Raw genomic sequence first — 56,531 nt, 5'->3', positions numbered from 1 at the left:
TCTGGTACAGGCGCAGCAGCACGGCGAACACGGCGACCTTGCTGGCGGTGGCCAGGAAGGCGGCGACCGGGGCCGGGGCGCCTTCGTAGACGTCCGGTGTCCACAGGTGGAAGGGCACCAGCGACAGCTTGAAGGCCAGGCCGATCAGCATCATGCCGACGCCGATCTGGGCGATCAGGCTGGGCAGGCCATCGCTGGCCAGCTTGGCGCCGATACCGGCGAAGCTCAGGCTGCCGGACTCGGCGTAGAGCAGGGCCATGCCGAACAGCAGGAAGGCGGAGCCGGCGGCGGACAGAACCATGTACTTGATGCCGGCTTCCAGCGAGCGTTTGTTGAAGAAGGCGTAGGCGATCATGCCGTAGGTCGGTACCGACAGCAGTTCCAGGCCGATGAACAGGCCGGCCAGGTGCTGCGCGCTGACCAGTACCAGGCCGCCGGCGGCGGACAGCAGCATCAGCAGATACAGCTCCTCGCGGTTGCCGGGGTAGCCCTGGCGCCCGGACTCACCGCCAAGGTAGGCGTGGATCAGCGTGGTGCAGGCCAATGTCGCGGCCAGGACCAGCGCCATGTAGTAGCAGGCGAATTTGTCGATCAGCAGCAGCGGCGTGACCTGGATCGGCGTTACACCGAGGGCCGGGATCACCGACAGCAGCGCCAGGTTGAGGCCCAGCACCGAGAGGATGAAGGCCATGGCATGGTTGCGCTTCCAGGCGATGGCCAGCATCACCACAACGATAGTGGCGCTGGTGACCAGCAGCGGCAGCAGCGCGATGAAGTGTTGAGTCGTCAGTTCCATAGCGCGTGATTACCGGACCGAAGCGAGTTGAGTGAGGGCACCGCTGAACCACTGCTGCACGCCGTGCATGCTGGCAGCGGAGGTGTCGAGCACCGGTTGCGGGTAGACGCCGAGCAGGATCAGCAGCGCCGCCAGGCCGAGCACCATGTACAGCTCGCGGGCTTTCATAGGCTGCAGCGGCTCGCTGGACTTGGCCGGACCGAAGTAGGCGCGGTGGATCATCGCCAGCGAGTACACCGAACCCAGTACCAGGCCACAGGCGGCCAGCACCACGATCCAAGGTGCGACCGGGAAGCTGCCGATCAGGATCAGGAACTCGCCGATGAAGTTGCCGGTGCCTGGCAAGCCAAGCGCAGCGGCGGCGAAGAACAGGCTGATACCTGGCAGCCACGGCAGGCGCGCCCAGATACCGCCCATCTCGCGCATGTCGCGGGTGTGCAGGCGCTCGTAGAGCTGGCCGCAGAGGATGAACAGCGCCGCGGCGGACAGACCGTGGGCCATCATCTGCACCACCGCGCCCTGCAGGGCGATCTGGCTGCCGGAGTAGATCGCGATCAGCACGAAGCCCATGTGCGAGACGCTGGAGTAGGCCACCAGGCGCTTGATGTCGGTCTGCGCGAACGACAGGAAGGCGCCGTAGGCGATGGCGAACACGCCGAGCCACATGGCGATCGGCGCGAACTCGGCCGAGGCATTGGGGAACAGCGGCAGGGCGAAGCGCATCAGGCCGTAGGCGGCGGTCTTCAGCAGGATGCCGGCCAGGTCCACGGAGCCGGCGGTCGGCGCCTGGGCGTGGGCATCCGGCAGCCAGGAGTGCACCGGCACCACCGGGAACTTCACGGCGAAGGCGGCGAAGAAGCCGAGCATCAGCAGGTACTCGGTACGCGGCGCCAGCTCGGTCTTCAGCAGGTCGGCGTAGTTGAAGGTGAACACGCCGGTCTGGCTGTAGTGCACGAATACCAGCGCGAGGATCGCCACCAGCATGATCAGGCCGCTGGCCTGGGTGTAGATGAAGAACTTGGTGGCGGCATTGATGCGGGTGTTGCCCTTGCTGCCGCTATGACCCCAGAGCGCGATGAGGAAGTACATCGGCACCAGCATCATTTCCCAGAAGAAGAAGAACAGGAACAGGTCGACGGCGAGGAACACGCCGACCACGCCGCCGAGAATCCACATCAGGTTGAGGTGGAAGAAGCCGACGCGGTTCTGGATCTCGTTCCACGAGCACAGCACCGAGAGCACGCCGAGCAGGCCGGTGAGGGCGACCATCAGTACCGACAGGCCGTCCATCGCCAGGTGGATGGTGATGCCCAGACGCGGAATCCAGTCGGCCTTGAACTCGTGGGCCCAGACCGGATCGGCGCCCGGTTGCGGGGCCAGGCTGAAGTCGCCGCTGGCCCACAGCCACAGGCCGAGGCCGAACAGCAGGCCCATGGTGATCAGGGCGATCCAGCGCGGCAGGACGTTGCCGAAACGTTCACCTTGCCAGCAAAGCAGGCCGCCGATGAAGGGAATCAGGATTAGCCAGGGGAGAATCATCAGGCTGTTTTCCTTAACTCAGAAAGAGGATGGCGGCGAGCACCAGCACGGCGCCCCCGGCGATCGAAGCGGCATACCAGCGCACCTGGCCGGTTTCGCTGCGCACCAGCGCGGCGTTGCCGCCACGGGCCAGCGTAGGGATCAGACCGATGCTGCGGTCGATCGGGTCGCGACCGAGCAGGCGGCAGATCAGCAGGTACGGCTGAACGAAAAGCTTGTCGTAGAGCCAGTCGAAGCCCCAGGCGGCGAACCACCAGGCCGACAGGAAGCGGCCCGGTGCGCTGGCGGCCACGGCGCTGACGAAGCGGCGCTGGCCGAGGAACAGCAGGGCGGCGAGCAGAATACCGGCCAGGGCGATGGCGCCCGAAGCGATCTCCAAGCTGTGCTTGGCCTCGCCACCGGCGTGGCCGATGCTCTGCGGCAGCACCCCGGCCAGTGGCGGAGTGATCAGCGCGCCGACGAAGGTTGACAGCACGATCAGGGTGGCCAACGGCAGGTTGTGGGCCAGGCCGTGACCGGCGTGAGCCTCGGTCTTCTGCTCGCCGTGGAAGGCGATGAAGATCAGGCGGAAGGTGTAGATGGAGGTCAGGAAGGCACCGGCCAGGCCGGCGTAAAGCAGTTCGCTGTGGCCACTGGCGAAGGCTTCCCAGAGGATCTCGTCCTTGGAGTAGAAGCCGGCGGTGACCAGCGGCAGCGCGGCCAGGGCAGCACCACCGACCACGAAGCTGGCGTAGGCCAGTGGCAGCTTCTTCCACAGACCGCCCATCTTGAAGATGTTCTGCTCGTGGTGGCAGGCATGGATCACCGCACCGGAGGCAAGGAACAGCAGGGCCTTGAAGAAGGCGTGGGTCATCAGGTGGAAGATCGCCGCGTCCCAGGCCTGCACGCCGAGGGCGAGGAACATGTAGCCAATCTGGCTCATGGTCGAATAGGCGAGGATGCGCTTGATGTCGGTCTGCACCAGGGCGGCGAAACCGGCCAGCACCAGGGTTACGGCGCCGACGATGCCGACCAGTTCGAGGATGTCCGGGGTCAGCAGGAACAGGCCGTGGGTACGGGCGATCAGGTACACGCCGGCGGTGACCATGGTCGCCGCGTGGATCAGCGCGGAGACCGGAGTCGGGCCGGCCATGGCGTCGGCCAGCCAGGTCTGCAGCGGCAGCTGGGCGGATTTACCGACCGCACCGCCGAGCAGCATCAGGGTGGCGATCCACAGCCAGCTGTCACCGGCCACGTACTTTTGCGGCGCCAGCACCATCAGCTCCTGGATGTTCAGGGTGCCGAGGTTGAGGAACAGGATGAACAGGCCGATCATCAGGAACACGTCACCGATACGGGTGACGATGAAGGCCTTGAGCGCCGCGTTACCGTTGGGCACGTGCTTGTAGTAGAAACCGATCAGCAGGTACGAGCACAGGCCCACGCCTTCCCAGCCGAAGAACAGCACCAGCAGGTTGTCGCCCAGCACCAGCAGCAACATGCTGAAGATGAACAGGTTGGTGTAGGCGAAGAAGCGCGAGTAGCCCTCTTCACCGCGCATGTACCAGCTGGCGAACAGGTGGATCAGGAAGCCCACGCCGGTGACCACGCCGAGCATGGTGGCCGACAGACCGTCCAGGTGCAGGGTGAAGCTCGGCGCCAGACCGGCGACGTTCATCCACTGCCACAGGGTTTGGCTGTAGACCGCGCCGGCTGGCAGCTGGAGGAACTGCAGCACCACCCATGCGGCGCTCAGCGCGGCCAGGCCGACCGAGCCGACGCCGATCAGGGCGGCGGTATTTTCCGAAATACGCCCGCGGGAGAAGGCCAGCAGGAACCAGCCGAGCAGCGGGAGGAGCAGGGTAAGGAATAGAAGGTTCATCCGCGCATCTCGCTGGCAGCGTCGACATCGAGGGTGTTGAAGCGGCGATACAGCTGCAACAGGATCGCCAGGCCGATACTGGCCTCGGCGGCTGCCAGGGTGATCACCAGAATGAACATCACCTGGCCATCGGCTTGCACCCAGCGGCTGCCGGCGACGACGAAGGCGAGGGCGGTGGCGTTCATCATCACTTCCAGGCTCATCAGCACGAAGAGGATGTTGCGACGCACCATCAGACCGATCAGGCCCAGGCTGAACAGCACGGCGGCCAGGGCTAGGCCGTGTTCCATGGGAATGGCATTCATGCGGTGGGCTCCTTGGCGTCGTGGCGGCCCAGGTGGTAGGCGGCAACCAGCGCTGCCAGCAGCAGCATGGAGGCCAGCTCGACGACCAGCAGGTAAGGGCCGAACAGGCTGATGCCGACGGCCTTGGCATCGACGGTTTCCAGGCCGATGGCCGCGCCGCTCGGGCTGGCGAACAGGCCATACAGCAACTGCGCCAGCAGCAGGGCAGAAAGAATGGCAGGGCCGGTCCAGATGCCAGGAGTCAGCCATTTTCTTTCCTGCTCCACGGCCTCCTGACCGAGGTTGAGCATCATCACCACGAAGACGAACAGCACCATGATGGCGCCGGCGTAGACGATGATCTCCAGGGCACCGGCGAACGGTGCGCCAAGGGCGAAGAAAGTCGAGGCCACGGCCAGTAGGGAAACGATCAGGTTGAGCAGGGCATGTACCGGGTTGGTCCCGGTGATGACCATCACTGTAGAGGCCACGGCAACGCCCGCGGCGAGGTAGAACGCAAATTCCATCATCCTCTCCTTAGGGCAGCAGGCCTTTGACGTTGATCGGTTCGGCTTCATTCTGCGCGGCGCCTTTCGGCTTGCCGGCGATGGCCATGCCGGCGACGCGGTAGAAGTTGTAGTCCGGGTTCTTGCCCGGGCCGCTGATCAGCAGGTCTTCCTTCTCGTACACCAGATCCTGGCGCTTGAACTCGCCCATCTCGAAGTCTGGGGTGAGCTGGATCGCGGTGGTCGGGCAGGCTTCCTCGCACAGGCCGCAGAAGATGCAGCGCGAGAAGTTGATGCGGAAGAACTCCGGGTACCAGCGGCCGTCGTCGGTCTCGGCCTTCTGCAGCGAGATGCAGCCGACCGGGCAGGCCACGGCGCACAGGTTGCACGCCACGCAGCGCTCTTCGCCGTCGGGATCGCGGGTCAGCACGATGCGGCCACGGTAGCGCGGCGGCAGGTACACCGGCTCTTCCGGGTATTGCAGGGTGTCGCGCTTGCGGAAGCCATGGCTGAAGACCATGACCAGACTGCGCAATTGGGTCCAGGTGCCATGCACCACGTCCCAGATGTACTTGAACATGTGTTTTCTCCTTACTGGGCCGCGGCCAGCACGAGCGCGCCGGTCACCAGCAGGTTGATCAGGGTCAGCGGCAGGCAGAACTTCCAGCTGAACGCCATGACCTGGTCATACCGCGGGCGCGGAATCGACGCGCGCAGCAGGATGAAGATCATGATGAAGAAGCAGGTCTTCAGGGCGAACCAGATGAAGGGGATCTGCGGCAGGATACCGAACGGGCCGTGCCAGCCACCGAAGAACAGGGTCACCAGCAGCGCCGAGATGGTCACGATGCCGATGTACTCGCCGACGAAGAACATGCCCCATTTCATGCCGGCATATTCGATGTGATAACCGTCGGCCAGCTCCTGTTCCGCTTCCGGCTGGTCGAACGGGTGACGGTGAGTCACGGCGACGCCAGCGATGAAGAAAGTACAGAAGCCGAAGAACTGCGGAATGATGAACCACAGGTTCTGCGCCTGGTAATCGACGATGTCGCGCATGTTGAACGAGCCGACCTGCGCCACCACACCCATCAATGCCAGGGCCAGGAACACCTCGTAGGACACGGTCTGCGCCGAGGCACGCAGAGCGCCGAGCAGGGCGAACTTGTTGGCGCTGGCCCAGCCGGCGAACAGCACGGCATACACCGACAGGCCGGCCATGGCGAAGAAGAACAGGATGCCGATGTTCAGATCCGCCACGCCCCAGGTCGGGGTCACCGGAATGATGGCGAAGGCCATCAGCATGGCGGCGAAGGCGATCATCGGCGCGATGATGAAGATGAACTTGTCAGCGAACGGCGGCGTCCAGTCTTCCTTGAAGAACATCTTCAGCATGTCCGCAGCGATCTGGAACATGCCGAACGGGCCCACGCGGTTGGGGCCGTAGCGGTCCTGCCACCAGCCCAGCAGGCGGCGTTCGACGAAGCTCAGCAGCGCACCGCAGACCACCACCACCAGCAGGATGACGATGGCCTTGAGGACGGCGATGAAGACGTCGATCAGTTCGGGCGTCAGCCAGCTCATTGCGCGGCCTCCTGGGTTCCTACAACACCGAGAGCGGTCGCGGTCGCGCCGGCGATGGCCGCCGGAATGCCGGCGAAGCCGGCCGGCAGGCCGACCAGGCCGAGAGCCAGGTCTTCGCTGACTTTTACCGGCAGGCGCAGGGCCTCACCATTGACGGTGAGGCTGATCAGCGCACCGTCATTGACGCCCAGGCGCTCGGCCTCGGCCTTGGCCAGGGTGACGTAGGCGGGCTGGATGCGCTCCTGTACCGGAGCTGCGCGGGAGGAGTTCTCCTCGCTGCCGAACAGGTGGTGGAACGGCACGACCTGCCAGGTTCCCTGGGCCGGGGCGAAGGCGCTCGGTACGGCGAACCAGGCCAGGGTCTTGCCCTGGGACTCGATCAGACGCACGCCCGGATCACCGGCACGGAGATGACCACCGACCTCGTCCTGGAACTTGTTCCAGGCTTGCGGCGAGTTCCAGCCCGGCGACCAGGCGAACGGAATCTGCTGACGGTCTTCCTTGCTGCCCGAATAGCCTTCCATGGAGAAGGCGAAGGCGGAGTCCTGGTCCTGCGGCTGGCGCGGCTCGTGCACGCTGATGTTGGCGCGCATGGCGGTGCGGCCGCTGTAACGCAGCGGCTCACGTGCCAGCTTCAGGCCCTTGATGCGGAACGAAGCGCTCGGCGCGGCGTCCTTGATGCCAGCCAGCACACTGCTGCTGGCGGCGACGGCTTCGGTGACCTGGTCCAGCTGGGTCCAGTCCACGGCCTTGCCCTGCAGGGTGCTGTGCAGCGCGTGCATCCAGCGCCAGCCCTCGCGGACGAGGATGTTGCTGTCGTAGTAGCTCGGTTCGAACACCTGGAAGAAGCGCTGGGCGCGGCCTTCCTGGCTGACCAGGGTGCCATCGCCTTCGGCGAAGCTGGCGGCGGACAGCACCAGGTGGGCCTTGGCGGTAGTGGCGGTCTGCTGATGGTCGGCGACGATCACCGCCTTGGCGGCGGCGAGGGCGGTATCGACCTTGGCAGCATCGGCGCGGCGGTACAGGTCGTTTTCCAGCACGATCACGGTGTCGGCTTGGCCGGAGGTCAGAGCGTCCAGCGCGGCGTCTACCGATTCGCCACCAAACAGGGCCAGGCCCATGCTGTTGGCTTCCGGCACCACCAGGCTGATGGAGGCGTTCTTCTCGCGGTTCTTCAGGGCCTGGGCAATGTTGGCCGCAGCCTCGACGATGCTCTTCTCGCCCAGCGAGGCGCCGCTGACGATCAGCGGGCGCTTGCCGGCCAGCAGGGCGTCGGCGATCAGCTGCACCAGCTCCATGGCCTCATCGTCCAGGCCGGTGACGGCCGGGGCGCTCGGGTCGATGGCATGGGCCACGGCGAAGCCGATACGCGCCAGGTCGGCGGGAGCGGCATGCACGCAGGCTTCGGCCACGTCGTCCAGACGGGTGGCGTCGACGCTGGCGATGAACAGTGGATTGAGCGCGTCCTGGGCGACGTTCTGCACGGCGGCCATGTGCCAGTCCTGGATCTTCATCGAGGCGGCGATTTCGGTGGCCTTGCCCTTGACCGACTGGCGCAGGGCCAGGGCGATGCGCGCGGCGGTCTGGGTCAGATCTTCACCGAGGACGAACACGGCGTCGTGGTCCTCGATCTCGCGGATCGACGGCACCGGCAGCGGGCCGTTCTGCAGCACGTCGCGGATCAGGCGGATGTTGGCCAGTTCGCTGGCGGCGATGCCGCTGTAGAAGTTGGCTTCGCCGACCAGCTCGCGCAGGGCGTAGTTGCCCTCCAGGCTGGCGCGCGGCGAGCCGATGCCGATCACGCGCTTGCCCTTGAGCAGCTCGGCGGCCTTGTCCAGCGCGGCGTCGATGCCCAGCTTCTGGCTACCCAGCAGCGGCTGGCGCGGGCGGTCTTCGCGGTTGGTGTAGCCGTAGCCGAAGCGGCCGCGGTCACACAGGAAGTAGTGGTTCACTGAGCCGTTGAAGCGGTTCTCGATGCGGCGGATCTCGCCGTAGCGTTCACCGGGGCTGATGTTGCAGCCGCTGGAGCAGCCATGGCAGATGCTCGGGGCGAACTGCATGTCCCACTTGCGGTTGTAGCGCTCTGAGTGGGTCTTGTCGGTGAACACGCCAGTCGGGCAGACCTCGGTGAGGTTGCCGGAGAACTCGCTCTCCAGTACGCCGTCTTCGACGCGGCCGAAGTACACGTTGTCGTGCGCGCCGTAGACGCCGAGGTCGGTTCCGCCGGCGTAGTCCTTGTAGTAGCGCACACAGCGGTAGCAGGCGATGCAGCGGTTCATCTCGTGGGAGATAAATGGGCCGAGCTGCTGGTTCTGGTGGGTACGCTTGGTGAAGCGGTACCGGCGCTGGTTGTGGCCGGTCATCACCGTCATGTCCTGCAGGTGGCAGTGACCGCCTTCCTCGCATACCGGGCAGTCGTGCGGGTGGTTGGTCATCAGCCACTCGACGACGCTGGCCCGGAAGGCCTTGGACTCTTCGTCGTCGATGCTGATCCAGGTGTTATCGGTCGCCGGCGTCATGCAGGACATGACGATACGACCGCGCGTGTCGTTCTCGTCGGTGTACTGCTTGACCGCGCACTGGCGGCAGGCGCCGACGCTACCGAGCGCCGGGTGCCAGCAGAAGTAGGGGATGTCGAGCCCGAGGGACAGACAGGCCTGCAGCAGGTTGTCCGCCCCATCGACTTCGAAATCTTTGCCGTCTACGTGGATAGTGGCCATGGTTTCTTGGTTTCTTCTTTCACCCGCCGAAACGGGCTTGGCTAATGGAATCACGGTTGCGTTGCGGCCGCGGCCGCAGCGCGAATGCTTCAGGCCGGCGCGAACTGCACCGACGGTGCCGGGGTGGCCGAGCTGGATACACCAGCCTCGAACTCCGGACGGAAATACTTGATGGCACTGCCCAGCGGCTCGACGGCACCCGGTGCGTGGGCGCAGAAGGTCTTGCCGGGGCCGAGGAAGTTGACCAGACCGAGCAGGGTGTCGATGTCCTGCTGGGTGCCTTGTTTGTTTTCCAGGGCGCGGAGGATCTTCACACTCCACGGCAGGCCGTCGCGGCACGGGGTGCACCAGCCGCAGGACTCGCGGGCGAAGAACTCTTCCATGTTGCGCAGCAGCGAGACCATGTTGACCGAGTCGTCCACGGCCAGGGCCAGGCCGGTACCCATACGGGTGCCGACCTTGGCGATACCGCCGGCGAACATGGCCGCATCCAGGTGCTCGGGCAGCAGGAAGCCGGTGCCGGCGCCGCCGGGCTGCCAGCATTTCAGCTTGTAGCCGTCACGCATGCCTCCGGCGTAGTCCTCGAACAGCTCGCGGGCTGGAATACCGAACGGCAGTTCCCACAGGCCGGGGTTCTTCACCTTGCCGGAGAAGCCCATCAGCTTGGTGCCCATGTCTTCGCTGCCCGGGCGGGCCAGGGTCTTGTACCAGTCGACGCCGTTGGCGACGATCGCCGGCACGTTGCACAGGGTCTCGACGTTGTTCACGCAGGTCGGCTTGCCCCACACGCCGACGGCGGCGGGGAAGGGCGGCTTGGAGCGCGGGTTGGCGCGGCGACCTTCGAGGGAGTTGATCAGCGCGGTTTCTTCACCGCAGATGTAGCGACCGGCGCCGGTGTGGACGAACAGCTCGAAGTCGAAGCCGCTGCCGAGGATGTTCTTGCCCAGCAGGCCGGCGGCCTTGGCTTCATCGATGGCACGATTGAGGTTGGCTGCGGCGTCGACGTATTCGCCACGCAGGAAGATGTAGCCGCGATAGGCCTTGAGCGCGCGCGCGGAGATCAGCATGCCTTCCACCAACAGGTGCGGCAGCTGCTCCATGAGCATGCGGTCCTTCCAGGTGTTCGGCTCCATTTCGTCCGCGTTGCACAGCAGGTAGCGGATGTTCATGGATTCGTCGGCGGGCATCAGGCCCCACTTCACGCCGGTGGGGAAGCCCGCACCGCCGCGGCCCTTGAGGCCGGAGTCCTTGACTGTCTGCACGATGTCGGCCTGAGCCATTTCGCTCAGGGCCTTGCGCGCGGCGGCGTAGCCGTTCTTCGCCTGGTATTCCTCGAGCCATACCGGCTGGGCGTCGTCACGCAGCCGCCAGGTCAGCGGATGGGTCTCTTCGCTACGAGCGATGCTGTTGATCGGACCTACGGAAGTCAGCGTCTTCATGCGTAGTTCTCCAGCAGCTGGGCGATGCCGTTGGCATCGAGGTTGCCGTAGGTGTCGTCGTCGATCATCACCGCTGGGGCCTTGTCGCAGTTACCCAGGCAGCACACCGGCAGCAGGGTGAAACGGCCGTCGGCGGTGGTCTGGCCGGGGGCGATGCCCAACTTGTCCTTGAGGCTGCCGAGCAGGTTCTCATGGCCGCCGATGAAGCAGGTCATGCTGTCGCACACGCGGATCACGTGGCGGCCGACCGGCACACGGAAGATCTGGCTGTAGAAGGTGGCTACACCTTCGACGTCGCTGGCGGGGATGCCGAGGATGTCGGCGATGGCGTAGATGGCGCCGTCCGGCACCCAGCCACGCTGCTTCTGCACGATCTTCAGGGCTTCGATGGACGCCGCGCGCGGATCCTCGTAGTGGTGCATTTCGTGTTCGATGGCGTCGTACTCGGCCTGGCTGAGTTCGAAGCGGTCGGTTTGGATCAGGTCAGTCTGGCTCATGTGATTAACGGTCCACGTCGGCCATAACGAAGTCGATGCTACCCAGGTAGGCGATCAGGTCCGCGATCATGCTGCCGCGGATCACCGAAGGGATCTGCTGCAGGTGCGGGAAGCTGGGCGTCCGGATGCGCGTGCGGTAGCTCATGGTGCTGCCGTCGCTCGTCAGGTAATAGCTGTTGATGCCCTTGGTCGCCTCGATCATCTGGAAGCTTTCGTTGGCCGGCATGACCGGGCCCCACGAGACTTGCAGGAAGTGGGTGATCAGGGTCTCGATGTGCTGCAGGGTGCGCTCTTTCGGCGGCGGCGTGGTCAGCGGGTGATCCGCCTTGTATGGGCCTTCCGGCATGTTGCGCAGGCACTGGTCGATGATGCGGATGCTCTGGCGCATCTCCTCGACGCGGACCATGCAGCGGTCATAGGCGTCACCGTTGTGGGCCAGCGGTACTTCGAAGTCGAAGTTCTGGTAGCCGGAGTACGGACGCGCCTTGCGCAGGTCGAAGTCCAGGCCGGTGGAGCGCAGGCCGGCACCGGTGACGCCCCATTCCAGCGCTTCCTTGGTGTTGTACTGGGCCACGCCCTTGGTACGGCCGATCAGGATGCTGTTCTTCAGCGCGGCCTTGGTGTACTCGTCGAGGCGCTTGGGCAGCCAGTCGACGAACTCCTTGACCAGCTTGTCCCAGCCGCGCGGCAGATCGTGGGCGACGCCACCGATGCGGTACCAGGCCGGATGCAGGCGGAAACCGGTGATGGCCTCGATCACCTTGTAGGCGCGCTGGCGGTCGGTGAAGGTGAAGAACACCGGGGTCATGGCGCCGACGTCCTGGATATAGGTGCCCAGGAACAGCAGGTGGCTGGTGATACGGAAGAACTCGGCCAGCATTACGCGGATGAAGTCGACGCGGTCCGGTACCTTGATGCCGGCCAGCTTCTCGACCGACAGCACGTAGGGCAGGTTGTTCATCACCCCGCCGAGGTAGTCGATACGGTCGGTGTAGGGGATGAAGCTGTGCCAGGACTGGCGTTCGGCCATCTTCTCGGCGCCACGGTGGTGGTAACCGATGTCCGGAACGCAGTCGATGATCTCTTCGCCGTCCAGCTGCAGGATGATGCGGAAGGCACCGTGAGCGGACGGGTGGTTCGGGCCGAGGTTGAGGAACATGTAGTCCTCGTGCTCGCCCTGGCGCTTCATACCCCAGTCTTCCGGCTTGAAGCGCGCGGCTTCTTCTTCCAGCTGCTGTTTGGCCAGGGTCAGGCTGAAGGGGTCGAATTCGGTGGCGCGCGCCGGGTAATCCTTGCGCAGCGGGTGACCTTCCCAGGTCGGCGGCATCATGATGCGGGTCAGGTGCGGGTGGCCCTGGAAGGTGATGCCGTACAGGTCCCAGACCTCACGCTCGTACCAGTTGGCGTTGGGCCAGATGCCGGTGACGGTAGGGACATTGAGGTCGCCTTCTTTCAGCGCGACTTTGATCATGATGTCGCTGTTACGCTCGATCGACATCAGGTGATAGAACACGGTGAAGTCGGCGCCCGGCAGGCCGCGGCGTTGGGTGCGCAGGCGCTCGTCGACGGCACTCAGGTCGTACAGCATGACGTAGGGGCGCGGCAGGTTGCGCAGGAAGGTCAGCACGTTGATCAGGCGATCACGGGCAACCCACAGTACCGGCATGCCGGTACGGGTGCTCTGGACGGTGAAGGTCTCGGCACCAAATCGGGAGTTCAGCTCGACGACCACGTCCTGGTCATCGGCCTTGTACGGTGGAACGGACAGAATGCTGTCTGCAGTCATGGTCTCGGTCGCTATCGGCGGTGTACGGCGTCAGTGAGCGGGCGGGTATGCCGGTTCACACTTCGTCGGGGCTGCGCAGGTTGGTTACAGCGATGCGTTCGGCACGGCGCTGCTCTTTCTGCGACGGCATTTCGGCGCGATAAACGCCTTGATCGCCGACGACCCAGGACAGCGGGCGGCGCTCCTTGCCGATGGACTCCTGCAGTAGCATCAATCCTTGCAGAAAGGCTTCGGGGCGCGGCGGGCAGCCGGGAATGTAGACGTCCACGGGGAGGAACTTGTCGACCCCCTGAACCACAGAATAGATGTCATACATGCCGCCGGAGTTGGCGCACGAGCCCATCGAGATGACCCACTTGGGCTCCAGCATCTGCTCGTACAGGCGCTGGATGATGGGGGCCATCTTGATGAAGCAGGTGCCGGCGATGACCATGAAGTCGGCCTGGCGCGGTGAGGCACGAATGACTTCGGCGCCGAAGCGAGCGATGTCGTGCGGCGCCGTGAAGGCCGTGGTCATTTCCACGTAGCAGCAGGACAGGCCGAAGTTGTACGGCCACAGGGAGTTCTTGCGACCCCAGTTCACCGCACCGTTGAGAACATCTTCAAGCTTGCCCATGAAGATGTTCTTGTGGACCTGATCTTCCAGCAGCGGGTCGGCTACGGTCTCCCGCGAGCCGATCGGATACTGCTCGTTCGGCGCATCCGGATCGATCCGAGTAAGTTTGTATTGCATCGCCAAAGCCTCATTGTTTTAGCTTCGCCTGCCGATTACGACGGCCTTCGGGTGCCCAGTCGAGCGCACCGATACGCCAAAGATAGACAAGACCTGCCAACAGAATTGCTATGAAAACTGTAGCTTCGATCAGGCCGGCCCAGCCGCTTTCGCGTACCGAGACAGCCCAAGCGAAGAGAAAGAGGGCTTCAACGTCGAAGATCACGAAGAGCATCGCGACCAGATAGAACTTTGCCGAGAGACGCAGGCGGGCACTGCCCACGGGCAACATGCCGGATTCGAAGGGGTCATTCTTGCTGCGGCCCCAGGCTTTGCTGCCCAGCAGACTGGACAGGCCGAGCATGAAGGCGATGAGTCCGAAGACCCCGAGCAGGAATACAGCGAAAGCCCAGTTATGGGACATGGTCGTTACCGCATCAGGCATGCCGGTTCTCCTTGGGGAAGGGACGGCTTCTTTTAATGTTCGCTGCAGCCTCTGCGGGCTGCATCGAGGAGTAGTGTGGACGCGATTTTATGCCTGCGGGGCCATGTAAGTAAATTTTTCCGAATAAAAAAATGAACGCATAAGCGCCACTTCGTCCCGGATGAAAACCGCAAGGCTGCATGACGTCACCTCTGGCTTGGGCTTTAGGCGCGTGACCAGTACGTCATGGTGACTAAAACGCTATTTAATGGCGCTTTTTTGAAAGTCACTGTCGAGAATTGTTTACAGCGACTGCTCTATTGATGCGTTCATGGAGCAGACTGTTTCAAGTAGCGCGTCAATTGCGGTGGCTGATTTTCTTATTGATATCTATAGATGCGACAAAGCCCCGGCATTGCTGCCGGGGCTTTGTCTGATAACACCTGCGGCGAGCCGCAGAGCCGGTTCCTATTAGTGGAACTGGTTCATGGTGTTGTCTTTACCGCTTGCCTTCAGAGCAGCTTCGCCAGCGAAGTACTCTTTGTGGTTGTCGCCGATGTCGGAGCCGGCCATGTTCTGGTGCTTGACGCAGGCGATACCCTGGCGCAGTTCCTGGCGCTGAACGCCTTTCACGTAGGCCAGCATGCCCTGGTCGGCGAAGTAGCCTTTGGCCAGGTTGTCGGTCGACAGAGCGGCGGTGTGGTAGGTCGGCAGGGTGATCAGGTGGTGGAAGATACCAGCCTGAGCGGAACCGTCGCGCTGGAAGGTACGGATCTTCTCGTCAGCAACCTGGGCCAGTTCGGTCTCGTCGTACTCGACGCTCATCAGTTTGGCGCGGTCGTAGGCGGAAACGTCCTTGCCTTCGGCAGCGAACGCGTCGAATACCTGCTGGCGGAAGTTCAGGGTCCAGTTGAAGGACGGGCTGTTGTTGTACACCAGCTTGGCATTCGGGATGACTTCGCGGATGCGATCAACCATACCCTTGATCTGGCCAACGTGCGGCTTCTCGGTTTCGATCCACAGCATGTCGGCGCCGTTCTGCAGGCTGGTGATGCAGTCCAGTACGCAGCGGTCTTCACCAGTGCCCTTGCGGAACTGGAACAGGTTGGACGGCAGACGCTTCGGACGCAGCAGCTTGCCTTCGCGCTTGATCACGACGTCGCCGTTGCCCAGTTCGGCTTCGGAGATTTCGTCGCAGTCCAGGAAGGAGTTGTACAGGTCGCCCAGGTCGCCCGGCTCTTTGGTGACGGCGATCTGCTTGGTCAGGCCAGCGCCCAGGGAGTCGGTACGAGCAACGATCACGCCGTTGTCGATGCCCAGTTCCAGGAAGGCGTAGCGAACGGCAGCGATCTTGGCGAGGAAGTCGGCGTGCGGAACGGTCACTTTACCGTCCTGGTGGCCACACTGCTTCTCGTCGGATACCTGGTTTTCGATCTGGATGCAGCAAGCACCAGCTTCGATCATGCGCTTGGCCAGCAGGTAGGTGGCTTCCGGGTTACCGAAGCCGGCATCGATGTCGGCGATGATCGGTACGATGTGGGTCTCGTAGTTGTCGATCTGCGACTGGATTTCAGCAGCCTTGGCGCTGTCGCCAGCTTCGCGAGCGGCGTCCAGGGCGGTGAACAGCAGGTCCAGTTCGCGGCTGTCAGCCTGGCGAAGGAAGGTGTACAGCTCTTCGATCAGGTCGGAGACGGCGGTCTTCTCGTGCATCGACTGGTCCGGCAGCGGGCCGAAGTCGGAGCGCAGAGCAGCAACCATCCAGCCGGACAGGTAGAGGTAGCGCTTGTTGGTGGTCTTCAGGTGCTTCTTGATCGAAATCAGCTTCTGCTGACCGATGAAGCCGTGCCAGCAGCCCAGGGATTGGGTGTAGACGGACGAGTCGGCGTCGTACTCGGCCATGTCCTTGCGCATGATGTCAGCGGTGTACTGGGCGATTTCCAGACCGGTCTTGAAGCGGTTCTGGGCGCGCATGCGGGCCACGGACTCCGGGTTGATAGCGCTCCAGCTGCTGCCGGCGGCTTCTTTCAGGGCGGCAACGGCTTTGATGTCGTTTTGATAAGCTGACATGGTCAATCCTTCAAAGTATGAGTTTGGTTGAGCACCGACTTCCCACCCAAAACCAACGTGCAAAAAAGCTTGCAGTGTTGCGGGCGACACAGGGCGAAACTTCGAGATATTGACGGAGCGAGAGCGCAGCGGAGGGGGAGGAGAGGACGAAACAAGTCAGTCCGTTGCTCGGATGTCTGCGGCTTGCCGGCTCGTGGATGCCGTTGGGCGATGCAGAATCTGGTCAGGCGGTCTGGCTGATAACGCTTAGGCTTCCCCGTCCCTCAGGACAACTTTCGTTCCAGTCGCAACCTCGTTGAAACGCCTTGTGGGCTGTTAGAACACGGACCGGCCCGAATGGTGTTACGGGAGCAGTCTGGAGGCTCTTATTCAGAGCCCCTGGCTAGCGGGAGCGGGGCCATGATGCGCTTTCAAACGGGCGTTCGTCAAACGTTTTGTAGTGTCTTTTCGTCGCAACTACATAATTCGCCGACAAGCTGTCAGGCCTCAGTCCAGGGCCTCTACCTTGATACGCATGCTCATGTCGTTGGCGCCGCGGGTGGAATGACGGCGGAGGACGTCAGAGTCGTTGCCTTGGCTCTGTTCGCTGACGCCGCCCAGATTGATCCATTCGCCGAGCCGGCCGCTGACTCGCGTATCGGTGCTCTGTACATCGATCACACCAGGTTGATAGCGGTTTACCCGATCATTGTTGCTGCTGATGCTGACATGCACGATATCGCCGGTCAGGCTGGCCGTTACGTAGAAGCCCTGGGTGACATTGCGGTACTGGGTGTTCTGGTAGACCTGGCCGTAAGGACCGACGCTGGTGCTGGTCAGTGGCACGCTCTGACCGACCTGGATCAGCGCCGGATAGCCTTCGGTAGCCTGTATCTGCTGGGTGCCACCGCTGCGACTGTCCGTGGAGCGGCGGATGATGCGGGCCTGGTCGCGGCCATGAACTTCGCCGCGGCCGACTATCACTTCGGCGTTGCCGGCGCTGATGCTGCCGTCGACCGAGTAGCCGTCACTGTCGCGATAGCCGCTCTCGCTGGTGTCTACGCTGATAAGCAGGCGCCTTGGGGCGGTATCCATCTGTTGCAGCAGGTCGCGAATTTCCCGGATCTTCTCTGGGCTGGCGTTGACCACCAGCTGGTTGCCGTAGGGGCTGACCTTGCCTTGGCCATCCAGCACCGAGTTGACGATGGGCAGGACATCCTCGGCGGTTCGGTAGTTGAGCTGGATCAGTTCGGTGGCAGCCTGCAAGGGCAGGCTGGCGGCAAGCAGCAGGGCGAGCAGGCAGGTGCGCAGGGTCATAACAGGAAACTCCGCAAGTCGGGGTCGAGGATGCTGATGTCCCAGGCCTGGTCGAATTGTGCCTGGCGTTGGCGGACGCGGCCTGGGTCGTTGTACAGGGCGTAACCGCCATATTGCTCTGGAATTTCGCGCAGCAGCAGGCCGCGATCATCGGCCAGCAGGTAGGCGCTCTCGTCGCTGGGATGATCGGGGTTGATGCGGCGAATATGCAGGTTGCTGGTGATGCGTCGAGCCAGATTGAGCAGGCGATGGCCTTGTCTGACCGGCTTGCCGACATCGCGTAGGAGGATGCGCAGCCGATTCTTCGGGTTGGCCAGTAGCAGTCGAGTGCAGGCGTCTTGCACGCTGCTGTGGTTGTACAGCCAGGACTCCAGGTCGGGGCTGTACAGGCACAGGCTGTTGCGGGCCTGTAGTAGCAGCGCCAGGGCGTGGGCCTGAGCCTGCTCCGGGCGGGTGAAGCGCTCGAGGTCGGGGTGACTGCCTAGCTTGAAGGGTGCCGGCTCACGCGCTTCGGCGATTATGCCGGGCTCGGTTTGCGGGTTGTGCACAGTAAAACGCCCCGGCGACTGGAAATCGATGGCCGGAAGATCGGGATCGTTCTTGTCGTGCGGGGCGTTTTCTTCGCTCATCTCGTCGTCCTAGTCGCTATGGCGCACCATCAGCACATGGGGAATGCCGGCTTCGAGGTACTCGTCGCCTTCGATGCTGAAACCCAGGCGTTCATAGAAGGCGGCGGCATGTACCTGGGCGCTGAGCTTCTGTACCCGCTGGCCGCGTTGTTCCGCGGCCTCGATGGCGGCTTGCATCAGCGCATCGCCGACCTTGAGGCCACGCCAGTCCTTGAGTACCGAGACCCGGCCGATCTGGCCGTCGGCCAGCAGGCGCGCGGTGCCGATCGGATAGTCGCCTTCGCAGGCGAGGAAGTGCATGGCTTCGCCATCCTCGTCATCCCATTCCAGTTCTGCCGGTACGGCCTGCTCGGCGATAAATACCGCCTCGCGAATGCGCCGTAGCTCGGCGTTGTCCTTCTGCCAGTGGGCCAGGCGGACGTGAATCTCACTCATCAGCAAACTCCAGACTGCCTTGCTGGACCAGTTCACGCACCAGTGTACGCCCGTCCTCGTCTGCCAACCAAGGCGCGAGGTTGTCGCTGTGCAGTGCATCGGCGGCGCAGATCAGGCGCAGCAGTTCCTTCAGGTGCGCCGGCAGCAGCCGGCTCTGGCCGCTGGCGAACAGCACCAGGCCGACGTCAATCTCGCTCCAGGCCAGGCGGGCGCTGGGGTTGCGGATCAGTACGGCACCATCCTGCAGGGTGTCGAGGAAGTCCTGCTCCTCGATTTCCGGGCCGGCAACCAGTTCGGGGTAGCGCGGTTCGGTCATGAACTGACCGAACCAGGTCAGCAGCAGGCGCTCGTCGCTCATGTGCTCGGTGAGCAGGGCTTTCAGGCGGTCGAGTGCGTCCTGCTGGATCTGATGCGGATCGCTGGTCGGCGCCATGCCGGCATCGCTGTAGCGCTCTTCGTCCGGCAGGAACTGGGCGAGGAAGTCGGTGAAATGGGTCAGTACCTCGGCGGCGCTCGGCGCGCGGAAACCGACCGAGTAGGTCAGGCAGTCATTCTCGGCGATGCCATAGTGGGCCAGGCGCGGCGGCAGGTAGAGCATGTCGCCGGGCTCCAGCACCCACTCGTCGGTCTGCTCGAAGTCGGCCAGGATGCGCAGGTCGGCATGCGGCAGCAGGGCGCTATTGGCATCGCACATTTGGCCGATCTTCCAGCGGCGCTGGCCCTCGGCCTGTAGGAGGAACACGTCATAATTGTCGAAATGCGGGCCGACACTGCCGCCCGGCGCGGCGAAGCTGATCATCAGGTCGTCGATGCGCCAGCTGGGCAGGAAGCCGAAGTCTTTGAGCACCTCGGCCACTTCCGGGACGAACTGGTCGACGGCCTGTACCAGCAGTGTCCAGTCGCGCTCCGGTAGCTGGCTGAAGGCATCCTCGGCGAACGGGCCGCGGCGCAGTTCCCAGGGGCGCTCGCCATGCTCCAGCACCAGGCGCGACTCCACTTCTTCTTCTAGGGCTAGGCCGGCCAGCTCGTCGGCGCTGATCGGGCTCTCGAAGTCGGGAATGGCCTGGCGGATGAGCAGCGGTTTTTTCTGCCAGTAGTCGCGCAGGAACTCGCGCGGGCTCAGGCCGCCCAGCAGTTGCAGGGGAGTATCAGGATTCATTGGTAAGCCCTTGAAAGAGGTGAAAAGGCTAAAACAAAAACGCCCGGCTCAGCCGGGCGTTCACAAGGCTGGTGCCGGTCAGACGCGCTTGGCCTGGGCGACGGCGTTGCCGATGTAGTTGGCCGGAGTCAGCTGCTTGAGCTCCTCCTTGGCGGCGGCCGGCATGTCCAGGCCATCGATGAAGGCGAGCAGCGCTTCGGGGCTGATGCCCTTGCCGCGTGTCAGCTCCTTGAGCTTCTCGTAGGGGTTCTCGATGGCGTAGCGGCGCATCACGGTCTGGATCGGCTCGGCCAGGACTTCCCAGCATGCGTCCAGGTCGGCGGCGATGCGGGCTTCGTTCAGCTCCAGCTTGCCGATGCCCTTGAGGCTGGCTTCGTAGGCGATGACGCTATGGGCGAAGCCGACGCCGAGGTTGCGCAGCACGGTGGAGTCGGTCAGGTCGCGCTGCCAGCGGGAGATCGGCAGCTTGCTGGCCAGGTGCTGGAAGATCGCGTTGGCGATGCCGAGGTTGCCTTCGGAGTTCTCGAAGTCGATCGGGTTGACCTTGTGCGGCATGGTCGAGGAGCCGATCTCGCCGGCCACGGTCTTCTGCTTGAAGTAGCCGAGGGAGATGTAGCCCCAGATGTCGCGGTCGAAGTCGATGAGGATGGTGTTGAAGCGGGCAATGGCGTCGAACAGCTCGGCGATGTAATCGTGCGGTTCGATCTGCGTGGTGTAGGGATTGAACTGCAGGCCCAGGTCACCTTCGATGAACTGCTTGGCGTTGGCTTCCCAGTCGATCTGCGGGTAGGCCGACAGGTGAGCGTTGTAGTTGCCCACGGCGCCGTTGATCTTGCCCAGCAGTGGCACGGCGGCGACCTGAGCGATCTGGCGCTCCAGGCGGTAGACGACGTTGGCCAGTTCCTTGCCCAGGGTAGTCGGCGAGGCCGGCTGGCCGTGGGTGCGCGACAGCATCGGCACGTCGGCGAACTTGACGGCCAGCTCGCGGATCGCGCTGGCGATCTGCTTCATCAGCGGCAGCAGTACACCGTCGCGGCCTTCGCGCAGCATCAGGGCGTGGGACAGGTTGTTGATGTCCTCGCTGGTGCAGGCGAAGTGGATGAATTCGCTGACCTCGGCCAGTTCCGGCAGCTTGGCGGCCTGCTCCTTGAGCAGGTATTCCACGGCCTTGACGTCGTGGTTGGTGGTGCGCTCGATCTCTTTCACGCGCTCGGCGTGTTCGACGGCGAAGTTCTCGGCCAGCTCGTTGAGCAGTGCGTTGGCTTCGGCGGAGAAAGGCGCCACTTCGGCGACGCCTTCATGGGCGGCCAGGCGTTGCAGCCAACGCACTTCGACCATCACGCGGAAACGGATCAGACCGTATTCGCTGAAAATCGGGCGCAGGGCGCTGGTTTTGCCGGCGTAGCGGCCATCGACGGGGGAAACCGCGGTGAGCGAGGAGAGCTGCATGGGAGGCGTTCTCGGACAGGTCGGTCAACGAAAAGGGCGCGTATTGTACATGAATTCGCTCGCGTGGCCGTTCCGGTTAGCGGGCCACCGGGCGGCGCGCGATGGACAGCAGGCTGGAAGCGAAGATCAGCGCTGCGCCGATGAGTGAAGTGAGGTCCGGCATCTCGCTCCAGCGCAGCCAGGCGATGAGGCCGGCGAAGACGATGGCGAGATAGGCAAAGGGGCCGATCAGGCCGGGTGGCGCAAGGCCGTAGGCCTTGGACATGATGATCTGGCTGATGGTGGCGAGCAGGCCGATCACCAGCAGCATGCCGAGTTGGTGCTGGCTCAGTGGCTGCCAGGCCCAGGTCAGTGGTACTGCGGAAATCAGGGCGCTGAACAGGGAGAAGTAGAAAACGATACGAAAGGCCGGCTCGGTATCGCTCATCTCGCGGATGGAGACGAATGCGAAGGCGGCCAGGATGCTGGCTGCCAGGCCGATCAGGGCCTGGCTGTCGAGCAGGGCCTGGCTGGGCTTGGCCACCAACAGCACGCCAATCAGGCCGATACCGGTGGTGAGCAGCATGCGTTTGGTTAGTGGTTCCTTGAGCAGCCACCAGGCCAGTACCGGGGTGAATACCGGCGCGGAGTAGGTGAACAGCATGGCGTCGGCCAGCGGTAGGTGGGCGATGGCGTAGAAGAAACAGTACATGGCTGCCAGGCCATAAGCGGTGCGCCACATGTGCGCTTGCAGGCGCTCGGTCCTGAGTGGGCGGGGGCCTTTGATCAGCAGGAGTGGCAGGAAAAACAGCACGCCTACCAGGTTGCGGAAGAACACGACGGATTCGTTGTTGACCCCGCTGGAAATCTCGCGAATGCCCACGCCCATCAGCGAAAACAGCAGGGCGGACAGTGCCAGGAGCAGGGCGCCCTGAATTGGCTTCACGCTACGCCTTGGCAGGTCCACGTCAGCTCCGCAGCAGCGGATAGAGTTCCTTGAGCAGCTTGCCGCGGCTGAATACCAGCTGCCAGCGGTGGCCGCCAAGCTGGCGCCACAGGCGTGCCGAACGAATGCCGGTCAGTAGCAGGGCGCGCACCTTGGAGGCGACGGCCGCTTGCTGCAGAAAGCGCATGTCGCCTTGCACCTGAATACGCTGGCGGAAGGTGCTGATGGTGTCCTGGTACAGGCTGCCGCAGGCCGATACCACGTTGTCGTGGGTGACGCCGAAGTGCTCGACCTGATTCTGTATCTGGTCCAAGCGACTGCCGATTACCTGCAGCATGTCGTCGCGCTTGGCCAGTTGGCGCTCCAGGCCGAGCAAGGCCAGGGCGTAGCGCAGTGGCTCGCGCTGCAAGGCCGCCGGGTTGCGCTCCAGTGCGCTGACCAGGGCTTTGTAGCCTTCGCGCAGATTGAGATCGTCGCCACCGTAAACGTCCAGGGTGCTCTTGGGGTTGCGTACCAGCAGGCTGTCGAGCAGGCAGCTCACTTGGGCTTCCGGGACCTGGCCGGTGCGGGCCAGCTTGTCCACCAGGCTGGCGGCCTGAAATACGGCGGAGAGGGCGATCAGTTGTTCCTGCGTAGGGCTCATGCCAGGCCTGCTCCCTCGAACCAAGGTTCGGCGGTTTCGATCACGCCACCGCCCAGGCAGATTTCACCGTCGTAGAACACCACCGACTGGCCGGGCGTGACGGCGCGCTGTGGTTCGTCGAACACGGCGCGGTAGCCGTCTTCGGTTTTCTCCAGCGTGCAGGCCTGATCGGCCTGGCGATAACGCACCTTGGCCGTGAGGCGGCGCGGGCTGGCCAGGTCGAGCGGGTTGACCCAGTAGATGTCCGAGGCAAGCAGGGCGCGGGAAAACAACCAGGGGTGGTCGTTGCCCTGGCCGACCAGCAGCACGTTGCGCTTGAGGTCCTTGGCCAGCACGTACCACGGCTCGTCACTTGCGTTCTTCAGGCCGCCAATACCCAGGCCCTGGCGCTGGCCGATGGTGTGATACATCAGGCCTACGTGGCGGCCGATCACCTCGCCCTCGGTGGTCTCGATATCGCCCGGCTGGGCCGGCAGGTATTGTTTGAGGAAGTCGCTGAAGCGGCGCTCACCGATGAAGCAGATGCCGGTCGAGTCCTTCTTCTTCGCGGTTGCCAGCTCGTATTTCTCGGCGATGGCACGTACCTGGGGTTTTTCCAGTTCGCCGACCGGGAACAGGGTGCGGCCGATCTGCTCGCCGCCGACGGCGTGCAGGAAATAGCTCTGATCCTTGTTCGGGTCGAGCCCCTTGAGCAGCTCGCTGCGGCCGTCGACGTCGCGCCGGCGCACGTAGTGGCCAGTGGCGATCAGGTCGGCGCCCAGGCTCAGGGCATAGTCGAGGAAGGCTTTGAACTTGATTTCGCGGTTGCACAGGATATCCGGGTTCGGCGTACGCCCGGCCTTGTACTCGGCGAGGAAGTGCTCGAACACATTGTCCCAGTACTCCGCCGCGAAGTTGGCGGTGTGCAGCTTGATGCCGATACGGTCGCACACGGCCTGGGCGTCGGCCAGGTCGTCCATGGCGGTGCAGTATTCGGTGCCGTCGTCTTCCTCCCAGTTCTTCATGAACAGGCCTTCCACCTGGTAACCCTGCTCGAGCAGCAGGAGGGCGGAAACGGATGAGTCGACGCCGCCGGACATGCCGACGATCACTCGAGTTTGGGCTGGTTCGCGCATGGGAGTTCGGAGGGGCTGACTACGGAAAGTGGGCGATTCTATCAGGAGCGCAGCGCATGCGGTGAATCAGGCTGGGTCGCGGATCAGGCTGAGTGAGTGGCGCTCGCCGGCAAGGTAATCGTCGATGCAGCGCAATACCAGTTCGCTACGCCAGCGCTCGGATTGGGCTAGCAGCTCCTCGCGGGTCAGCCAGCGTGGGCCGATGATGCCGGCGTCCAGTGGGTGCTCCGGCAGGTGGCGCAGCGGTTTGGCGGCGAAACACACGCGCTGATAGGTCACGCCATTGCTTGGCGCGGTGTACAGATAGATGCCGGTGACGGCCGTGAGCTCGACTTGCCAGCCGGTCTCCTCGAGGGTTTCGCGCAGTGCGGCCTCGATGAGACTTTCGTCGGCTTCCAGATGGCCGGCAGGCTGGTTTAATACCGCCCGACCATCGGCCAGTTCTTCGACCAGCAAGAAGCGCCCGTGATCCTCGACTATGGTGGCCACGGTTACGTGTGGGGTGAAGCGCATGCTGTATCTCCATAAGCAGCAAGGTGGGCAGCTCTCGAGAGTCGCGAGCGACACAGCATTTCGGGGCTGAGCTGCTAGGCTAGAAGTCGCCTTGGTAGGTAATTTGTAGCTCTTCTGTAGTTTGACTACAGGCAGGGCGCCAGGCCAGGATTCAAGCAGGTTTAGCTGGCGTGTGAGCGCCAGTATATGGCGAAAAGTGCGTGACTTTCTGTAGAAAAACTACAAGAATGCGCCACCTTTCCGAGATCCAGAAGTATCGTCCGCCAGGCTACCCGCAAGGCGGATTGTCAGACCACGAAAACAACGGAGTCCAGCATGGGATACCAGAAGATCCAGGTGCCTGCGAACGGCAGCAAAATCACTGTCAACGCGGACATGTCTCTGAATGTACCGAACAATCCGATCATCCCGTTCATCGAGGGTGATGGCATCGGCGTCGATATCAGCCCGGTCATGATCAAGGTCGTTGATGCGGCTGTCGAGAAAGCCTACGGCGGCGAGCGCAAGATTGCCTGGATGGAAGTTTATGCCGGCGAGAAAGCTACTCAGGTCTACGACCAGGACACCTGGCTGCCGAAGGAAACTCTGGAGGCCGTGCGCGATTACGTCGTGTCCATCAAGGGCCCGCTGACCACCCCGGTTGGTGGTGGCATTCGCTCGCTGAACGTGGCCCTGCGCCAGGAGCTCGACCTCTATGTCTGCCTGCGCCCCGTGCGCTGGTTCGAAGGCGTACCGAGCCCGGTGAAAAAGCCAGGCGACGTCGACATGACCATCTTCCGCGAGAACTCCGAAGACATCTATGCCGGCATCGAGTGGAAGGCTGGTTCGCCTGAGGCCGAGAAGGTCATCAAGTTCCTGAAAGAAGAAATGGGCGTCACCAAGATCCGTTTCGACCAGGACTGCGGCATCGGCGTCAAGCCGGTATCCAAAGAAGGCACCAAGCGTCTGGTACGCAAGGCTCTGCAGTACACTGTCGACAACGACCGCAGCTCGCTGACCATCGTGCACAAAGGCAACATCATGAAGTTCACCGAAGGTGCCTTCAAGGATTGGGGCTATGAAGTTGCTCGCGACGAGTTCGGTGCCGAGCTGCTGGACGGCGGCCCGTGGATGCAGTTCAAGAACCCGAAAACCGGCAAGAACATCGTGGTCAAGGACGCTATCGCCGACGCCATGCTGCAGCAGATTCTGCTGCGTCCGGCCGAGTACGACGTGATCGCGACCCTGAACCTCAACGGTGACTACCTGTCCGACGCCCTGGCGGCCGAAGTGGGTGGTATCGGTATCGCGCCGGGTGCCAACCTGTCCGACACCATCGCCATGTTCGAGGCCACTCACGGCACCGCGCCGAAGTATGCCGGTCAGGACAAGGTCAACCCGGGCTCGGTCATCCTCTCCGCCGAGATGATGCTGCGCCACATGGGCTGGACCGAAGCTGCCGACCTGATCATCAAGGGCACCAATGGCGCTATCGGCGCCAAGACCGTGACCTATGACTTCGAGCGTCTGATGGACGGTGCCAAGCTGCTGTCCTGCTCGCAGTTCGGTGACGCGCTTATCGCCCACATGTAAGGCGACGAGTGGTAACAAAAAGGCCGGTCATATGACCGGCCTTTTTTATGAGTGGTGCTCTTTTCAGGCTTCTACTGGAGTGCTTTGTGGCAGGCTGGTGGCTGCCGGAGATTCACTGGTTGCCAGAGCCGAGCTGATATTGACTGCGTGCAAGCCCTTGGGACCCTGCACAATATCGAACTTGACCGCTTGGCCGGCCTTGAGAGTCTTATAGCCGTCCATCTGGATGGCCGAGTAATGGGCGAACAGGTCCTCATCTCGGCCGTCAGCGACGATGAACCCGTAGCCCTTGGCGTTGTTGAACCACTTGACCTTACCGCTAAGCATGCTGACATCCCTCTGCAAAGGACTCCATCACTGGAGTATCATCCACTTCAGCTCCACGCCCGACTTCGGCCATTAAGGCGCTAGCCGCGGAACCCCGATACCCAAGTAGGGTATTCACTGTTTGTAACACCGTTTCGCCTTTAGTCAAGGTGCTAGAGCGGATGGCTGAGAAGCCTGTCAAAGTCCGTCTAGCATCACCCTCTGACCGGTAATGACTCAATCAGTTCAGCATGCATTCACGTAGCCAGATTCGACTAACATTCAATCAGGATCGACCTGATGCTCGTGAGGATGATTCCTCGGGGTTGGCGGTGCAGGAGGCGAAGCCGGCTCTGCAGGCTCCGCCGATGTATAAGGTTCTGATGTTTAACGACGATTACACGCCCATGGATTTCGTGGTCGAAGTCCTGGAGGTGTTCTTCGGAATGAACCGTGAGCAGGCGACCAAGGTTATGCTGACCGTTCACACTGAAGGTAAGGCAGTCTGTGGGCTGTTTACCCGCGATATCGCAGAGACCAAGGCAATGCAGGTCAACCAGTACGCTCGGGACAGCCAGCATCCGCTACTCTGTGAGATAGAGAAGGACGACTGATGTCGTCCCGCTTGGGCAAGAGGTGAAGCTATGTTGAATCGAGAGCTGGAAGTCACCCTCAATCTGGCCTTCAAGGAGGCACGTGCCAAGCGCCATGAGTTCATGACGGTCGAGCACCTGCTTCTTGCGTTGCTGGATAACGAGGCCGCTGCAACCGTGCTGCGCGCCTGTGGCGCCAATCTGGACAAGCTCCGCCATGATCTACAGGAGTTTATCGACTCCACCACGCCGCTGATTCCGCAGCACGATGAGGAGCGCGAAACCCAGCCTACGCTCGGTTTTCAACGCGTACTGCAACGTGCCGTCTTTCATGTGCAGAGTTCTGGCAAGCGCGAAGTCACTGGTGCCAACGTGCTGGTGGCGATCTTCAGTGAGCAGGAAAGTCAGGCTGTGTTCCTGCTCAAGCAGCAGAGCGTTGCACGTATCGATGTGGTCAATTACATCGCCCATGGCATTTCCAAGGTGCCGGGGCATGTCGATCACAGCGACAGCGAACAGGAAATGTCGGATGAGGAGGGGGGCGAGTCGGTCTCTTCCGGGAATCCGCTGGATGCTTATGCCAGCAACCTTAACGAGTTGTCCCGGCAGGGGCGTATCGATCCGCTGGTCGGGCGAGAGCACGAAGTTGAGCGTGTCGCGCAGATTCTTGCGCGGCGGCGCAAGAACAACCCGCTGCTTGTGGGTGAGGCGGGCGTAGGCAAGACCGCCATTGCCGAGGGGCTGGCCAAGCGTATTGTCGATGGCCAGGTTCCTGACCTGCTGTCCGAGAGCGTGGTCTACTCCCTTGATCTCGGGGCGTTGCTGGCCGGTACCAAGTACCGCGGCGACTTCGAGAAGCGCTTTAAAGCCTTGCTCAACGAGCTGCGCAAGCGCCCACATGCAATCCTGTTTATCGATGAGATCCACACCATTATTGGCGCTGGCGCAGCTTCTGGCGGGGTGATGGATGCTTCCAACCTGCTCAAACCCTTGTTGTCTTCGGGTGAGATACGTTGCATCGGCTCCACGACCTTTCAGGAGTTTCGTGGCATCTTCGAGAAGGATCGCGCACTGGCGCGGCGTTTCCAGAAAGTCGATGTTTCCGAGCCTTCTGTCGAGGACACCGTGGGTATCCTTAAGGGCCTCAAGGCACGCTTCGAGCAGCACCACCATATCGAGTACAGCGATGAGGCGCTGCGCGCAGCGGCAGAGCTGGCGGCGCGCTATATCAACGATAGGCACATGCCGGACAAGGCCATCGATGTGATCGACGAGGCGGGCGCCTACCAGCGGCTGCAGCCGGAAGAGAAGCGGGCCAAACGCATCGAGGTGGCTCAGGTCGAGGACATCGTTGCGAAGATCGCGCGGATTCCGCCAAAGCATGTCAGTAGCTCGGACAAGGAGCTGCTGCGCAACCTGGAGCGTGATCTCAAGCTGACAGTGTTTGGTCAGGATGCCGCGATTGATTCGTTGTCCACGGCCATCAAGCTATCCCGTGCCGGGCTCAAGGCGCCGGACAAGCCGGTTGGCTCTTTCCTGTTTGCCGGTCCGACCGGTGTGGGCAAGACCGAGGTGGCTCGCCAGTTGGCGAAGGCCATGGGAATCGAGTTGGTGCGCTTCGACATGTCCGAGTACATGGAGCGTCATACCGTATCGCGCTTGATCGGTGCGCCGCCTGGCTACGTCGGGTTCGATCAAGGAGGCCTGCTGACCGAGGCGATCACCAAGCAGCCGCATTGCGTGCTCTTGCTGGACGAGATCGAGAAAGCTCACCCGGAGGTCTTCAATCTGCTGCTGCAGGTGATGGATCACGGCACGCTGACCGATAACAACGGTCGCAAGGCGGACTTCCGCAACGTGATTCTGGTGATGACCACCAATGCCGGGGCGGAAACCGCAGCGCGGGCGTCGATTGGCTTCACGCAGCAGGACCATTCGTCCGATGCCATGGAAGTTATCAAGAAGAGCTTCACGCCGGAGTTCCGTAATCGCCTGGACACCATCATCCAGTTTGGTCGCCTGACCCACGAAGTGATCAAGAGCATCGTCGACAAGTTCCTTACCGAGCTGCAGGCGCAGCTGGAGGACAAGCGAGTGCAGCTGGAGGTCAGCGATGCTGCGCGCGGCTGGTTGGCGGAACGCGGTTACGATGCGCAGATGGGTGCGCGGCCGATGGCCAGGCTGATTCAGGACAAGATCAAGCGGCCGCTGGCCGAGGAAATCCTGTTCGGTGAGCTGGCCGAGCATGGCGGCCTGGTGCATGTCGATCTGGAAGGCGAAGAGCTGCACTTCGAGTTCGAGACAACGGCAGAGCCGGCCTGAGGCATGGCGACAAACAAAAACGCCCGGCTCAGCCGGGCGTTTTTGCATTCGGATTCCGTTGTCTGGGAATCAGCGGGCGCGGTAGGTGATGCGGCCCTTGCTCAGGTCATAGGGCGTCAGCTCAACCCGGACCTTGTCACCAGTCAGAATGCGGATGTAGTTCTTGCGCATCTTTCCGGAGATGTGCGCGGTAACGACGTGCCCGTTTTCCAACTCCACACGGAACATGGTGTTGGGCAGGGTGTCGACGACAGTACCTTCCATTTCGAAGCTGTCTTCTTTCGACATGCAGTAAAGCCCTCGGTATCCAAAGATTGGCTCGGCGCATAGGTGCCCGAGCAAAAGCGGCGTGCATTGTGCCCGAAAAGGATGTGAGACGCCAAGTGGCTGGCGGGTCGGGAAAGTACCTTGATGCTCGGGTAGGGTCGCTTGAAGCCAGTGGCTGCAGGCTTTTGCTCAGGTCAGGAGGGTCCAGCGCTGATTGATGAATAGCTCGATGGGGCGGTATTGGGTCTTGTAGCTCATCTTCCGGCAGTTTTTGATCCAGTAGCCGAGGTAGACGGCCTGCAGGCCGAGGCGAGCGGTTTCGCCGATCTGCCAGAGGATGGCGAAGCGGCCGAGGCTGCGTTTCTCCTCGGCTGGATCGTAGAAGGTATACACCGCCGAGAGACCGTTCGGCAGGGCGTCGGTGACGGCGACGGCAACCAGGCGGCCAGACAGGCGGAACTCGTAAAAGCGGGCAAAGGGCAGGTCGCGAACCAGGAAGGTGCTGAACTGTTCGCGGCTGGGTGGGTACATGTCGCCATCGGCATGGCGTTGCTCGATGTAGCGCACGTAAAGATCGTAATACTCCTCGCTGAACGCAGGGCGAACGACTGTGACCTGGATGTCTGCGTTGCGTTTGAGGATGCGTTTCTGCTGGCGGCTGGGGATGAACTGATCAGCAGGAATGCGTGCCGGCACGCAGGCGGTGCAGCGTTGGCAGTGGGGCCGGTAGAGGTGGTCGCCGCTGCGGCGGAAGCCCATTTCGGAGAGCTCGGCATAAACCTGCACGTCCATGGGCTGGCTGGGGTCGAGGAACAGCGTGGTGGCTTGTTCTTCTGGCAGATAGCTACATGGATGCGGCTGAGTGGCGTAGAACTTGAGGCGAGCCAGCTCGGTCATGGTCAACCCTCGGGAAATCCCTTGGGGCAAGTGTATGTCAGCATGCCGGCTGCTACCACAGGGGGCTTTCAGGTGCGCCAGTCGGCTTCGCTGGGTTGGTCCAGGTACTGGCGCAGGTAGCTGGCAAACTCGCTGCGTGCTATAGGGCGGGCGCCGAAGCTATGCAGATGGCTGGTTGGCATCTGGCAGTCGATCAGGACGAAGCCCCATTCACGCAATTTCCCAACCAGGGTGGCGAAGCCGATTTTGGATGCGTTGTCGACGCGACTGAACATGGACTCGCCAAAGAACAGTCGCCCCATGGCCAGGCCATAGAGGCCGCCGACCAGTTGTTCGCCATCCCAAACTTCTACCGAGTGAGCATGGCCAAGTCGGTGCAGTTCCAGGTAGGCGTCGCGCATGGCGGTTGTGATCCAGGTGCCATCGGCATACTGGCGCGGCGCCGCGCAGCCCTGGATGACTGCAGCAAAATCCCGGTCGAATGTCACGCGCAGGCGCTGTTGGCGCAGAAGCTTGGCCAGGCTGCGCGACAGGTGGAATTCATTCGGAAACAGCACGGTGCGCGGATCCGGTGACCACCAGAGCAGCGGTTGTCCTTCGGCGAACCAGGGGAAGCAGCCATGCCGATAGGCGGCGACCAGTCTGGCGGCAGACAGGTCGCCGCCCGCGGCGAGCAGGCCTTCGGGTTCGCGCAAGGCCTTCTCCAGTGGCGGGAAGTCCAGCGAGTCGCGTTGCAGCCAGGTCAGCATGGGCGGGGGAGGGCGGGGCGGATGTATGGCATCCGCCCGCAGGCGCTTAGACGTCGAGGTATTTTTCGGCGTCGAGTGCGGCCATGCAGCCGGCGCCGGCCGAGGTGATCGCCTGGCGATAGACGTGATCGGCCACGTCGCCAGCGGCGAATACACCTTCGATGCTGGTGGCGGTGGCATTGCCCTCGAGTCCGCCCTGAACAATCAGGTAGCCGTCACGCATTTCCAGTTGGCCCTGGAACAGGTCGGTATTGGGTTTATGACCGATGGCGATGAATACGCCGGCCAGTTGCAGTTCCTTGTTGCTGCCGTCGACGGTGTTGCGCAGGCGCACGCCGGTCACGCCGGTGTTGTCGCCCAGCACCTCGTCCAGGGTGTGGTTCCAGTGCAGGCGCACGTTGCCGTTGGCGGCTTTTTCGAACAGCTTGTCCTGCAGGATCTTCTCCGAGCGCAGCTTGTCGCGGCGGTGGACCAGGTGCACTTCCTTGGCGATGTTGGACAGGTACAGCGCCTCTTCGACAGCAGTGTTGCCGCCGCCGATGACGCAGACCACCTGGTTGCGATAGAAGAAGCCGTCGCAGGTCGCGCAGGCGGAAACGCCCTTGCCAGCGAAGGCTTCTTCGGAGGGCAGGCCAAGGTACTGAGCGCTGGCGCCGGTGGCGATGATCAGGGCGTCGCAGGTATAGGTGCCGCTGTCGCCCTTGAGGGTGAAGGGCTTGCTCTGCAACTCGGCGGTGTGGATGTGGTCGTAGACGATCTCGGTCTCAAAGCGCTCGGCGTGCTCCTGCATGCGTTGCATCAGAGCCGGACCTGTCAGGCCGTGCACATCGCCGGGCCAGTTGTCGACCTCGGTGGTGGTGGTGAGCTGGCCGCCAGGCTGAATGCCAGTGATGACAACAGGCTTGAGGTTGGCGCGGGCTGCGTAGACGGCGGCGGTGTAGCCCGCCGGGCCGGAGCCCAGGATGATCAGGCGTGAATGCTTGACTTCGCTCATAAAAAGACCTCATAAGCCTTTGTCACAAAAGAGAATGCATGCTCCAATTGAGCTGCACGTGAGGGATAGCCGGGTATCCTACCCGAAGCGGTAGTGGCCGGCAAAACGGTACCGTGGCCTGGCGCGATACCTGTAAATTTGTACAATGGTCGCGCATTTTCGTGTCCACTCTATCGCCAGTCGCGCCCCGGGCGCAGGAATGACCGCGTTTTGAAGAATTCCAGCACAACAGCTCAGGTTCCGGCCTGGCGCCAGCACCTGCAGTATCGCCTCAAGGAGGGCGCGCTGATCGCCCTGGGGGCGCTCTGCCTGATTCTGTGGATGGCGCTGCTGTCCTATGACCAGAACGACCCCGGCTGGAGCCACACCAGCAGTTCCGCGCAGGTACACAATGCTGCCGGCCGTGCGGGAGCCTGGTTTGCCGACATCCTGTTCATGGCGCTCGGTTATTTCGCTTACATATTTCCTCTGCTACTTGCCGTCAGAACCTGGCAGGTCTTCCGTACGCGGCATCAACCGTGGCAGTGGAATGGCTGGATGTTTTCCTGGCGCCTGATCGGCCTCGTTTTCCTGGTGCTCGCTGGCGCTGGTCTAGCGCACATTCAGTTCCAGTCTGCGCCGGGCTTGCCCGCTTCGGCTGGCGGCGCCTTGGGCGAGAGTCTCGGCCAGTTGGCTCAAGACATTTTCAATGTGCAGGGCAGCACATTGTTGTTCCTGTCGCTCTTCCTGTTCGGCCTGACTGCGTTCGCCGACCTGTCCTGGTTCAAGGTGATGGACCTGACCGGCAAGATCACCCTCGATCTGATCGAGCTGGTACAGAGCCTGATCACCCGTTGGTGGGAGGCGCGTGTACAGCGCAAGCAGCTGGTCGCCCAGCTGCGCGAAGTGGATGAACGGGTTACCGAGGTTGCCGCCCCGGTGGTGAGTGATCGTCGCGAACAGGCCAAGGTCAAGGAGCGCCTGATCGCCCGCGAGGAATCCCTGAGCAAGCACATGACGGAGCGCGAGAGTCGCCCCGCGCCGGTGATCGCACCGCCGCCACCGCCAAAGGCCGCCGAGCCGAGCAAGCGCGTACTCAAGGAGAAACAGGTTCAGCTGTTCGAGGACGCTGCGGTGGCTGGCACCTTGCCGCCGATCTCCATCCTCGATGCCGCGGAGAAGAAGCAGAAAAGCTTCTCTCCCGAATCCCTCGAGGCCATGTCGCGCCTGCTGGAGATCAAACTCAAGGAGTTCGGCGTCGAAGTGGTGGTGGAGTCCGTGCATCCGGGCCCGGTGATCACCCGTTTCGAAATCCAGCCGGGTATCGGCGTCAAGGTCAGCCGCATCTCCAACCTGGCTAAGGACCTGGCGCGTTCGCTGGCGGTGATCAGCGTGCGGGTGGTCGAGGTGATTCCGGGCAAGACCACGGTCGGCATCGAGATTCCCAACGAGGATCGGCAGATCGTGCGCTTCTCCGAGGTGCTGTCCTCGCCCGAGTATGACAACGCCAAGTCGCCGGTAACCCTGGCCCTGGGGCACGATATCGGCGGTAAGCCGATCATTACCGACCTGGCCAAGATGCCGCACCTGCTGGTGGCCGGTACTACCGGCTCCGGTAAGTCGGTGGGCGTCAACGCGATGATCCTGTCGATCCTGTTCAAGTCCGGGCCGGAAGACGCCCGGATGATCATGATCGACCCGAAGATGCTCGAGCTGTCGATCTACGAGGGCATCCCACACCTGTTGTGCCCCGTGGTGACCGACATGAAGGAAGCCGCCAACGCGCTGCGCTGGTCGGTGGCCGAAATGGAGCGTCGCTACAAGCTGATGGCGGCCATGGGCGTGCGCAACCTGGCCGGCTTCAACCGCAAGGTCAAGGATGCCGAAGAGGCGGGCACGCCGCTGTCCGACCCGCTGTACAAGCGCCAGTCGATGGAGGACGAAGCGCCGCTGCTGAAGACCCTGCCGACCATTGTCGTGGTGGTCGACGAATTCGCCGACATGATGATGATCGTCGGCAAGAAGGTCGAAGAGCTGATCGCGCGTATCGCGCAGAAGGCGCGGGCTGCCGGCATCCACCTGATCCTCGCCACCCAGCGCCCGTCGGTGGACGTGATCACTGGTCTGATCAAGGCCAACATTCCAACCCGCATGGCCTTCCAGGTCTCCAGCAAGATCGACTCGCGCACCATCCTCGACCAGGGTGGCGCTGAACAGCTGCTGGGCCACGGTGACATGCTCTACCTGCCGCCGGGTACCGGCCTGCCGATCCGCGTGCACGGTGCCTTCGTCTCCGACGACGAGGTACACCGCGTCGTCGAGGCCTGGAAACAGCGTGGTGCGCCGGACTACATCGAAGACATCCTGGCCGGCGTGGAAGAGTCCGGCAGCGGCTTCGAAGGTGGTGGCAGTGGCGAAGGCGGCGAGGGCAGCGAGGAAGATCCGCTGTACGACGAGGCCGTCAACTTCGTGCTGGAAAGCCGCCGTGCCTCCATTTCCGCCGTGCAGCGCAAGCTGAAGATCGGCTACAACCGCGCCGCGCGCATGATCGAGGCCATGGAAATGGCCGGCGTGGTAACCCAGATGAACACCAACGGCTCGCGCGAAGTCATAGCGCCAGGGCCGTCCCGCGACTAACGAAGAGGATTTTCATGCGCCTGATCCGCATGTTGCTGCTGGCCACTCTGGCCTGTGGCGCCGTATCTGCTCACGCCGACGACGAGGCTGCCGTCAAACGCCTGACCGGTCTGCTCGACCAGGCCCAGACCATCAGTGGGCGTTTCTCCCAGCTGACCCTGGACGGTTCGGGTACGCAACTGCAGGAAACCGCCGGACAGATGGCGCTCAAGCGCCCGGGTCTGTTCCGCTGGCACACCGACGCACCGCAGGAGCAGTTGCTGGTATCCAACGGTCAGAAAGTCTGGCTGTACGACCCGGACCTGATGCAGGTGACCATCCAGGCTCTCGATCAGCGTCTGACCAACACCCCGGCGCTGCTGCTGTCGGGTGATGTGTCGAAGATTCGCGAGAATTTCGACATCACCTTCAAGGAAGGTGGCGACGTGGTCGACTTCATCCTCAAGCCCAAGGCCAAGGACAGCCTGTTCGACAGCCTGCGGCTGTCCTTCCGCAAGGGCGTGATCAACGACATGCAGCTGATCGACAGCATCGGCCAGCGCACCAATATCCTGTTCCTCGGGGTGAAGCTGAACCAGCCGCTGGAAGCCGGGCTGTTCGACTTCGAAGTGCCCGAGGGCGCCGACGTCATCCAGGAGTAAGAGGTCGCGGTGGACCTGTTTCGCGCAAGCCCGGTTGCCCAGCCTCTGGCGGCGCGCCTGCGCGCCACCAGCCTGGACGAGTACGTCGGTCAGGAACATGTGCTGGGGCCGGGCAAACCGCTGCGCGAGGCGCTGGAGCAGGGTGCCCTGCACTCGATGATCTTCTGGGGGCCGCCAGGGGTCGGCAAGACCACGCTGGCCAAGCTGCTGGCGCAGGTTTCCGATGCGCACTTCGAGACCATTTCCGCCGTGCTGTCCGGGGTCAAGGAGATCCGCCAGGCGGTCGACATGGCCAAGCAGCAGGCCGCCCAGTACGGCCGCCGCACCATTCTCTTCGTCGACGAAGTGCATCGCTTCAACAAGAGCCAGCAGGATGCCTTCCTACCCTATGTCGAAGACGGCACGCTGATCTTCATCGGCGCGACCACCGAGAACCCCTCGTTCGAGCTGAACAACGCACTGCTCTCGCGGGCCCGTGTCTATGTGCTCAAGAGCCTCGATGAGGCGGCCATGCGCAAGCTGGTGACGCGTGCCCTGGGCGAGGACAAGGGGCTCGGCCAGCGGCGCCTCAGCTTGCCGGACGAGAGCTTCCAGATCCTCTTGGCCGCTGCCGATGGTGATGGTCGGCGTCTGCTCAACCTGCTGGAGAATGCCGCCGACCTGGCAGAGGATGGCGACGAGCTGGGCGTCGAGCTGTTGCAGAACCTGCTGGGCGACAGCCGCCGGCGTTTCGACAAGGGCGGCGAGGCCTTCTACGACCAGATTTCCGCGCTGCACAAGTCGGTGCGCGGCTCCAACCCGGATGCCGCGCTGTACTGGTATGCGCGCATGATCGACGGCGGCTGCGACCCGTTGTACCTGGCGCGGCGAGTGGTGCGCATGGCCAGCGAGGACATCGGCAATGCCGACCCGCGCGCCCTGACCCTGTGCCTCAATGCCTGGGATGTGCAGGAGCGTCTGGGTAGCCCCGAGGGCGAGTTGGCGGTGGTCCAGGCCATCGTCTACCTGGCCTGTGCGCCGAAAAGCAATGCGGTGTACATGGGCTTCAAGGCAGCCCTGCGCGATGTCGCCGAGCACGGCTCGCTGGAGGTGCCGCTGCACCTGCGCAACGCGCCGACCAAGCTGATGAAGCAGTTGGGCTATGGCGAGGAATACCGCTACGCCCACGACGAGCCGGAAGCCTATGCCGCCGGCGAAGACTACTTCCCGGAAGAGCTGGAGCCGCGGCGTTACTACGAGCCGGTGCCGCGCGGCCTGGAGTTGAAGATCCGCGAGAAACTGGAGCGTCTGGCTCAGCTGGACCGGCAGAGCCCGCGCCAACGGCGACGCTGATCAGCTTTCGCCGAGGGTGCCGAACTCGATGGGTGCCTTGACGTAGAACAGCTTCACGCCTTCATCGCGCAGGCGCTGGAACAGAAGCTCGCACTCGTCCTCGCTCACCGCCAGTACCACTTCCAGCGGCTGGTCTGCCAGCTCGAAGAAATGCGCCGAATGTACTCGTCGGCCATGGCCGTAGCCTTCCGTCGCGGGTACCAGGGTCGCGCCGCGCAGGTTCAGGTCGCGAGCCAGTTGCAACAGCCACTCTGCCAGCGGCTTGCCGGCGTGCTTGCGGTCCTGTTGGGTGAAGAAGGTCAGCAGATAGCCATTCATGGGAGAGACCTCGTTTAGCGCGTCAGCCATTGCCAACTGATCAGGCCGGCAAAAGTGGCCAACAGCGAGCCGCTCACGTGCAGGCCGATGGCACCCAACGCCAGGGCGGGGCGCCCCTGTTGGATCAGTGTCAGGGTTTCTGCGGAGAAGGTCGAGAAGGTGGTGAGTCCACCGCAGAAACCGGTGACCACCAGCAGGCGCCACTCCGGCGAAAGCTGCGGTGCGTTGGCGAAGTAGGCGATGGCCAGGCCGATGATGTAACCGCCCACCAAATTGGCTACCAGGGTCCCCGGGGGGATGGCAGGGAACAGGCTGTTCAGCTTGAGGCCGAGCAGCCAGCGCAGTACGGCGCCGGCGGAGGCGCCGAGGGCGATGGCGATAACGGACTTGAGCACGAGGCCCCCTGTATCAAGGTTTGCTAAAGGAGAAAGGCTTATGCCGGCAAATGCAAGAGGATGCTGGATTTCCTGGCAAAAGGGCTCGGCTTGCCGGCGCTAAGTCCGTAAACTGCGCAGCACTTGAGACCGACTGACAGTCGGCGTTCATTCGATCGTTGAGAACCAGACCATGCTTGATTCCAAACTTGTTCGCGGCCAGCTCGAAGAAGTCGCTGCCCGCCTGGCCACCCGTGGCTTCCAACTGGATGTGGCACGCTTCGAAGCCCTCGAAAGCCAGCGTAAGTCGGTACAGACCCGCACCGAACAGCTGCAGGCCGAACGCAACTCCCGCTCCAAGTCCATTGGCCAGGCCAAGGCTCGCGGCGAGGACATTGCACCGTTGCTGGCGGAAGTGGACAAGATGGGCAGTGATCTGGAGGCCGGCAAGCGTGAGCTGGACGCCATCCAGACCGAGCTGGACAACCTGTTGCTGAATATCCCCAACCTGCCGCACGAATCCGTGCCGGTCGGTGCCGATGAGGACGAAAACGTCGAGGTGGCGCGCTGGGGCACCCCACGCAGCTTCGACTTCGAGATCAAGGATCACGTCGCGCTCGGTGAACAGCATGGCTGGCTGGACTTCGAGACTGCCGCCAAGCTGTCCGGCGCGCGCTTCGCCCTGCTGCGCGGACCGATTGCCCGCCTGCACCGTGCCCTGGCGCAGTTCATGATCAACCTGCACACCGCCGAACACGGCTATGAAGAGGCCTATACCCCCTACCTGGTGCAGGCGGGCGCCCTGCAGGGCACCGGCCAGTTGCCGAAGTTCGAGGAAGACCTGTTCAAGATCGCTCGCGAGGATCAGGCCGATCTGTACCTGATTCCGACCGCGGAAGTTTCCCTGACCAATATCGTGGCCGGCGAGATCCTCGACGCCAAGCAGCTGCCGATCAAGTTCGTCGCCCATACTCCCTGCTTCCGCAGCGAAGCGGGTGCCTCCGGCCGCGATACCCGCGGGATGATCCGCCAGCACCAGTTCGACAAGGTCGAGATGGTGCAGATCGTCGAGCCGAGCAAGTCGTTCGAGGCGCTCGAGAGCCTGACCGCCAACGCCGAGCGTGTCCTGCAACTGCTCGAGCTGCCGTATCGCAAGCTGGCACTGTGCACCGGCGACATGGGCTTCGGCGCGGTGAAGACCTACGACCTGGAAGTCTGGGTACCGAGCCAGGACAAGTACCGCGAGATTTCCTCCTGCTCCAACTGTGGCGACTTCCAGGCGCGGCGCATGCAGGCGCGCTATCGCAATCCGGAGACCGGCAAGCCCGAGCTGGTGCACACCCTCAACGGTTCCGGCCTGGCGGTAGGTCGCACCCTGGTGGCCGTGCTGGAAAACTACCAGCAGGCCGACGGCAGCATCCGCGTGCCGGACGTGCTCAAGCCCTATATGGGCGGTATCGAGATCATCGGCTAACGCCGGATCGCAGTGCAGAATACGGGGTGGTCGTGACCACCCCGTTTTTTTATCTCTGGTGAGGCTGAACCATGGATTTTCTTCCGCTGTTCCACAAACTGCAGAATCGCCAGGTGCTGGTCGTTGGTGGTGGCGAGGTCGCACTGCGCAAGGCGCGTCTGCTGGCCGATGCCGGTGCACGACTGCGTGTAGTGGCGCCGGAGGTTCGTGGCGAGCTGTGCGAACTGGCCGGGGCAGAAGCGGTGCAGTTGCGCGGCTATGAGGCGGCCGACCTGCAGGGGGTGGCCCTGGTGATCGCCGCCACCGACGATGAACCACTCAATGCGCGCATCTCCACCGAGGCGCAGGCGCTGGGCATTCCGGTCAACGTGGTGGACGCGCCGGCATTGTGCAGCGTGATCTTCCCGGCCATCGTCGACCGTTCGCCGCTGATCGTCGCGGTGACCAGCGGTGGCGATGCGCCAGTGCTGGCGCGCCTGATCCGCGCCAAGATCGAAACCTGGATTCCCGCCACCTACGGCCAACTGGCCGGCCTGGCCAAGCGCTTTCGCGCCCAGGTCAAAGCGCTGCTGCCGGATGTGCAGCGCCGCCGGGTGTTCTGGGAAGAGGTGTTCCAGGGGCAGGTCGCCGAGAGTGTGTTCGCTGGCAAAACCGCCGAAGCCGAGCGCCTGCTCGAGGCCAAGATCGCCGGCGACCAGCAAGAGTTTCTTGGCGAGGTCTATCTGGTCGGTGCCGGCCCCGGTGACCCGGATCTGCTGACGTTCCGCGCCTTGCGCCTGATGCAGCAGGCCGACGTGGTGCTCTACGACCGCCTGGTGGCCCCGGCCATCATCGAGTTGTGCCGCCGCGATGCTGAGCGCATCTACGTGGGCAAGCAGCGCGCCGAGCACGCCGTGCCCCAGGAGCAGATCAATCGACGCCTGGTGGACCTGGCCAAGGCCGGCAAACGGGTGCTGCGCCTCAAGGGTGGTGATCCGTTCATCTTCGGCCGCGGTGGCGAGGAGATCGAAGAGCTGGCCGCTGAGGGCATTCCTTTCCAGGTGGTGCCGGGCATCACCGCCGCCTCGGGGTGCGCCGCCTACGCCGGCATTCCGCTGACTCACCGCGATCACGCCCAGTCGGTGCGTTTCGTGACGGGTCATCTCAAGGATGGCAGTTGCGACCTACCTTGGGCCGACCTGGTGGCGCCGGGGCAGACGCTGGTGTTCTACATGGGCCTGGTCGGTCTGCCGCAGATCTGCAGCGAACTGGTTGCCCATGGCCGCAGCGCCGAGACTCCGGCCGCGCTGGTGCAGCAGGGCACCACCCAGAGCCAGCGGGTGTTCACCGGCACCCTGGCCAGCCTGCCGCAGCTGGTGGCCGAGCACGAAGTGCACGCGCCGACGCTGGTGATAGTCGGCGAAGTGGTGCAGCTGCGCGAGAAACTGGCCTGGTTCGAGGGCGCCGAAGGCAGCCGCTAGCCCGTCTATCAGTGATGGCTGAGTTCGGCCAGGCGGTTGGATAACGCCTGCATGGCACCGCTGACCTGATCCAGGTCGGCGGCATCGCGGGCGTTGTCTTCGCTGATGCTGTGTATGCGCACGGCCAGTTCGCTGATCTCCTGGGTGACATGGCTCTGCTGCTGTGCGGCGACGGCGATCTGCTGGGCGCGCTGGGAAATGTCGTCGAAACTCTGCACCGTTCTGGACAGCGCCTCGGCGGCGCCGCTGGCCTCATCCACCGCGTGCAGGGTACGTTTTTCCCCGGACTGAATGGCGTCGACGGCCTGGCGTGAGGCCTGCTGCAGGGTAATGATCATTGCGCTGATCTCTTCCGCCGAACTCTGGGTGCGGCCTGCCAGGGTGCGTACCTCGTCGGCGACCACGGCAAAGCCGCGCCCCTGCTCGCCGGCACGCGCAGCTTCGATGGCCGCGTTGAGGGCCAGTAGATTGGTCTGCTCGGAGATCGCCTTGATCACGTCCAGCACCGCACCGACCTGCTGGCTGTCCTGTTCCAGTTTGCTGATGATGTTCGCGGTAGAGGCCATCTCGCCGGATAGCGCCTGGATGGCCGTGCTGTTGGCGGCGACCTGGCGCTGACCCTGCTGGACCACGCCGAGCGAGTGCTGGGCGGTGTCGGCGCAGTCGTTGGTATTGCTCGCGACTTCCTGGGCGCTGGAGGACATCTGCGTGATGGCCGCGGCCAACTGGGTATTCTCCTGACGCTGCTGCTCGGCGCGCTGGGCCAGGGTGTGGCTGAGGCGGCCCAGCTCACCGGCCTGGGCCTGCAGTTTGTCCGCTTCCTCGGCAATGTGCTGGAGCATGGTGCGCAGTTGCCCTGCATAGTGGTTGACCGCGCGGCGTAGCGCGCCGACCTCATCGTCGCGCTCGATCTTCAGCTCCACGCTGCTGCCGCTGGCAGCCTGGCCGAGCGATTCGATCTGTTCGGTGGTCTCCTCCAGTTGCGCGATCAGCTTGCGTCCGGCGAACCAGGCCAGGGCCAGGAGGATCGTCAGCAGGGGGATGAGGAACAGCAACAGGTCCCAGGTCAGTTCTCGGGCCAGGCCGGTGACGCGCTGCTGGGGCGTGACCAGGCCGATGGTCCAGCCGCTGGCCGGCATGCTGAACAGGCTGACCCGCGTGGCCTGGTGCAACAGGCCATCCTCGTCGACATCCAGGTTCACGGCCTGGCCGCTACGGGTGTTCTTCATGGCGTCGGCGACCGGGCGCAGCCAGCTCTGCTGCTGGGCCAGGTCGTTGAAGCTGAGCATCGCGTCAGCGCTGCCGGCCTTGGCCCCGGGGAAATACAGAACGTTGCCGGCCTGGTCGAGGGCGAAGGCATAGCCATCGGTCACCTTGCCCTGTTGATCGAGGAAGTGCGCCAGATCATCGAGGCGCAAGTCGAGGGTGGCGACGCCCGCGAACTGTCCTTCCTGCCGATACGGCACGCTGCAGGTCACCATGGGCACGCCGGTGACCGGGTCCTGATAGGCTTCCGACCACAGGCACTGTCCAGGCTTGCTGGTCCTGGCGCCGGTATACCAGGCATCGTTGTGATAGCCGGGGCCGGACGCCGCGTTGTAGTCGTTGGAGTAGGCGAGGTGGCCATCGTTGCCACGGGCCCAGAAGAAGCTGCGCCGTTCGACGTCGGTGGTGAACGCGCCCGGCTCGGGCCAGATGCCGCCGCCGGCGATGGCCGCATCGCCCTGGTTGTCGATCACGTTGGGCAGGCTGCTCAGGTAGAGCTGCTCGTCGTGCGGCAGCACTTCGGCAAGATGCGCCAGGCTGGCCGTCACACCCTCGATCTGCGCCAGTTGCAGGGCTAGCTGGCGAACAATGGCGCTGCCGGTCTGCTCGATCAGGGCGCTGCTGGTGGCCACCACTCGTGGTTGACCACGCAGGGTCATGACGGCGAACACCGCGAGCGCCGTGAAGATCAGCAGCAGGATGCTGCCCAGAGTCAGGCGGTGTGCCAGGCGGACGGGAACGAGCATGCTGAGATCTCCACTGCCGATTCAGGCATAGCCAGGTGCGTGTGCTAGACACCGCGTTGTTACTTGAGCAAAGCAGTTCGATGCCCCGCACGCCAGGCGAGTGGCTGGCAGAGGGTCAGCCCGGTAGCGGAATGCGCTCCGTTTCTCCTGGTACTTTCGGCCAGTTCCAGGCGGCCCAGTCCTGCTTGGCGCGCTCCAGCAGGGCGGCTTCACTGGCGACGAAGTTCCAGTACATGCGCCGTGGCCCCAGTGGCTCGCCGCCAATCAATGCCAGGTGGCACTCGCCGCAGGCGCTGAGCAGCAGTTCCTCGCCTTCTGGTAGCACCGTCAGGCTGTGCAAGGGCAGGTCGCTATCCTCGAGGCGGGCCTCGCCGTCGATCAGGTACAGCGCACGCTCGCGGTGCTCGGCCGGAATCAACAGACTGGCGCCGGCCTGCAGGCGCAGTTCGGCGTAGAGGGTGGGTGAATGCATCGGCACCGGCGACTGCATGCAGAAGCCGTTGCCGGCGATCAGGGTGATCTGTACGCCCATGGCTTCGCTGCGCGGCAGGCTGTCGGCCGGATGGTGGCTGTAGCTCGGCTCGCCTTCTTCAAGCGCCTGCGGCAGCGCCAGCCACACCTGCAAGCCGTGCAGGCGCGAGCCGCTTTCCAGTAGGTGTGCGGGGGTGCGCTCGACATGGGCGACGGCGCGGCCGGCGGTCATCCAGCTGACGTCGCCGGGCCGCACCAGTTGATCCGAGCCCAGGCTGTCCTTGTGCTGCAACTCGCCGGCGAACAGGTAGGTGAGGGTGGACAGGCCAATGTGCGGATGCTGGGCGATGTTCATGCCGCTGCCAGCCGGGTAGGCCTGTTCCAGCATGTGGTCGAAGAAGACGAAGGGGCCGACGCTGCGGCACTTGGCCGAAGGCAGTGGGCGCAGAATCGGTTGGCCGGCGATATCCTCGGCCTTGGGCTGGATCAGCAGCAACTCGGCCATCTCAGGCCTCGCTCAGGTGGGTTGAAACCTGCACCTCGGTGCTGGTCATCAGCTTATGGATCGGGCACTTGTCGGCGATGCGCAACAGTTGCTGACGCTGGGCTTCGTCCAGGGCACCGTGCAGCTCCAGCTCGACGTTCAACTGATAGCTGCCCTGGCGTTCCTGGCTGTCGTCGCGTGCAACGCGAACGTCCAGGCTTTCCAGCGGCAGGCCTTTCTGCTTGGCGTAGAGCATCAGGGTCAGCGCTTTGCAGGCGCCCAGGGCGGCGTCGAACAGATCGTGTGGCTCGGGCCCGGCGCCTTCGCCGCCGAGGGCAAGTGGCACATCGGTGTGCAGCAGGTGTTCGCCGATTTCGATGCTGTGGCGCAGGCCGGACTCGGTACTGATGCGGATCATTGCAGGCTTCCCTTTACTTGGGTGGTGAGCCCAGCCTAGCCCAGGCCAGGTTGCTCAGACCAGTACGGAGAGGCGCACGTCTGCGCCAAGCACACGCTGCAAACGGCCATCCGCGTCGAGGACCGGCACCGACACGGTGAAACAGAAGTCATCGGTGGCCGAGGAGCGGTAGACCGGGGTAATGTGGCTGCGCAAGTGATCGGCTGCTGCACGGAACCAGGGGCGCTGGCCCCAGTTGCGGCCACGGCAGCTGGCTTCGTCCTGGTGTGCCACGTCACTGGCGAAGATATTCTCCGACAGCTGCACGCCCTGGGCATCGACCAGATAGAACAGCTCGAAGCGTGGGTCGCGGCGCAGGGTCTCCGTCAGCAAGCGCTCGGCGGCCGCGATGTCGCCTCTGAGCGCAGCCTCTCTGGCCAACTGCTCCACGCTGCCTTGCACCGAGCGATGCAGCTCCAGGCGGAAGTCGCCAAGCCCCTGCAGCAGGCGGTCGCCGTCCTCGCGCACGGCCTGACTGTGACGCAGCACCTGGCCGGCCTTGCCCAGCAGGTCGCCGGCGACCTGGGCGATCTGTTGCACGTCGCCATTGATCGAGCGTACGGCCTGGCCGATCTGCTCGGTGCCGGTGGCAATATGCCCGACCCGTTCATCCAGCCGGTCCATGGCCTGGCGGGTACTGTCCAGTCCGCTACCGACCTGGAGCATGCCATCTCGACCATCCTGCACCGCCTGGTGCATGCGTTCGCCGGCCCGTCCGAGCTGATCCATGCCTTCACGAAAGCGTTCGATGATCTGCCCGACCTGGCCGGTGGCCTCGGTGGTGTGCCCGGCCAGGCGCCGTACTTCCTCGGCGACCACGGCGAAACCGCGGCCATGCTCCCCGGCGCGGGCGGCTTCGATGGCGGCGTTGAGGGCGAGCAGATTGGTCTGCTGGGAGATGCTGGCGATCACGCCGATGACCTTGCTCACTTCTTCCAGCTGGGCGGTGAGGTTGCCGATGACTTCGCCCAGCTCGGCTTCGCTGGCGCCGATGGCATCCACCTGGCGCAGCACGGCCTGGCCGCTCTGCTGGCACTGGCGCAGGGTGGCCGAAACTTCGCCGGACAGGCGCGCCACCTCCACGGCACCGGGCACCAGTTCGGCATCCAGGGTGGTGGTGACCTGTTCACTGGCACTGGCGATCAGTTCGGAGGATTGCGCGAGGCTCTGGCCGCTGGCCTGGTTGGCGCTGGCGATGTTGGCCAGCTGCGGGGCGTGGGCGGCGATACCGACGGCGGCGCCGAGGCTGGTGCGAATGCGCTGGTGCAGGCCGTCGCTGAAGCGGTTGAGCTTGCCCATCCAGGCCTGCTCTTCCGGCAGGCGGGTGGTGAGGTCGTGGCCGGTGAAGAGGGCGGCCAGGGCTTCTTCGTCTCGTTCGCGGCGTGAGGGTTTGCGCAGCAACTGCAGCATGGAGCGTCTCCCGTATGGTCTGGCGGGAGTGGTGCAAGCACAGTGCCATCAATCTGTGTGCGCTGTGTCACAAGCCTGGCGCCGAAAGACCGTCGCATCCGCTGCGCCAAAGCGGTTCGTCAGGCTCTATTGCGGTGCGCCTAGCCGGAACCAGAGGGCTTCGCGCTGGAAGGGCGTCCGTGCGGGCAGATCGGAATTCTCCAGTTCGATCACCTGGCGTTGGTCGAGTCGTGCACGCTCCAGCGTGGCGCCGTGGTGCTGCTGGAACAGTCGCTCGAAACTGCCGTCGGCCAGCATCGCCTCGAGGCCGCGCTCGATGGCATTGGCCAGGTTGGCCTGGGCGCGCGAGGTGAAGAAGTAGAAGGCGGTGGGGTAGTGGATGACGATATGGTCATCCACTGCGAGCTGGAGCCCCTCGCTGGCGGCCTGTGCCTGTTCGCTCCAGGCCACCACCACTTCGCGGGGGAATAGATCGAAACGGCCGGCATCGAGCATGCGGAACAGGCTGTCATAGCTCTGGCTGGTAATCACCTGCAGACCATTGCTGCGCAGGATGCGGGTGTCCGGCCAGTCGGCACGCTGGCCGATGCGCAGCGGCTTGAGATCGTCCAGGGTCTGCACGCGTTTCAGCCAGTGGCTGTCCTCCTGACGAACCAGGGCCACACGCCAGCCGATCAGGCCCCGGTAGATGGGGATGCGCACGGGGAGCAGGGTTTCTTCGCGGGCTTTGGTGGTCATGGTCCACATCAGCTGAACTCGCCCGTCGTTCTGCTCCAGGGACTGCTCGGCGCGGCTCTGGGTCATGGGTCTGGGTGAGGGCTGCAACTGATAGTCGCCGCCGCTTCTGGCCAACGCCTGGTGCAGCAGCTCGACCACATAGGCCTCGGGGTCGGGCCCATTGGAGTGCAGTGGGTAGGTCAGCGGCTCGGCCTCGACTGGCGAAACCAGGCAGAGCAGAGCAAGCAGGCTGAGGAGGCGAGTGACGGACATGTGGCGCTTTCTTGGGGCTATGGCTTCAATCATGGCTGGTCGCCGCTGGCCTGGCCAGTGAACGGCGCCACACTCGGGCAGTCTACTCTTGCTCTGCAGCCTCAGGAGCACGTCCTTGCCTATCCGTTCCTTGCTTGTCCTGCTAGTCGGCCTGTGCACCTTGCCGGCTTCTGCGCGTGACTATCGTTTCAGCGATGCGCACCTTCACTACGTGGATTTCTTTCAGGAGAGCGAGGGCATGACGCCGCTGCTGGAAGCCATGGCGGCGGGCGGCATCGATCATGTGATGATCAGCGGCATTCCGGTGGCCAAGAAGTGGCACGAGGATGAGCCCAAACGCCCGCGTTATTACGCCGGCGACGATGCCGGCGCCTATTGGTACAGCGCCACGGATGTGCTGGTAGCCGCGGCAGTAAAGCGCCTGCCGGCCGAGCAGCGCCAGCGCTTTCATCCATTCCTCAGCGGCTTCAATCCCGCGGACAAGAACTCCGACGCCCATGTGCGGCGCATGCTGGAGCTCGATCCGGGGCTGTGGCAGGGCATAGGCGAGGTCTTCACCCGCCACGACGACCTCACCGCGCTGATCTACGGCGATACGCCACGGGCCAACAACGAGGCGCTGGCGCGTATCTACCACCTGGCCGCCGAATACGATCTGCCGGTGATGCTGCACAGCAACATTACCTCCAAGCGCGAGCGCAATCCGCTGTATCTGGAGGAGGTCGAGGAGCCTCTGCGCAATCATCCGCATGTGCGCTTCATCTGGGCACATGCCGGCACCAGCAAGGAAATTCACCGCCATCAGAAGAAGCTGGATTTTCTCCTGCCGACCCTGGAGCGCATGCTCGGCGAGTATCCGAATCTGTATATCGACCTGTCCTGGACGGTGCTGCGCCCCTATCTGCTTGATGCGCAGGGCCGCCCGGACGAGGCCTGGCTGCAGCTGGTGCGCAGCTACCCGGCGCGCTTTATGCTGGGCTCCGATGTGGTTGGTCGCTTCGACGGCCTGGGGGGCTATCTGGCGGATTTCCAGCCTTTCCTCGATGCCTTGCCCGAGGACGTGGCGCGGCGAGTGGCACGCGACAACTTCCTCGCCGTGTTGCCGCGCAAGCGCCAGGCCGAGTTGAGCGACTGACTGTCATCAGTCTGTAACCGCTGCGTCATAGCCTTCGCGCCATCCCCAAACAAGGAGCGCGAAATGAAACTCTCGAGTCTGTCCGTCGTGGTGCTGGGCCTGGCCTCCAGCCTGGCCATGGCCGACGTGCGTGTGGAAGGCCCCGTCGAGTACGGTGTGTTCACTGCGCAGATCAAGGACCCGCAGCCGGGTGAACGGATTCTGGCCCGGGCCAACCAGCCCATTGAGCAGACCGCGGTCGTACCCGCTCGCCTGGGCACCAAGTTCGGTGTGCGCTACCAGTTGGCCGGCAAGCGCGAGACCGATGTGCCTCTGACGTTGATGTACTTCACCCCGGGCCTGGTAGGGCCCGATGGCAAGCGCCAGGACAAGATCGAGCTGGTGCAGAAGCTGGTGCCGGGCGCGCCGCTGGATGTCATGGCCTTCGAGTTCACCGAGCACTACGAAGTGGTGCCGGGCGAGTGGCAGTTCATGGTGTTCCAGGGTGATCGCAAGTTGGTGGAGCAGCGCTTCACCGTGCAGTGATATACGGCTGAAACAAAAACGGCGCCCGAGGGCGCCGTTTTCATGTGTGGCCAGGATCAGCCCTTGAAGCGCTTCAGTACCAGCGTGGCGTTGGTGCCGCCGAAGCCGAAGCTGTTGCTCATCACGGTGGTGAGCTCGACGTTCTCGCGAGTCTTGCCCTGGATCGGCATGTCGGCGACTTCCGGGTCCAGCTCGTCGATGTTGGCCGAGCCGGCGATGAAGTTGCCTTCCATCATCAGCATGCAGTAGATCGCTTCCTGCACGCCAGCAGCGCCCAGGGAGTGGCCGGACAGGCTCTTGGTGGAGCTGATGGCCGGGGCCTTGTCGCCGAACACTTCGCGTACACCGCGGATTTCCGCGACGTCACCCACCGGCGTGGAGGTGCCGTGGGTGTTCAGGTAGTCGATCGGAGTGTCGACGGTGGCCAGCGCCTGTTGCATGCAGCGCACGGCACCTTCGCCGCTCGGGGCAACCATGTCGTAGCCGTCGGAGGTCGCGCCGTAGCCGACGATTTCCGCGTAGATCTTGGCGCCACGCTTGAGCGCGTGCTCCAGCTCCTCGACCACCACCATTCCGCCGCCGCCGGCGATGACGAAGCCGTCACGCTTGGCGTCATAGGCGCGCGAGGCCTTTTCCGGGGACTCGTTGTACTGGGTGGAGAGGGCGCCCATGGCGTCGAACAGGCAGCTCTGGCTCCAGTGCTCTTCTTCGCCGCCGCCGGCGAAGACCACATCCTGCTTGCCCAGCTGAATCTGTTCCATGGCCTGGCCGATGCAGTGTGCGCTGGTGGCGCAGGCCGAGGAGATGGAGTAGTTCACGCCCTTGATCTTGAACGGCGTGGCCAGGCAGGCCGACACGGTGCTGCCCATGGTGCGGGTGACGCGGTATGGGCCGATGCGCTTGACGCCTTTCTCGCGCAGGGTGTCGACGGCTTCCATGATGTTCAGCGTGGAGGCACCGCCGGAGCCGGCGATCAGACCGGTGCGCGGGTCGGAGACCTGCTCGGGGGTGAGGCCGGCGTCGGCGATCGCCTGTTCCATGGACAGGTAGGCGTAGGCCGCGGCATCACCCATGAAGCGCAGCAGTTTGCGGTCGATCAGCTCTTCCAGATTCAGCTCGACGGAGCCGCTGACATGACTGCGCAGGCCCATCTCGGCGTAGCTCGGGTTGAAACGGATGCCCGCCTTGCTGGCGCGCAGGTTGGCGGAAACGGTTTCTTTGTCATTGCCCAGGCAGGAAACGATGCCCAGGCCAGTGATCACGACGCGACGCATGCGGAATGTCCTTCAGAAGCTGTCGGTAGAGGTAAACAGGCCAACGCGCAGGCCTTCGGCGCTGTAGATTTCGCGGCCGTCGACGCTGACGCTGCCGTCGGCGATGCCCAGCACCAGCGAGCGGTTGATGGTGCGTTTGATATGGATGTTGTAGGTGACCTTCTTGGCGGTCGGCAGGACCTGGCCGAAGAACTTCACTTCACCCGAACCCAGGGCGCGGCCGCGGCCCGGGTTGCCTTGCCAGCCAAGGTAGAAGCCGACCAGCTGCCACATGGCGTCGAGGCCCAGGCAGCCCGGCATTACCGGATCGCCTTCGAAGTGGCAGCCAAAGAACCACAGGTCGGGACTGATATCGAGTTCGGCGACGATTTCGCCCTTGCCGTATTTGCCGCCGGTGTCGCTGATATGAACGATGCGGTCCATCATCAGCATGTTGGGGGCGGGCAATTGCGCATTACCTGGGCCAAACAGTTCGCCGCGGCTGCAGGCGAGCAATTCTTCCCGGGAATAGGCGTTTTGCTGGGTCATGCGAACTCCTCAATGGTCCCCCTTGGCGGGGCTAAGCTGTGCCGCAGGCATTCTTGTATCGCGGCAGACTAGTCGTAGACTGATGCGCCATGGTGAAAGTCACAGCGGTTTGTGAACACTTGTAAACCAGACGCCGTGAACCTTCTCACCCTTCGCCCGACTCTAGCACTCCTGCGTTGCTCGGGCTGTATTTGCCCAGCCAGCGCAGCAGCATTCGCTCAAGGTCTGCCCGTTTGAAGGGCTTGGCCAGATAATCGTTCATACCGGCTTGCAGGCAGGCCTCGCGATCACCCTGCAGGGCATTGGCGGTCAGCGCGATGATCGGTGTGCCGCAATGCGGTGAGTTGTGGCGAATCTGCCGGGTTGCCTCGTAACCATCCAGCAGTGGCAGGCGGCAATCCATCAGCACTGCGGCGAAGCGCCGTGCATCGAATTGCTGCACGGCCTGGGCGCCGTCGCCGACCAGCACGACGCGGTAGCCGAGGCTGCGCAGCATGGCTTCGATCACCGTCTGGTTGACCGGGTTGTCCTCCACCAGCAGCACTTCCTGGCCTTCGCCGTAGTGGCCGTCAGACACTTCGTGCAACATTTCACTGTCGCGGCGGGGGCTGAATGGCAGGGGGATTTCCAGGGTGAATACCGAGCCGATGCCCTCGTCACTGTCGGCATGCAGGGTGCCCCCCATGCGCTCGGCCAGGGTGCGGGCGATGGACAGGCCCAGGCCGGTGCCACCATAACGACGGGAAATTGAGGTGTCGGCCTGCTGGAAGGCATCGAACATGTGCTCCAGGCGCTGCGGGGCGATACCGATACCGCTGTCGTGGACGGCGCAGGTGAGCCACAGTACCTCGTTGTCCAGCGGCTGCCAGCGCACTTCGATGCGGATGCCGCCTTCTTCGGTGAACTTCAGCGCGTTGCCCAGCAGGTTGACCAGGATCTGCCGGATACGTGTCGGATCGCCTTGTACCTCTAGCTCCTCCAGGCCCTCCTGGGCGTCCAGACGCAGGCGTAGGCCGCGTTGCTGGGCGCTGTGCTGGAACACCTGAATGGAGCCCTGCAGCAGTTCCAGCAGGCTGAAGGGGATGCGCTCCAGCTCCAGCGCCCCGCGTTCGATGCGGGAGAAGTCGAGGATGTCGTTGATCACCTTGAGCAGATGCTCGGTGGACTCGGTGGCCAGTGCCGCGTACTCGGCCTGCTCCTGGTTCATCTCGGTGGTTTCCAGCAGCTGCAGCATGCCCAGCACGCCATTCATCGGGGTACGCAGCTCGTGGCTCATCATCGCCAGGAAGTCGGACTTGGCGCGGCTCGCCTGCTCGGCTTCCTCACGGGTCTGGATCAGCTGCTGCATGGCGTCTTGCTGCTCGCGGCTGGCGCTCTGCAGTTCGCTGGCCAGGCTGTTGATATGGCGGGCCAGATCACCCAGTTCGCCGGCATCGCTCTCCGGCAGTTGGGTGTTGTAGTTACCGGCCTTGATCGCCTGCAGGGCCCTGCCCATGCCGCTGATCGGTTGTGCCAGGCGACGGGCCAGTTGGCGGGCCAGGAAGAAGGTCAGGACCAGGGCGACCAGTGCCAGGATGGTGGCTTTCAGCAGAATGGCCTGCTGGCGGTTGCTGAAGGCCTCGTCGGACATACCCACCACGACCCGTCCCAGATAGTCGTCGCCGGTTTGCAGCGCGAGGTTGGCCGGTTCGCTCAGGTCGTCCTCCTGCAAGGGGCGTTGCAGGCGAATAGGAGCGTGAAAAACCTCGACGTGAGCGGCTGGTGCGCTTCCGCCCTGTTCGACATAGACGAGGATGTTCTCACTGCGGTCGCGCACTTCGAGGAAGCGCACATGCGGCGTTTTCAGCGTGGCGCGCAGCAGGCCTTCGATCGCTTGCGGATTGTCGGCCAGCACTCCGTACTCGGCGGCGGGGGCGAGCTGGTCGGCGATCAGCTGGCCGGTGTGATTGAGCTCCTGGCGCAGATCCTGCAGTCGTGAGTAGGTGAAGAAGCCCGTCAGCAAGAGTGTCAGCAACAGGGCTGGGCCGACGCTGATCAGTTGGGTGCGGGTATGGATGTCCCAGTTGCGCCCGAAGGTCATGAAAGCTCGTTCTCCTGGAGCTGACGGATGTCGCTGTTTTCTTGTTTCGCCGCGCTGAGCCGGGGTGCCCGGGAAACGGCCCTGTTCTTTGGCATAAGGGTCGCATGTTAACTGAGGCTTCTCTGATTTCCAGCGCACATCCACGGCATTTGGCCTGGCCCGGCTCATTTGGGCTGGCCGCTCGGCCAAGGCTTCGTGATAATGCCGCCATTCGCCAGTAATGGCCTGTTATGGAAATCCTATGACCGAGCAACAACCCGTTGCAGTTCTGGGCGGTGGCAGCTTCGGCACCGCGATAGCCAATCTCCTGGCCGAAAACGGCCAGCGCGTCCTGCAGTGGATGCGCGACCCCGAGCAGGCTGCGGCCATGCGCAGTCAGCGCGAGAACCCGCGCTACCTCAAGGGCATCAAACTGCACGACGGTGTCGAACCGGTCACCGATCTGGACGTAACCCTGGCCGCCTGCGAACTGGTCTTCGTCGCCATTCCTTCTGCCGGCCTGCGTCAGGCGCTGCAGCCAGTGGCCACTGCTCTGGCCGGCAAGCTGCTGGTGAGCACCACCAAGGGCATCGAGGCCGAGAGCTTCAAGCTGATGAGTCAGATTCTCGCCGAAGTCGCCCCGCAGGCGCGTATCGGCGTGTTGTCCGGGCCCAATCTGGCCCGTGAGGTCGCCGAACATGCGCTGACCGCCACGGTGATCGCCAGTGAGGATGAGGAACTCTGCCAGCGCGTGCAGCAGGCCCTGCATGGCGGCACTTTCCGCGTCTATGCCAGCGGCGACAGCTTCGGCGTCGAACTGGGCGGGGCGCTGAAGAATGTCTACGCCATCATCGCCGGCATGGCAGCGGCACTGGGCATGGGCGAGAACACCAAGAGCATGCTGATCACCCGCGCCCTGGCCGAGATGACCCGCTTCGCCGTTACCCTGGGCGCCAACCCCATGACCTTCCTTGGCCTGGCCGGGGTGGGCGACCTGATCGTCACCTGCTCATCGCCGAAGAGCCGCAACTTCCAGGTCGGCCATGCGCTGGGCGAGGGGCTCTCGCTGGACGACGCGGTTGCGCGCCTGGGAGAAGTGGCCGAGGGGGTCAACACCCTCAAGGTGCTCAAGAGCAAGGCTGAGGAGCTGCAGGTCTACATGCCCCTGGTGGCGGGCCTGCATGCCATTCTGTTCGAGGGGCGCACACTGGCTCAGGTCATCGGTGCGCTGATGAGCGGCGACCCTAAGACCGACGTAGACTTCATTTCCCCCAGCGGATTCTGAGTGAGGAGAGCGACATGACTGAAGAGAACAAGGTGCTGGAGCGCGAGTCCATCGGCTTGCGCGTTCTGTGGATGGTGATCTTTGCCATCGTCTGGCAACTGGCGGAAATCGTCCTGGCCGTGGTGGTGCTCGTGCAGCTCGGTTATCGCCTGTTCTACGGCGCGCCGAATGGCAGCCTGCAGGGTTTCGGCGACAGTCTCAGCCAGTACCTGCAGCAGATCGGTCGCTTCGGCACCTTCAACAGCGAGGAGAAACCCTGGCCCTTCGCGGACTGGCCGACCCCGCGTGCGCCGGAAGACAACGAGCCGCACAGCATTCCGCCGGCGCCGCACCCGGTACGCGACGAAGAACCCAAGCTGTGACCCTGTGGCTGCTGCGCCACGGCGAGGCCGAACCGCGTGCACGTAACGACGCGGAGCGCGCCCTGACCGAGCGCGGCCGCAAGGAAGTGCGCAAAAGTGCCGAGCACTTACGGGGCCGGGCGCTGGCGCACATCCTGGTCAGCCCTTATCTGCGAGCCCAGCAGACCGCCGAGCTGGTGCGCGAAAGCCTCGGCCTGAGCCTGCCGCTGACCACGGTCGAATGGGCCACCCCTGACGATTCGCCGCGTCTGGCGGCCAGCCATCTCGACGCCTATCCCGGCGAGTGCCTGCTGGTCAGCCACAACCCGCTGCTGGGCAGTCTCTCGGGGCTGCTGCTGCATGGTCACCTGCAACAGTCGTTGGGCCTGAGCACGGCCAGCCTGGTGGAGCTCGACGGCGACCTGGTGCCCGGCCTGATGCACCTCGCCGCTCTGCATCACCCGAGCTAGAGCCTAGGGCCTGTTGCCGTTTCGCCGCGACCGCGACGGAACCTGTTTTTGCGCGGAGCTAGGCGCGAGACGCGAAGTTTGGTGATCCAAATGAGCCGTCGAGTAACGACGTTCCGCGCAAAAAACAGGCCCGTCCCTGCGGGTTGCGCGAAAAATAGCGCCATGCGTCGTTGCGGGACTTGATAAGGGAATGACCATTACCTGCGTCCCGCGCCTAACCTGGCGCGATTTTTCGCTGCAACGCGGCTTGCGCCGAAACGGCAACAGACCCTAGTACCCCCGCTGTAACATTTCTCTACTTGCGACGCCTCCTGACGCATGGAATATTCGACCAAGCAAGTGCTTGGTTGCTCCCTGTGACAAAAACAACAAACAAGGAGGCCCTGTGGCCAGTGCAGTCCGTTTGCCGCTGGACGTGTTCTTCGAGCGTGAGGCGCGTCACCCGAACAAGACCTACCTGATCCAGCCCCAGGGCGGTGGCCAGGTGCAACAGCTGACCTGGGCCGAAGTCGGCGAGCAGGCCCGCCGTGCAGCCGCCTGGCTGCGCAGCCTGGAGCTGGAGCAGGGCAGCAAGGTTGCGATCATTTCGAAGAACTGCGCCCATTGGATAGTCGCCGACCTGGCCATCTGGATGGCCGGTTGTGTCTCGGTGCCGCTCTATCCCAACCTGACAGCCGAGTCGATGCGCCAGGTGTTGGAGCATGCCGAGGCACGGGTGGCGTTCATCGGCAAGCTGGACGACTGGCAGGCCATGGCGGCAGGGTTGCCGGCCGGCGTCATCACCGTAGCGCTGCCGCTGCACGCCGCAGGCAGTTTCGACAAGCAGTGGAACGACCTGCAGGCCTGCGCGCCGATTCAGGACACGCCACGGCCTGGCGCCGAACAACTGGCCACCATCATCTATACCTCCGGCACCACCGGCATGCCCAAAGGCGTGATGCACAACTTCGGCAACTTCGGCTTCACCGCAGGCCATGCCACCGAGTTGTTCGGCGTCAGCGAGGACGATCGCGTACTGTCCTACCTGCCGCTGTGCCATGTGGCCGAACGCATGTTCGTCGAACTGAACTCGCTGTACAGCGGCCTCACCGTGTATTTCGCCGAAAGCCTGGACACCTTCCTCGAAGACCTGCGCCGTGCCAGGCCCACGGTGTTCTTCGGCGTGCCGCGAATCTGGACCAAGTTCCAGATGGGCGTGTACGCGAAAATGCCGGCCAAGAAACTGGATTTCCTGCTGTCCCTGCCGCTGATCGGCCGTCTGGTCGGGCGCAAGGTACTGCGCGGGCTGGGGCTGGACGCGGTGAAGTTCGGCCTGTCCGGGGCCGCGCCTGTACCGGATGCGCTACTGGCCTGGTATCGCCGCCTCGGTCTGGAGCTGCAAGAGGTCTACGGCATGACCGAGAACTGCGGCTATTCGCATGTCTGCAGGCCCGGCAAGTTCAAGTCCGGCTGGATCGGCCAGAACAACCCGGGTGTCGAGGTGCGCATCAGCGAGGAGGGCGAAGTGCTGGTGCGCAGCGGCTCGACCATGCAGGGCTACTACAAGGAGCCGGGCAAGACTGCCGAGGCGATGACCGAGGATGGCTTCCTGCGCACCGGCGACAAGGGCGAGCAGGACGCTGAAGGCAACCTGCGTCTGACCGGACGGATCAAGGAGATCTTCAAGACCAGTAAGGGCAAGTACGTGGCTCCTGCGCCGATCGAGAACCGCCTGGCCGTGCACAGCCATATCGAGCAAGTCTGCGTGGTGGGTGATGGTCTGCCGCAGCCGCTGGCCCTGTGTGTGCTATCTGAGGCCGGGCGCAACGAGGTGCGTGAGCAGCTGGAAGTCAGCCTGCAGCGCCTGCTGGCCGAGACCAACCAGGTGCTGGACAAGCACGAGCAGCTCAATGGCCTGGTGTTGGTGTCCGAGGTTTGGGCGGTGGAAAACGGCTTCCTGACGCCGACGCTGAAGATCAAGCGGGCCTCGGTGGAGAGCGCCTATGGCCCGCATTTCGATGCTTGGGGGGAGCGGCGCGAGGGAGTGGTTTGGCATTAGCAGGCCGGTTGAGCATCTCGGAATTGGGGCGCTCTGATACCGGGCTGGCAAGATTGTGTGCGGGCAGTTGGTTCGGGATAAGCGCTTAAGGCTGCTTATCGAGTTGGCCGACACTTCAGGTTTCGCCCTTCCTGGGCGACCTACTTTTCCAGTCGCGGAAAAGTAGGCAAAACGCTTGCCCCTGCATACGGCCCTACGCTTCGCTCCGGGTTCATTTGCTCCATCGCCGCTCCAGGGGCACGTCGCGAAGGGCCATCCATGGCCCATCGCGTCTCTCGCGGCATCCATGCCGCTCAACCCCTTCCGCAACGATTCCACTCACCCTCCTGAAGGGGCGTTTGGGGTTGCCTGATGGTTCGCATGGGAAAACCAAGAGCGAAAGAAAAACACCCAAGCAACTCGGAACCCAGGTCCCCGTCAGTAGGCCGAGTGGAGGTGTTGCGCAGGGGGACGCGAGGCAGGACGCCGAGCGAGGAACGAAGGACGGGGCCGCCTAGGCAGGGACGTCCCTTCGTGACGGACCCCGGAGCGACACCGGAAGAAGGGAACCCCGCCGCAGGCGGGGTCGGATGTTGGGGGGCGCTTTCTTTTGCTTACTTTTCTTTGCACCGGGCGGCGATCCGCAAACAAAGAAAAGTGAGTCGCCCAGCGGGGCGAAACAGGAAGTATCGGTAAACACGGAAAACGGCCGAACACGGACCAAGTACACGTGATCAGTCCAGCGCTGAGGCCTCATGCCTCACTCAACGCAAAAAAAA

General features: G+C 63.5%; 52 protein-coding genes and 1 pseudogene (1 of these 53 cut by a window edge). 14 read left to right on the top strand and 39 right to left on the bottom strand.

Annotation, left to right across the window (positions count from 1 at the left end; genetic code table 11):
• From nuoN to AYB31_RS08900, 23 genes are all read right to left on the bottom strand, one after another.
• Positions 1-796, bottom strand: the 5' portion of a protein-coding gene (gene nuoN, locus AYB31_RS09010; protein WP_068827860.1) for an NADH-quinone oxidoreductase subunit NuoN. 683 nt of this gene lie to the left of the window's left edge; only the first 796 of its 1,479 coding nucleotides appear in the window; its start codon is at positions 794-796; its stop codon lies off the left edge, out of view.
• A 9-nt stretch (positions 797-805) separates the two neighbouring features.
• Complete coding sequence (nuoM, locus tag AYB31_RS09005) at positions 806-2,335, bottom strand: NADH-quinone oxidoreductase subunit M (protein WP_068827858.1); 1,530 nt, start codon at positions 2,333-2,335, stop codon at positions 806-808.
• Positions 2,336-2,348: 13 nt separating this feature from the next.
• Positions 2,349-4,196 carry an NADH-quinone oxidoreductase subunit L gene (gene nuoL, locus AYB31_RS09000; RefSeq protein WP_068827857.1) on the bottom strand — a complete coding sequence of 616 codons (1,848 nt, stop codon included), beginning with the start codon at positions 4,194-4,196 and terminating at the stop codon, positions 2,349-2,351.
• Positions 4,193-4,501 carry an NADH-quinone oxidoreductase subunit NuoK gene (gene nuoK / locus AYB31_RS08995; protein ID WP_068827855.1) on the bottom strand — a complete coding sequence of 103 codons (309 nt, stop codon included), beginning with the start codon at positions 4,499-4,501 and terminating at the stop codon, positions 4,193-4,195. The genes nuoL and nuoK overlap by 4 nt, the downstream gene beginning before the upstream one ends.
• Positions 4,498-5,007 (bottom strand): NADH-quinone oxidoreductase subunit J, encoded by a 510-nt coding sequence (gene nuoJ, locus AYB31_RS08990; RefSeq protein ID WP_068827854.1) that lies wholly within the window; start codon positions 5,005-5,007, stop codon positions 4,498-4,500. Before nuoJ ends, nuoK begins: the two co-directional genes overlap by 4 nt.
• A 10-nt stretch (positions 5,008-5,017) precedes the next feature.
• A complete protein-coding gene (nuoI, locus tag AYB31_RS08985; RefSeq protein WP_068827852.1) occupies positions 5,018-5,566 on the bottom strand; it encodes an NADH-quinone oxidoreductase subunit NuoI in 549 nt (182 codons plus the stop codon).
• 11 nt (positions 5,567-5,577) lie between these two features.
• A complete protein-coding gene (nuoH, locus tag AYB31_RS08980; protein WP_068827851.1) occupies positions 5,578-6,570 on the bottom strand; it encodes an NADH-quinone oxidoreductase subunit NuoH in 993 nt (330 codons plus the stop codon).
• Positions 6,567-9,290 (bottom strand): NADH-quinone oxidoreductase subunit NuoG, encoded by a 2,724-nt coding sequence (gene nuoG / locus AYB31_RS08975; RefSeq protein ID WP_068827849.1) that lies wholly within the window; start codon positions 9,288-9,290, stop codon positions 6,567-6,569. The genes nuoH and nuoG overlap by 4 nt, the downstream gene beginning before the upstream one ends.
• 89 nt (positions 9,291-9,379) lie before the next feature.
• Positions 9,380-10,729, bottom strand: coding sequence for an NADH-quinone oxidoreductase subunit NuoF (gene nuoF, locus AYB31_RS08970; RefSeq protein WP_068827848.1), 1,350 nt, complete (start codon positions 10,727-10,729; stop codon positions 9,380-9,382).
• The gene (gene nuoE, locus AYB31_RS08965) at positions 10,726-11,226 is read right to left on the bottom strand and encodes an NADH-quinone oxidoreductase subunit NuoE (protein ID WP_068827846.1); all 501 of its coding nucleotides are present in this window, start codon (positions 11,224-11,226) and stop codon (positions 10,726-10,728) included. The genes nuoF and nuoE overlap by 4 nt, the downstream gene beginning before the upstream one ends.
• A 4-nt stretch (positions 11,227-11,230) precedes the next feature.
• The gene (gene nuoC / locus AYB31_RS08960) at positions 11,231-13,012 is read right to left on the bottom strand and encodes an NADH-quinone oxidoreductase subunit C/D (RefSeq protein ID WP_068827844.1); all 1,782 of its coding nucleotides are present in this window, start codon (positions 13,010-13,012) and stop codon (positions 11,231-11,233) included.
• A gap of 55 nt (positions 13,013-13,067) precedes the next feature.
• Positions 13,068-13,745 carry a NuoB/complex I 20 kDa subunit family protein gene (locus tag AYB31_RS08955; protein ID WP_068827842.1) on the bottom strand — a complete coding sequence of 226 codons (678 nt, stop codon included), beginning with the start codon at positions 13,743-13,745 and terminating at the stop codon, positions 13,068-13,070.
• Between the two features lie 10 nt (positions 13,746-13,755).
• The gene (locus tag AYB31_RS08950; RefSeq protein ID WP_021700254.1) at positions 13,756-14,169 is read right to left on the bottom strand and encodes an NADH-quinone oxidoreductase subunit A; all 414 of its coding nucleotides are present in this window, start codon (positions 14,167-14,169) and stop codon (positions 13,756-13,758) included.
• A gap of 450 nt (positions 14,170-14,619) precedes the next feature.
• Positions 14,620-16,215 (bottom strand): isocitrate lyase, encoded by a 1,596-nt coding sequence (locus tag AYB31_RS08945; RefSeq protein ID WP_068827840.1) that lies wholly within the window; start codon positions 16,213-16,215, stop codon positions 14,620-14,622.
• A 486-nt stretch (positions 16,216-16,701) separates the two neighbouring features.
• Complete coding sequence (locus AYB31_RS08940) at positions 16,702-17,511, bottom strand: secretin N-terminal domain-containing protein (RefSeq protein WP_068827839.1); 810 nt, start codon at positions 17,509-17,511, stop codon at positions 16,702-16,704.
• The gene (locus AYB31_RS08935; protein ID WP_068827838.1) at positions 17,508-18,140 is read right to left on the bottom strand and encodes a DUF7931 domain-containing protein; all 633 of its coding nucleotides are present in this window, start codon (positions 18,138-18,140) and stop codon (positions 17,508-17,510) included. Before AYB31_RS08935 ends, AYB31_RS08940 begins: the two co-directional genes overlap by 4 nt.
• A gap of 9 nt (positions 18,141-18,149) precedes the next feature.
• The gene (locus AYB31_RS08930; protein ID WP_068827837.1) at positions 18,150-18,575 is read right to left on the bottom strand and encodes a GNAT family N-acetyltransferase; all 426 of its coding nucleotides are present in this window, start codon (positions 18,573-18,575) and stop codon (positions 18,150-18,152) included.
• Positions 18,568-19,734, bottom strand: coding sequence for a ribosomal protein uL16 3-hydroxylase (locus tag AYB31_RS08925; RefSeq protein WP_068827835.1), 1,167 nt, complete (start codon positions 19,732-19,734; stop codon positions 18,568-18,570). The genes AYB31_RS08930 and AYB31_RS08925 overlap by 8 nt, the downstream gene beginning before the upstream one ends.
• Positions 19,735-19,812: 78 nt before the next feature.
• Positions 19,813-21,183: an adenylosuccinate lyase gene (gene purB, locus AYB31_RS08920; RefSeq protein WP_068827833.1), complete on the bottom strand. Its 1,371-nt coding sequence runs from the start codon at positions 21,181-21,183 to the stop codon at positions 19,813-19,815.
• Positions 21,184-21,259: 76 nt separating this feature from the next.
• The gene (locus tag AYB31_RS08915; protein ID WP_068827831.1) at positions 21,260-22,129 is read right to left on the bottom strand and encodes a DMT family transporter; all 870 of its coding nucleotides are present in this window, start codon (positions 22,127-22,129) and stop codon (positions 21,260-21,262) included.
• A 1-nt stretch (position 22,130) separates the two neighbouring features.
• Positions 22,131-22,751, bottom strand: a complete 621-nt coding sequence (gene hflD, locus AYB31_RS08910; protein WP_068827829.1) for a high frequency lysogenization protein HflD — start codon at positions 22,749-22,751, stop codon at positions 22,131-22,133.
• Positions 22,748-23,866, bottom strand: a complete 1,119-nt coding sequence (gene mnmA, locus AYB31_RS08905; protein ID WP_068827828.1) for a tRNA 2-thiouridine(34) synthase MnmA — start codon at positions 23,864-23,866, stop codon at positions 22,748-22,750. The genes hflD and mnmA overlap by 4 nt, the downstream gene beginning before the upstream one ends.
• A 66-nt stretch (positions 23,867-23,932) precedes the next feature.
• Positions 23,933-24,379, bottom strand: a complete 447-nt coding sequence (locus AYB31_RS08900; protein WP_068827825.1) for an NUDIX hydrolase — start codon at positions 24,377-24,379, stop codon at positions 23,933-23,935.
• Positions 24,380-24,694: 315 nt separating this feature from the next.
• On the opposite strand from AYB31_RS08900, the gene icd reads away from it, so the two are divergent.
• Positions 24,695-25,951, top strand: coding sequence for an NADP-dependent isocitrate dehydrogenase (gene icd, locus AYB31_RS08895; RefSeq protein WP_068827824.1), 1,257 nt, complete (start codon positions 24,695-24,697; stop codon positions 25,949-25,951).
• Positions 25,952-26,014: 63 nt separating this feature from the next.
• Here icd and cspD read toward each other — a convergent pair whose 3' ends face one another.
• Positions 26,015-26,278 carry a cold shock domain-containing protein CspD gene (gene cspD, locus AYB31_RS08890; protein ID WP_068827822.1) on the bottom strand — a complete coding sequence of 88 codons (264 nt, stop codon included), beginning with the start codon at positions 26,276-26,278 and terminating at the stop codon, positions 26,015-26,017.
• Between the two features lie 230 nt (positions 26,279-26,508).
• Between cspD and clpS the strand changes: the two genes are divergently transcribed.
• On the top strand, positions 26,509-26,871 hold the full coding sequence (gene clpS / locus AYB31_RS08885; protein WP_068827820.1) for an ATP-dependent Clp protease adapter ClpS: 363 nt from the start codon (positions 26,509-26,511) through the stop codon (positions 26,869-26,871).
• A 30-nt stretch (positions 26,872-26,901) separates the two neighbouring features.
• Positions 26,902-29,172 carry an ATP-dependent Clp protease ATP-binding subunit ClpA gene (gene clpA / locus AYB31_RS08880; RefSeq protein WP_068827818.1) on the top strand — a complete coding sequence of 757 codons (2,271 nt, stop codon included), beginning with the start codon at positions 26,902-26,904 and terminating at the stop codon, positions 29,170-29,172.
• 69 nt (positions 29,173-29,241) lie between these two features.
• On the opposite strand, the gene infA is transcribed toward clpA, so the two are convergent.
• The 4 genes from infA to trxB form a co-directional block, all read right to left on the bottom strand.
• Positions 29,242-29,460 (bottom strand): translation initiation factor IF-1, encoded by a 219-nt coding sequence (gene infA / locus AYB31_RS08875; protein WP_002553999.1) that lies wholly within the window; start codon positions 29,458-29,460, stop codon positions 29,242-29,244.
• A 168-nt stretch (positions 29,461-29,628) separates the two neighbouring features.
• A complete protein-coding gene (locus AYB31_RS08870) occupies positions 29,629-30,336 on the bottom strand; it encodes an arginyltransferase (RefSeq protein ID WP_068827816.1) in 708 nt (235 codons plus the stop codon).
• Between the two features lie 68 nt (positions 30,337-30,404).
• The gene (gene aat / locus AYB31_RS08865) at positions 30,405-31,085 is read right to left on the bottom strand and encodes a leucyl/phenylalanyl-tRNA--protein transferase (protein ID WP_068827815.1); all 681 of its coding nucleotides are present in this window, start codon (positions 31,083-31,085) and stop codon (positions 30,405-30,407) included.
• 46 nt (positions 31,086-31,131) lie between these two features.
• Entirely contained in the window at positions 31,132-32,079 is a 948-nt protein-coding gene (gene trxB, locus AYB31_RS08860; RefSeq protein WP_068827813.1) for a thioredoxin-disulfide reductase, read from the bottom strand.
• A gap of 210 nt (positions 32,080-32,289) precedes the next feature.
• Between trxB and ftsK the strand changes: the two genes are divergently transcribed.
• From ftsK to AYB31_RS08845, 3 genes are read left to right on the top strand one after another with little or no spacing between them, the layout of a single operon-like run.
• Positions 32,290-34,695 (top strand): DNA translocase FtsK, encoded by a 2,406-nt coding sequence (ftsK, locus tag AYB31_RS08855; RefSeq protein WP_162493004.1) that lies wholly within the window; start codon positions 32,290-32,292, stop codon positions 34,693-34,695.
• 14 nt (positions 34,696-34,709) lie between these two features.
• Positions 34,710-35,336, top strand: coding sequence for an outer membrane lipoprotein chaperone LolA (lolA, locus tag AYB31_RS08850; protein WP_068827811.1), 627 nt, complete (start codon positions 34,710-34,712; stop codon positions 35,334-35,336).
• 9 nt (positions 35,337-35,345) lie between these two features.
• A complete protein-coding gene (locus tag AYB31_RS08845; RefSeq protein ID WP_068827809.1) occupies positions 35,346-36,668 on the top strand; it encodes a replication-associated recombination protein A in 1,323 nt (440 codons plus the stop codon).
• Here the strand turns inward: AYB31_RS08845 and AYB31_RS08840 are convergent, their stop codons facing one another.
• Positions 36,669-36,986, bottom strand: a complete 318-nt coding sequence (locus AYB31_RS08840) for a DUF190 domain-containing protein (RefSeq protein ID WP_068827808.1) — start codon at positions 36,984-36,986, stop codon at positions 36,669-36,671.
• Between the two features lie 14 nt (positions 36,987-37,000).
• Positions 37,001-37,381, bottom strand: a complete 381-nt coding sequence (gene crcB / locus AYB31_RS08835; RefSeq protein ID WP_068827805.1) for a fluoride efflux transporter CrcB — start codon at positions 37,379-37,381, stop codon at positions 37,001-37,003.
• 172 nt (positions 37,382-37,553) lie between these two features.
• Between crcB and serS the strand changes: the two genes are divergently transcribed.
• Together serS and cysG are read left to right on the top strand one after the other, a co-directional pair.
• Positions 37,554-38,834, top strand: a complete 1,281-nt coding sequence (serS, locus tag AYB31_RS08830; protein WP_068827803.1) for a serine--tRNA ligase — start codon at positions 37,554-37,556, stop codon at positions 38,832-38,834.
• A gap of 71 nt (positions 38,835-38,905) precedes the next feature.
• The gene (gene cysG, locus AYB31_RS08825) at positions 38,906-40,294 is read left to right on the top strand and encodes a siroheme synthase CysG (RefSeq protein ID WP_068827801.1); all 1,389 of its coding nucleotides are present in this window, start codon (positions 38,906-38,908) and stop codon (positions 40,292-40,294) included.
• Between the two features lie 8 nt (positions 40,295-40,302).
• Here the strand turns inward: cysG and AYB31_RS22255 are convergent, their stop codons facing one another.
• From AYB31_RS22255 to AYB31_RS08800, 6 genes and pseudogenes are all read right to left on the bottom strand, one after another.
• Complete coding sequence (locus AYB31_RS22255; RefSeq protein WP_442961800.1) at positions 40,303-41,523, bottom strand: methyl-accepting chemotaxis protein; 1,221 nt, start codon at positions 41,521-41,523, stop codon at positions 40,303-40,305.
• An 81-nt stretch (positions 41,524-41,604) separates the two neighbouring features.
• Positions 41,605-42,219 (bottom strand): annotated as a pseudogene (locus AYB31_RS22250) (cache domain-containing protein); the annotation flags it as partial.
• A 202-nt stretch (positions 42,220-42,421) separates the two neighbouring features.
• Entirely contained in the window at positions 42,422-43,282 is an 861-nt protein-coding gene (locus tag AYB31_RS08815; RefSeq protein WP_068827797.1) for a pirin family protein, read from the bottom strand.
• Between the two features lies 1 nt (position 43,283).
• Positions 43,284-43,679 (bottom strand): OsmC family protein, encoded by a 396-nt coding sequence (locus AYB31_RS08810; protein WP_068827795.1) that lies wholly within the window; start codon positions 43,677-43,679, stop codon positions 43,284-43,286.
• 54 nt (positions 43,680-43,733) lie between these two features.
• Positions 43,734-45,017, bottom strand: coding sequence for a methyl-accepting chemotaxis protein (locus AYB31_RS08805; protein WP_442961799.1), 1,284 nt, complete (start codon positions 45,015-45,017; stop codon positions 43,734-43,736).
• A gap of 237 nt (positions 45,018-45,254) precedes the next feature.
• Positions 45,255-46,118 carry a substrate-binding periplasmic protein gene (locus tag AYB31_RS08800; protein WP_068827791.1) on the bottom strand — a complete coding sequence of 288 codons (864 nt, stop codon included), beginning with the start codon at positions 46,116-46,118 and terminating at the stop codon, positions 45,255-45,257.
• Between the two features lie 115 nt (positions 46,119-46,233).
• Between AYB31_RS08800 and AYB31_RS08795 the strand changes: the two genes are divergently transcribed.
• Positions 46,234-47,253 carry an amidohydrolase family protein gene (locus tag AYB31_RS08795; RefSeq protein WP_082805251.1) on the top strand — a complete coding sequence of 340 codons (1,020 nt, stop codon included), beginning with the start codon at positions 46,234-46,236 and terminating at the stop codon, positions 47,251-47,253.
• Between the two features lie 63 nt (positions 47,254-47,316).
• Positions 47,317-47,778: a DUF3859 domain-containing protein gene (locus tag AYB31_RS08790; RefSeq protein WP_068827789.1), complete on the top strand. Its 462-nt coding sequence runs from the start codon at positions 47,317-47,319 to the stop codon at positions 47,776-47,778.
• Between the two features lie 56 nt (positions 47,779-47,834).
• Here the strand turns inward: AYB31_RS08790 and fabB are convergent, their stop codons facing one another.
• From fabB to AYB31_RS08775, 3 genes are all read right to left on the bottom strand, one after another.
• Entirely contained in the window at positions 47,835-49,052 is a 1,218-nt protein-coding gene (fabB, locus tag AYB31_RS08785; RefSeq protein ID WP_068827787.1) for a beta-ketoacyl-ACP synthase I, read from the bottom strand.
• A 12-nt stretch (positions 49,053-49,064) separates the two neighbouring features.
• The gene (gene fabA, locus AYB31_RS08780) at positions 49,065-49,580 is read right to left on the bottom strand and encodes a 3-hydroxyacyl-[acyl-carrier-protein] dehydratase FabA (protein ID WP_068827785.1); all 516 of its coding nucleotides are present in this window, start codon (positions 49,578-49,580) and stop codon (positions 49,065-49,067) included.
• 145 nt (positions 49,581-49,725) lie between these two features.
• Positions 49,726-51,660 (bottom strand): ATP-binding protein, encoded by a 1,935-nt coding sequence (locus AYB31_RS08775; protein ID WP_068827783.1) that lies wholly within the window; start codon positions 51,658-51,660, stop codon positions 49,726-49,728.
• 241 nt (positions 51,661-51,901) lie between these two features.
• Between AYB31_RS08775 and AYB31_RS08770 the strand changes: the two genes are divergently transcribed.
• The 4 genes from AYB31_RS08770 to AYB31_RS08755 all read left to right on the top strand — a co-directional run bounded on the left by AYB31_RS08770 (position 51,902) and on the right by AYB31_RS08755 (position 55,773).
• A complete protein-coding gene (locus AYB31_RS08770) occupies positions 51,902-52,924 on the top strand; it encodes an NAD(P)H-dependent glycerol-3-phosphate dehydrogenase (protein ID WP_068827781.1) in 1,023 nt (340 codons plus the stop codon).
• Between the two features lie 14 nt (positions 52,925-52,938).
• Positions 52,939-53,286, top strand: a complete 348-nt coding sequence (locus AYB31_RS08765; RefSeq protein WP_068827779.1) for a DUF4389 domain-containing protein — start codon at positions 52,939-52,941, stop codon at positions 53,284-53,286.
• Positions 53,283-53,735: a phosphohistidine phosphatase SixA gene (gene sixA, locus AYB31_RS08760; protein ID WP_068827777.1), complete on the top strand. Its 453-nt coding sequence runs from the start codon at positions 53,283-53,285 to the stop codon at positions 53,733-53,735. Before AYB31_RS08765 ends, sixA begins: the two co-directional genes overlap by 4 nt.
• A gap of 385 nt (positions 53,736-54,120) precedes the next feature.
• Positions 54,121-55,773 carry an AMP-binding protein gene (locus tag AYB31_RS08755; protein WP_068827775.1) on the top strand — a complete coding sequence of 551 codons (1,653 nt, stop codon included), beginning with the start codon at positions 54,121-54,123 and terminating at the stop codon, positions 55,771-55,773.
• Positions 55,774-56,531 lie beyond the last annotated feature (758 nt).

Origin of the sequence: Pseudomonas sp. BMS12, assembly GCF_001592875.1 — a bacterium.
GTDB lineage: Bacteria > Pseudomonadota > Gammaproteobacteria > Pseudomonadales > Pseudomonadaceae > Aquipseudomonas.
Note: the sequence above shows the minus strand (reverse complement) of the source record. Positions and strands in the feature narration are given on the sequence as shown.

Coding starts and splice junctions, on each gene's coding strand:
- nuoM (WP_068827858.1), bottom strand. CDS start 2,335: ATGATTCTCCCCTGGCTAATCCTGATTCCCTTCATCGGCGGCCTGCTT.
- nuoL (WP_068827857.1), bottom strand. CDS start 4,196: ATGAACCTTCTATTCCTTACCCTGCTCCTCCCGCTGCTCGGCTGGTTC.
- nuoK (WP_068827855.1), bottom strand. CDS start 4,501: ATGAATGCCATTCCCATGGAACACGGCCTAGCCCTGGCCGCCGTGCTG.
- nuoJ (WP_068827854.1), bottom strand. CDS start 5,007: ATGGAATTTGCGTTCTACCTCGCCGCGGGCGTTGCCGTGGCCTCTACA.
- nuoI (WP_068827852.1), bottom strand. CDS start 5,566: ATGTTCAAGTACATCTGGGACGTGGTGCATGGCACCTGGACCCAATTG.
- nuoH (WP_068827851.1), bottom strand. CDS start 6,570: ATGAGCTGGCTGACGCCCGAACTGATCGACGTCTTCATCGCCGTCCTC.
- nuoG (WP_068827849.1), bottom strand. CDS start 9,290: ATGGCCACTATCCACGTAGACGGCAAAGATTTCGAAGTCGATGGGGCG.
- nuoF (WP_068827848.1), bottom strand. CDS start 10,729: ATGAAGACGCTGACTTCCGTAGGTCCGATCAACAGCATCGCTCGTAGC.
- nuoE (WP_068827846.1), bottom strand. CDS start 11,226: ATGAGCCAGACTGACCTGATCCAAACCGACCGCTTCGAACTCAGCCAG.
- nuoC (WP_068827844.1), bottom strand. CDS start 13,012: ATGACTGCAGACAGCATTCTGTCCGTTCCACCGTACAAGGCCGATGAC.
- AYB31_RS08955 (WP_068827842.1), bottom strand. CDS start 13,745: ATGCAATACAAACTTACTCGGATCGATCCGGATGCGCCGAACGAGCAG.
- AYB31_RS08950 (WP_021700254.1), bottom strand. CDS start 14,169: ATGCCTGATGCGGTAACGACCATGTCCCATAACTGGGCTTTCGCTGTA.
- AYB31_RS08945 (WP_068827840.1), bottom strand. CDS start 16,215: ATGTCAGCTTATCAAAACGACATCAAAGCCGTTGCCGCCCTGAAAGAA.
- AYB31_RS08940 (WP_068827839.1), bottom strand. CDS start 17,511: ATGACCCTGCGCACCTGCCTGCTCGCCCTGCTGCTTGCCGCCAGCCTG.
- AYB31_RS08935 (WP_068827838.1), bottom strand. CDS start 18,140: ATGAGCGAAGAAAACGCCCCGCACGACAAGAACGATCCCGATCTTCCG.
- AYB31_RS08930 (WP_068827837.1), bottom strand. CDS start 18,575: ATGAGTGAGATTCACGTCCGCCTGGCCCACTGGCAGAAGGACAACGCC.
- AYB31_RS08925 (WP_068827835.1), bottom strand. CDS start 19,734: ATGAATCCTGATACTCCCCTGCAACTGCTGGGCGGCCTGAGCCCGCGC.
- purB (WP_068827833.1), bottom strand. CDS start 21,183: ATGCAGCTCTCCTCGCTCACCGCGGTTTCCCCCGTCGATGGCCGCTAC.
- hflD (WP_068827829.1), bottom strand. CDS start 22,751: ATGAGCCCTACGCAGGAACAACTGATCGCCCTCTCCGCCGTATTTCAG.
- mnmA (WP_068827828.1), bottom strand. CDS start 23,866: ATGCGCGAACCAGCCCAAACTCGAGTGATCGTCGGCATGTCCGGCGGC.
- AYB31_RS08900 (WP_068827825.1), bottom strand. CDS start 24,379: ATGCGCTTCACCCCACACGTAACCGTGGCCACCATAGTCGAGGATCAC.
- icd (WP_068827824.1), top strand. CDS start 24,695: ATGGGATACCAGAAGATCCAGGTGCCTGCGAACGGCAGCAAAATCACT.
- cspD (WP_068827822.1), bottom strand. CDS start 26,278: ATGCTTAGCGGTAAGGTCAAGTGGTTCAACAACGCCAAGGGCTACGGG.
- clpS (WP_068827820.1), top strand. CDS start 26,509: ATGCATTCACGTAGCCAGATTCGACTAACATTCAATCAGGATCGACCT.
- clpA (WP_068827818.1), top strand. CDS start 26,902: ATGTTGAATCGAGAGCTGGAAGTCACCCTCAATCTGGCCTTCAAGGAG.
- infA (WP_002553999.1), bottom strand. CDS start 29,460: ATGTCGAAAGAAGACAGCTTCGAAATGGAAGGTACTGTCGTCGACACC.
- AYB31_RS08870 (WP_068827816.1), bottom strand. CDS start 30,336: ATGACCGAGCTGGCTCGCCTCAAGTTCTACGCCACTCAGCCGCATCCA.
- aat (WP_068827815.1), bottom strand. CDS start 31,085: ATGCTGACCTGGCTGCAACGCGACTCGCTGGACTTCCCGCCACTGGAG.
- trxB (WP_068827813.1), bottom strand. CDS start 32,079: ATGAGCGAAGTCAAGCATTCACGCCTGATCATCCTGGGCTCCGGCCCG.
- lolA (WP_068827811.1), top strand. CDS start 34,710: ATGCGCCTGATCCGCATGTTGCTGCTGGCCACTCTGGCCTGTGGCGCC.
- AYB31_RS08840 (WP_068827808.1), bottom strand. CDS start 36,986: ATGAATGGCTATCTGCTGACCTTCTTCACCCAACAGGACCGCAAGCAC.
- serS (WP_068827803.1), top strand. CDS start 37,554: ATGCTTGATTCCAAACTTGTTCGCGGCCAGCTCGAAGAAGTCGCTGCC.
- cysG (WP_068827801.1), top strand. CDS start 38,906: ATGGATTTTCTTCCGCTGTTCCACAAACTGCAGAATCGCCAGGTGCTG.
- AYB31_RS22255 (WP_442961800.1), bottom strand. CDS start 41,523: ATGAAGAACACCCGTAGCGGCCAGGCCGTGAACCTGGATGTCGACGAG.
- AYB31_RS08815 (WP_068827797.1), bottom strand. CDS start 43,282: ATGGCCGAGTTGCTGCTGATCCAGCCCAAGGCCGAGGATATCGCCGGC.
- AYB31_RS08810 (WP_068827795.1), bottom strand. CDS start 43,679: ATGATCCGCATCAGTACCGAGTCCGGCCTGCGCCACAGCATCGAAATC.
- AYB31_RS08805 (WP_442961799.1), bottom strand. CDS start 45,017: ATGGGCAAGCTCAACCGCTTCAGCGACGGCCTGCACCAGCGCATTCGC.
- AYB31_RS08800 (WP_068827791.1), bottom strand. CDS start 46,118: ATGTCCGTCACTCGCCTCCTCAGCCTGCTTGCTCTGCTCTGCCTGGTT.
- AYB31_RS08790 (WP_068827789.1), top strand. CDS start 47,317: ATGAAACTCTCGAGTCTGTCCGTCGTGGTGCTGGGCCTGGCCTCCAGC.
- fabB (WP_068827787.1), bottom strand. CDS start 49,052: ATGCGTCGCGTCGTGATCACTGGCCTGGGCATCGTTTCCTGCCTGGGC.
- fabA (WP_068827785.1), bottom strand. CDS start 49,580: ATGACCCAGCAAAACGCCTATTCCCGGGAAGAATTGCTCGCCTGCAGC.
- AYB31_RS08775 (WP_068827783.1), bottom strand. CDS start 51,660: ATGACCTTCGGGCGCAACTGGGACATCCATACCCGCACCCAACTGATC.
- AYB31_RS08770 (WP_068827781.1), top strand. CDS start 51,902: ATGACCGAGCAACAACCCGTTGCAGTTCTGGGCGGTGGCAGCTTCGGC.
- AYB31_RS08765 (WP_068827779.1), top strand. CDS start 52,939: ATGACTGAAGAGAACAAGGTGCTGGAGCGCGAGTCCATCGGCTTGCGC.